This window comes from Methylobacterium sp. UNC300MFChir4.1, from assembly GCF_900110155.1.
Lineage (GTDB): Bacteria > Pseudomonadota > Alphaproteobacteria > Rhizobiales > Beijerinckiaceae > Methylobacterium.
In genome coordinates this window covers 220033-275917 of record NZ_FOCS01000006.1, presented here as the reverse complement: position 1 = coordinate 275917, position 55885 = coordinate 220033, and the positions used below count along the sequence as shown (strand labels likewise).

Here is a 55885-nt window from a genome sequence, read left to right as displayed (position 1 = left end):
TCTGCGCCTTGAGGGTCGGGCGTACTGGGCGCACGAGCTGGCCGACACGGCGGCGGTGGTTCGCTCGAGCGTGTTCGGGGCGGGGTTCGCGGGCCGGACGAGCGCGCTGGGCCGGGACGGCGCGGTTCTGGGGGTGAGCCTGACGGGGGCGGTCGCCGCGGGCGTGCGGCTGTCGGTGGGCTATACCGGCGACGTCCGCCCGGGCGCCACCGCCCAGGTGTTCACCGCAGGCCTCCAGGCCGCGTGGTGACGGCCTCTTGAGCCACGCTCCTCGTCGCGGCCGGGTCGCTCCCGGCACCCGTGCCGATCCCGCAGCATCGCGCCGCGCATCGCACGGCGCGGCGGCGAGGGCAGCGAGGATCTCGGACGCCACCGCTGGATCGTCGCGCACGCCGGCGTGGTCGGCGCGCTTCCGCCGCCTCGCCAACCGCTAAGGGGCGGCGCGACGATCTCCGCGCGCCTTCGCCCATCCCGTCTGCGCCCTCGTCCGCCGGACCCGGGCCAGAGGGTCGTGTGGCCGACTCCGCGTCAGAGGCGTCGGTGAGGAGCCAACTCGAGAGCGGACGCGCCGCGAACCGGCGTGGCAGTCTGATCCGTCGCGGCCGAGTAGGTTTCAGCCGTCCCCTTCTGCTTACGCTTCGCGGCGTAGAGGGCCGCGTCGGCGTGGCGCAGCAGCACGTCGCGGTCCTGTCCGGCCTCTCGTGACCGCGCGAGGCCGATCGTTCCCGTCACCCGCGCGATCTGACCCTGCCCTTTCACGACCATCTCGAGGTCGTGCAGGAGGCGCCGCACCATCGCCTGCACGCCCGCGCCATCGCAGCCGGCAGGCACCAGGATCGCGAACTCGTCGCCCCCCAACCGTGCCGGGAAGCAACCGGCGTAGCAGGGCGCGCGCAACCGCTCGGCTACGCAACGCAGAACCTCGTCGCCGGCCGCGTGCCCGAGGCGATCGTTCACGCCCTTGAAGCCGTCGAGGTCGATCAGGAGGACAGCCACATCGTCGTCGGAAGCGCGCGCCTCGCGCAGCCGCGCGTCGAGCGCGCGGTGGAATTCGGCTCGGTTGGCGAGTTGCGTCAGGTCATCGGTGCGCGCCTGATGGCGAAGACGCTGCTCCAGGCTGTGCCGTTCGGTGATGTCCTGGATCAGGCCGATGAGGGCGACGGGCTTACCCTTGACCAACTCGATCTCGCAGGAGCACCGCACGCGCCGGGCATTGCCCTTGGCGGTCACGAAATCGGCGTCCATCTCGAACGGCTCGCCCGTGTCCAGCACGCGCCTTACGGCCGCGCGGAAGAGGGCGCGATCGGGCTCGGGAAAGAAGTTCATGATCGCGCCAATCGGCACACCGCCGCTGACGGGCAGCTCGTGAATGACGAAGACGCCGTCCGACCAGGAAGTCGACCGCGTCTCGATATCGTAGCGGTACGAGCCCATCTCGGCCATGCGCTCCGCCTGCTTGAACTGGCGGCGCTCACGCTCCAGGCCCTCGACGGCCATCCGGCGCTCTTCGGCAGCCTCGGCTGCGCGCAGGGCCACGGCGCGCGCCTCGATCAGCGCCTCCGCGACGCAGGCCAACTCTTCGAGCACATCCAGGTCTGTCGTCGTCGGCTCGCGGGGCTGTTCGTCGAGGACGCAGAGCGTGCCGATCGTGATCTTGTCGCCGTCGGCTTGCCGGACGCGGACCGGCACGCCCGCGTAGTAGCGGATGTACGGGGCGTTCGTGACGAAGGGGCTGGCCACGAAGCGAGGGTCGAGGCTGGCATCCGCCACGATCAGCGGAGCCTCCGTCTCGAACACGACGGGGCAGAACGCCTGGGCACGCGGCGTCTCGGCCGCCAAGGGACCGCAACGCGCCTTGAACCACTGGCGCTCCGGGTCGATCAGGGTGATCGAGGACATGCCGGTGCCGAGCATGCGCTGCGCGAGCCTGGCGAGTGCGTCGAACTCGCGCTCCGGCGGCGTGTCGAGGAGGGCGATCTCGGCCAGCGCCTGCTGGCGGAGTGCCTCGCGCTGGGTATTCGATATGGTCCCCTGCAGCACTGTTCGACCTCGCCGGACCCAAGATGGTATCCGGGGGATACGACGAGAAGGTTTAATCGAGGGTGCGATGGCCTGACCTTTCGTCGAGGCCCGGCTTCGTCCTGGGGCTGGCGCTGTCCGGCACGCGCCTAGGGGCCGCTCTCACCGCTCTTCTCCCGCGAGCCGGCCGGCAGCTTCCGAGCGGGGGCGATCCGGCAGCGACCCGGGGTTGCCGTTCCGAAGAACATGGCCCCTCCCGGGGGAAACAGCCGAGTGTCCGGCGATGCGGGCTTCGGCCGGCGCTGGGACCTCCCGGGCCTGGATCGCTGACCCGTGCGGGAAGCCGCGCGGCGGCGCGCGCGCGTCAGGTGGCTGCCCGCAGGGTGATCCGCGTCAGCTCCGACGGACGCCCGAGCCGGAGGGCGAAGCCGGGCCAGAGCCCGGTGCCGTTGCTGACGTAGAGCCGCATGGCCCCGACCCGGTACGCCCCCGAGACGAACCCGGAATTGCCGCGCGCCACCAGCCGGTCCAGGCCGCGGATCATGCCGCCGTGGGTGTGGCCGGAGAGTTGGAGCGCGACGCCGCGCGCCGCGGCCCGCGCGGCGTTGGCCGGCTGGTGATCCAGCAGAACGATCGGCGCGCCCGGCGGTGCGCCCGCCAGGGCCGCGTCGAGGTCGGGCCCCGGATGCCCCGTGGCGGGCGCGGAGCGGTCGGTGACGCCGGCCAGCACCAGCGCGTCGCCCCCGCGCCTCAGGATCGTGTGGGTGTTGGCGAGGACGCGGATCCCCAGGCCCGCGAGATGGCCCATCCAGGAATCGTGGTCGAAGAAGTACTCGTGGTTGCCGGGCACGGCCCAGACACCGTCGCGCGCGCGCAGGGCCCGCAGCGGCGCGACGTCGTCTCGCCGAGCCTCCAGCGAACCGTCGATGAAGTCGCCGGTCACGACGATCAGGTCGGCCTGGAGGGCGTCGGCCCGCGCGACGACGGCCCGCGCCCAGGCGGCCGGGAACAGGCGGCTGATATGCAAGTCGGTCAGGTGCAGGATCGTGTAGCCGTCGAGGCCGGGGGGCAGGTCCGCGATCGCGACCGGGACGTCTTTCAGGGGCGGCACGCGCACGGCCTGCCACACAGCGACGGCCGAGAGGCCCGCGGCCGTCGAGGCCACCGCGATGCGCCAGGCGGTCGGGATCGCCCAGCCGCCTCCGGGCAGAGCCAGCGAGATCAGCGCGACGGCATCGAGGGCGAGCTGCATCACCGCCGCCAGCGCGATCGCACCGAACGCCCAGTTGAACAGGATCACGATCGGGCGCGGGAATTCGGGCGCGAAGACCGACCCGGAGGAGAGGCGGCTCCACAGGTGGTACTGGGAGGCGACCAGGAGGAGCCCGGCGAGGCCGAGCCTGAGCGCGAGCGGCACCGGCAGGGGCCACACCACCCGCGCGATGACGTAGGCCGCGGGCAGGCTGGGGATGAGGCGGATCATGGGCGGCTACATGGACCGGGCGACGGCCGAAAGGCAAAGCTCGCGCCGGGCCGCCCGGTGCGCGCCGGCACATGCGGTCGCCTCGCGCGGGTCGGGAGGTGCCCTCTGCCGGCCCGTCGCCCGCCCCGCCTTCCCCCCACCGCGCCCGGAGAAGGTCGGCGTCAGCGCGCGCCCGGATCGAACCAGGCGCGCAGCGGATCGAGGGTGGTCTCGTGCGCCAGCGGGGGCGACGCGCCGTCCGGGGCCGCCATGCCCACGCGGTCGTGCCAGTACGTCGCCAGCCCCACCTGCGCCGTGCCCACGAGGTCGAAGGCCGAGCCCGCGACGAACAGGCAGCGCGCCGGCTCGACCCCGAGGGCCTGCAGTCCCAGCCGGTAGGGACGCGGATCGGGCTTGTAGAACCCGGCGCGCTCCGCCGTGACGACCGCGTCGAGCTCGACCCCCAGGCAGCCGGCGGCGATGCGACCCAGACGTTCGGAGCAGTTGGTCACGACGCCGAGCCGCACGGAGCGCGCCGCGAGCGCCTGCAGGGTCTCCGTCACGCCGGGCCAGGGCCGGAGCTCGCCGTAGCGGTCCTCGAGGTCCGCCGCGAGGCGGCCCGGCAGGCCCACCGCCGTGGCGGCCTCGGCCACGAGATCCTCGTAGGGCCGGTACGCCCCCGTCCGGTAGGTGATCCGCAGGTACTCGGCCCGCCACCGGCGGCCAGCCTCCGTGCTGCCGGCGACCGAGTCCCACAGGGACCAGCTGTCGAGCAGGGCCGTCAGGAGGTCGAACAGGACGGCGTCGAACCGGTGGGCTGTCATGATGGGCTTCTCCTTCCGTATCGGGCGCCGCATCGGGCGGCGTCGGTGCCGGGGGCCTCGGGCCGCGCCGACGGGGCCAGGAGCGCGCGTCAGTGCGCGCGTCAGTGCGCGCGGGCGGCATGCGCCGCCCCGAGGAGGGCGGCGGTCACGCGCCTCGCGGTGTCCGGGCGGGCTCCCGCCGCGTCCGGCGCCGCCGGGCGCTCGCGAGGCGCCCGATCCGCGACGTCACGGTCGGCGCCGCCTACCAGCCATTGATGCGCGGCCAGACGGCGGCGACCCGCCCGTTGGCGTCGAGGACGTGGTAGCGGTCGTACTGGGCGCCCGTCGCGCAGGCGTGGTTCGGCAGGACGCGCACACGGTCGCCGATGGCCAGATCGGGGAGGGCGGCGCGGGAGCCCGGGCGCAGGGCGAGGATGCCGTGCTCCTGGTTGGCGTCGGCGACGATCAGGTCCGGGTAGGGGCGGCCGGCGCGGTCGCAGACCACGCCGTAGCCCTGATCGACCGCCTGCCGGGCCGTGCCCCGGTCGCGCGACAGCGCCATCCAGCCGGCATCGGTGATGATCCAGCCCTTGTCGCGGCGGTGCCCGATCACGGTGGCGAGCACGCTCACCGCGATGTCGTCGACCGCGACGGAGCCGACGCCGGCCTGGAACAGGTCGCCGAACATGAACACGCCGGCACGGACCTCGGTGATCCCGTCGAGGTTCCGGGCGTAGCGCGCGGTCGGCGTAGAGCCGACGCTCACCACCGGGCACGGCAGGCCCGCCGCGCGCAGGAGGGTGGCCGCCGTCACCGCCGCCGCGCGCTCGCCCTCCGCCGCCGCGGCGAGATCCTCGGGATCGCTGAGGCCGTAGCTGTCGCCGGCGTGGAGCAGCACGCCGCGCAGGTCCGCCCCCGCGCCGAGCGCGCGCCCGATCGCCACCAGCAGCGCCGCGTCGGCCGGCTTCACGCCGGAGCGATGCCCGTCGGCGTCGACCTCGATCAGGACCGGCAGACGGTCGCCGGTCCGCGCGGCCCAGGCGGCGACCGCGTCCGCCTGCTCGATCGAGTCGAGCACCACGGCGAGGTCCGCACCCCAGCGGCGCCGGACCGCGCCGACGCGGTCGAGCTTCTGCGGGGCGATGCCGACGCCGTAGATCATGTCCCGGACCCCGCCCTCGGCGAAGTACTCGGCCTCGCGCAGGGTCGAGACGATCGCCGGGCCGGCCGGACCGGTCATCGCCAGGCGGGCGACGTCGATCGACTTCGCCGTCTTCAGGTGCGGCCGGAAGGCGACGCCCAGCCGGTCCAGGTGCGCCCGCAGCCCCGCGAGGTTCGCGCGCAGCCGCGCCTCGTCCAGGAGAAGGCACGGTGTCTGAAGTGGACCCGACGCCCCGTCGGCCTCCGCTGACGGCACCTGCGTCCCGACTCCGGTGTCCGGCATGTCCACGCCTCCCTGTCTCGCTGCCGGGTGACAGATCATGCCGGACCGGCAGACGCCATTAATCTGTTCGGCATTCTGGATTAAGGTCGGCCTTAATGCTCGACGCCGACGATCTCCGCTTCTTCGTCGCGGTCGCGGCCAGCCCGTCCCTGGCCGCCGCGGCGCGCAGCCTGAACGTGTCGCCCCCCGCCGTGACGCAGCGGCTGCGCAGCCTGGAGAAGCGGCTGCGGGTCCATCTGGTGGACCGGTCCAGCCGCGGCCTCACGCTGACCGACGAGGGGGAGCTGCTGGCCGAGCGCGGTCGCGACCTCCTCGGCGCCTTCGACGATCTCGCCGACGCCCTGGCCGAGCGCGTCGGCGCGGTGACCGGACATCTGCGCGTCGTCGCCCCGCTCGGCTTCGGGCGCCGCTACGTGGCCCCGGTCGTGACGGCGTTCCGGCTGCGGCATCCGGGCGTGCGGATCGACCTGCTGCTCTCGGATCGCCTGGGCCGCATCCCGTCCGAGACCTGGGACCTCGCGATCCACGTCGGTGAGATCAGGGAGGCGACCCCGAGCCTGACCGTGCGCGCCCTCGCGCCGAACGACCGGATCCTCTGCGCGGCGCCCGCCTACCTGGCCCGGCATCCGGCCCCGCGCGTGCCGGCCGACCTGCGGGATCACACCTGCATCGCGCTGCGCGAGAACGACGAGGACGTGACGCTCTGGCGCTTCCGCGCGGCGGACGGCGCCGAGGTCCGCGTCAGGGTGGATGCGGGCTTGGTCAGCAACGACGGCGACGTGGTGCGGGGCTGGGCCCTCGCGGGCCTCGGCGTGATCGTGCGCTCGGAATGGGATGTCGCCGACGACCTGCGCGCGGGGCGGCTGGCGCGCCTGCTCGAAGGCTACGCCCTGCCGTCGGCGCCGGTCGTCGCCCTGCTCGGCTCGGAACGGCGGTCGCGCGCGGCCCGGACGGAGCGGTTCCTCGAGGCGCTCCGGCGCTCGTTCGATCCGCTCCCGTGGCGCCCGCCCGCGGGTCCTGGCGCGGCCGCCGGGGATGCGGGGCCTTGAGGCGCCCCGGCCGCGCGCCGTCCGGCCCCGAACGCTCCGCCCGACGACGCCCGATCCCGCTCAGCTCCGGATCTCGATCGGCGTGCCGACCTCGACCCGCGCGTAGATCGCGCGGGCCTCGGCGTTGGTCACGCCCACGCAGCCATCCGTCCAGTCGATCAGACGATGCAGGCGACCGACCCAGGAGAACCCGTTCCTCAGACCGTGGATCATGATGTCCCCACCGGGCGGCACGCCGGCCGCGGACGCCGCGGCGCGGTCGGCGGCGTCCGGATAGGAGATCCGCAGCGCGAGGTGGGCGATGCTGTCCGGGTTCTTGCCCGCGATGCGGTAGCGACCCTCGGGTGTTCGGCCGTCGCCTTCCCTCGCCTTCGGGCCGATCGGCGCGAAGCCCAGCGAGACGCGGTAGACCGCCAGGACGCGTCCGCCGCGCAGCAGCGTCAGGCGCCGTTGCGCCTTCTCCACGCGGACGAGATCAGCGCGCTCGGCCTGCGGCACCAGGCCGGGGGCCGTGGAGCCCGCGGGCCCGTCGGCCGTGCCGAAGAGGAGGGCGAGCGGCGCGACGCACAGCAGCGATCCGACGAGGTAGCGGCGTCTCATCGGCCGATCCTATGGGACAGGCGGTTCGCGGCCAAACGGCCGGGCTTGGATCGCCGCCGGTCCGGGCATGAGCCGCGCGGCCGCGAGGTCGCGGGCCGGCTGCCGCGGCTGCCGGCCGGCGGGAGCGCTCAGGGTCGATCTCGGAGTCAGGCGGCCCATCTCAGGGCGTCGCGGCCGGCGTGCTTCGCCTCGTACAGAGCGCTGTCGGCCCGCTGAGCCAGCGCTTCGTAGCCCTCGCCCACGCGCGCGACGGCCAAGCCCATGCTCAGGCTGACCGGCGCTTCGGTCCCGGCACTGGTCGAGAATGCCGCGGCGCGTGCGCTCGCGCGGATCCGCTCGCACACCGCCCGGGCGCGCGCGAGATCGCTCTCGCGGAGAAGGATCACGAACTCGTCGCCGCCGAGGCGCGCGACCAGATCCCCCGGGCGGATCTGCGATGCGAGCAGCGATCCGAGAGTCTCGAGCGCGCGATCGCCCGCCGGATGCCCCCAGCGGTCGTTGATCTGCTTGAAGTGATCGATGTCGATCGCGATCAGGCTGACGGGCGGCAGCGCCCTGACGGGCAGGATGGTCTCGATCTGATGCTCGAAACCTGCCCGGTTGAGCAGTCCTGTCAGGGAATCGGTGAAGGCGCTCCTCGTCATCTCCCGATCGTGCGCGGCCAGCTCGGCCGTGAGCCGCGCCCGCGCGGAGACCTCCGCCGCGACGGGCAGGCAGGTCAGCAGGATGAAGGCCAGGAACACCTGGAACGCCTGCGCCTGCGTGACGGCGTCGGCCGCGATCAGGACCATCGGTCCGCGACCGTACATCGTTGCGACGCCTCCGATGACGGCCACGACCATCACGGCCGCGGTGACACCCAGGCGGCCCAGCCGGAAAGCGATCAGGATGAGGGGCGGGAAGATCAGGAACAGCAAGGGGCGGCTGGTGCAGAAGAAGGTCGCGTACGCGACCGAGCCTGCGAGGACGAGCAAGGCGGCCGCTTCGAGCCGGTCCCGCCAGCTCCGCTCCGCGAGCGCACGCGCGTAATCGCCTCGGAACAGCGAGAGCAGGAAGGGCGTGAAGACGATGAGTCCCAGGCCGTCGCTCGCGACCCAGGTGCCGAACGAGCGCAACAGGGGCTGGCCGAAGACGAGATGCGCCGTCAAGCCTCCCAGGACGCCGCTCGCGGCCGGTGCCAGCAATCCCGCGATCGCGAGGAACCGCAGGGCGGATCTCGTGGATTGCAGCAGGGTGTCCTGCTCGTAGGTCCTTCGCAGGAGACGGACGGCCAACATCACCTCGGCGAGGTTCGCGAGACTGTACAGGAAGGGGCCGAGCACAGTGCCCCGCGTCAGGACATTGGCCGCGATGTTCGCGGCCAATCCGGCGCTCAGCACCGTGCCCGATCGGACCCTGTCATGGGAGAGCAGCAGGGCGACCAGAATGGCATTGGCCGGCCATAGGGCAGCGATGTCGTGTCCGCTACTGGCCAGGCTCAGTGTCGAAGCTGCGGTGCAGAAATAGAGAAACGCTGTCGTCAACCATAGAGACAGCGCCGGCCTCTCGTCGCCCTCGTCGTCGAATCGCTCTCGGATCATGGTCTCGATAGACATGAAAATTTATAACGAACAGATAAGATTGTGCAACTATTGGTATGTTACTCGTCTATAATACAACTGCGGGGGAGGGAGACAGCAATCGTCATGATCGGCGATCGGCGCAGCGAGCATTGCGTCGACTCGCATGATCGGACATCGGAGCCGTTACGGGGTGCCGCTGAGGCGTCCGTCGCGCGGTTGACCGCACGTCCCCGCGGCGGACCCGGTCTCGCGCGGGAGCGGCGGGCGTGCCGCTTCACGCCTGCCGTCCGCGATCCCGCAGGACCGATCCGGCGCCGTCGAGGCCGTGGAGGTCGAGGGGCAGGACAGCCGCCGGGGCGTCGGCGGGCCTCTCGTCCGGAGAGGCCCGCCTCGCAAGCAAAGGTGGCTAAAAGGCCGGCATTAACCAAAGCTTAATTATCTGAGGAGGGCCGCTCCGGCTGCCTAGCTCCGCAACGCCGGCTGAGATACGGTTAAGGATCACTTAACGGATCCGAATACGATGGCGTCTATTACAGGTCTCGCCAAAGACTTGGTGCCATACCCTGGTCCTGTGCCGCTGCGACGGCGTCCGACGGCCGCGCGGCGGCCGAGCGAGAAGCGGGTCGCGCCGACCGTCTCGTCTCCCGACCACGGCCTTTCCGAACTCGCTCAGATCGAAGTCAATCTCGAAACCGACACCAGCACCCTGTGGGCCTTCATGCGCCCGCAGGGCCGCCCGTGCCAGAATCCCGAGATGCTGGCCGACTTCAGCCGCCTGCAGGATGGCATCGAGCGCGGTTTCGGCAACGGCAGCCTCGACCTGAACTACTTTGTCTTCGGTTCACGATTTCCCGGCGTGTTCAGTCTCGGCGGTGATCTGAGCCTGTTCGCGAGCAAGATCCGCGCGGGCGACGAGGCCGCGCTGGTCGGTTACGGCAACGCGTGCGTCGATGTTCTTCATCGCAACATGAACGCGCTGAACCTGCCGATCATCACGATCGGCCTCGTTCAGGGCGACGCGCTGGGCGGGGGGTTCGAGGGCCTGCTCTCGTTCGACGTGATCATCGCCGAGAAGGGCACCAAGTTCGGCTTCCCGGAGATCCTCTTCGGGCTCTTCCCCGGTATGGGGGCCTACAGCTTCCTCGCCCGGCGTCTGGGGACCATCAGGGCTCAGGAGATGATCCTCGATGGGAGAACCTACACCGCGGAGGAGATGCACGAACTGGGAATCGTTCACGTCCTCGCCGAGCGCGGCCAGGGCGAGGCGGCCGTGCGCGCGTACATCGCCGGCAACCACCGGCGCCGCAACGGGCAGCAGGCGATCTATCGAGCCGCCCGGGAGGTCAATCGCATATCGTTGGAGGAACTGAGAAAGATCGTCTCGGTCTGGGCGGCCGCCGCGATGAATCTCACGGACAGGGATCTGAGCATCATGGAGCGGCTCGTCCTGGCTCAGGACAGGCTCAGGGGAAAAGCCCAGGCCGCTCAGGCCCGCACGGTGACCGCGCGGGGGCCGGCGGCGTCAGCTCGCTAGCTTCGTCACGGGCTCCGCGGCCGCGAGCATGGCCCGGATCTGGGGTGCGGCGACCGGACGACTGAACACGTAGCCCTGGATCAGATCGCAGCCCTCGGCCCGGAGGATGGAGAGCTGCGTCTCCGTCTCGACGCCCTCGACGACGATGGCCATCCCGATGCTCCTTCCCATCCCGACGATCGCCCGGATGATCGCCGTCGACTCGGCCTTCCTGTCCAGGTCCCACACGAACGACCGGTCGATCTTCAGCTTGTCGAAGGCGAAGTTTCTCAGGGAGCTCAGGGACGAGTAACCGGTTCCGAAATCGTCGATCGACAGGCGGATCCCGAGCTGGCGGAGCGTGTGGATGGTCTCGACGATCTTGTGCGTCGCGCCCAGCGTCACGCTCTCCGTGATCTCGAGCTCCAGGCGATGCGCCGGGAGGCCGGAGCGGTTCAGCGCGCCGATGACGTGGAAGGCCAGCTGCGGATCACCGAACTGACGCGGCGACATGTTGACCGCGACGCTCACGGTCGACGGCCAGTTCCGGGCCTCGCGGCACGCTTCGTTCAGAACCCAGTCGCCCAGCTGGACGATGAGCCCCGTTTCCTCGGCCACCGGGATGAAGTCCGACGGCGGGATGTAGCCGGAGACGGGGTGCTGCCACCGTAGCAGTGCCTCGCAGCTCACGATCGCCCCGGTGCTCGCGTCGACGATCGGCTGATAGTGCAGCTCCAGTTCGCCGTTGGTCAGGGCGGCTCGGAGATCGGACTCGAGGGCGTGCCGCGCGCGCGTGGCCGCTTCCATCTCGTGCTGGAAGATCTTGAACCCGCTCCTGCCGGCCCCCTTGATGGCGTAGAGGGCGATATCGGCGCATTTCAGCAGCCTGTCCTCGTCGTTGGCATGGAACGGAGCGATCGCGATGCCGATCGAGGCGCCGACCGTGACGTGGGTGCCGTCGATATCGAAAGGTCGCTCCAGCTCGTGCAGGACGCGCTGCGCGAGATCCTCCGCGACGGCCGGCGACGTGACGGATTGCTGGACGATGACGAACTCGTCGCCGCCGAGGCGGGCGACCGATCCGGACAGCGCCCCGATCCCGCGCAGCCGGTCCGCCACCATCTGCAACAATCTGTCTCCGGCCGGATGCCCCAGCGTGTCGTTGATGACCTTGAAGTGGTCGAGATCGAGCAGATGGACCGCGAAATCGCCCTTGCTGCTGGCGCTGGCTTTCAGCGCCTGGGAGACCTTGGCCTTGAAGCTGCTGCGATTGAGCAGGCCCGTCAGATCGTCGTAACGCGCCATCTGCTGGATGCGGGCTTCGCTCCGACGCCGCTCGGTGATGTCCTCGAAGATGATCACGTAGCCCTTCTCGGCGGTCCGCCGCTGCATCAGGGAGACCACGCGATCGTCGGGGAGGATCAGGACCAGGTTTCCCGACCTCAACGCGTTCGACGCCGCCGAGAATGTCGAGAGCGTCGCGCCGCGCCCCGCGGTCCGCTCATCGATGATGGCGCGGCTCAATGCGTACAGCGATTTGGCCGTCGAATTGGTGTGGATGCGGTTCGAGGGAATGCCCGATATCGAGAGGAACTGGTCGTTCCAGACTTGGAGCCGGCCGCGCGCGTCGAACATGCACAGTCCGTGCGACATGTTGCGCAACGCGATGTCGAAGAGATTGGCCTGGGCCTGGAATTTCTCGGCGAGCGCCTCCTTCTCGCGCGTCGTCACCAGGGCCGACACGATGATCTCGCGCGTGCTGAGCGTGATGTCGATCATGCCGTAGGCGAACAGGAGCGAGAGGATGCCGAGCGAGGCCCGCTCGCCGTCGCCGGACACGAGCAGACCCGCCGACAGCGGCATCGCCGACAGGAGCACCTGCGCGATGGCCAGCAGGGGGCGGCCCGCATTGCGGCCCGAGATGCCCGCGGCGTAACCGATCGTGAAGGTGGGGGTGATGACCTGGAGCGCGAGGTTGGACGACCGCGTCGTGATGAGGAACGACAGGATGCCGAGCGACGCGGCGTAGGCGAACGCGCCGAGGGAGAAGTAGGTCTCCCAGAGCTCGTAACGATCGTGCTTCTGCGGCCCCTTCGTCAGGTAGATCCGAGCGAGCACGATGCGGGTGAGGCCGATCAGGCCGACCGCGAACGCGGTCACCGTGATCGCGCGATCGTCGGACCAGAACGCCGCGGCCGTGGCGACGATCGTTCCGGACGCGGCGCCGACCGCGAGCGACGCGAACGGCTGATACAGCCCGTCGACGAGCGAGCGCTTCACGCCGCGCGCGAGGAGGGCATCTTCAGCGAGTGCGGCCCGCAGCTTGGAATACAGTCCCAACGCGGCGTCTCGCTACTTCGCTCTCGTCGACGGGGGCATCATTGTAGCAGTTCAATCCCAGGTTATATCCGCATATTAGCGGCCTGGAATTTCAGAAATATTGAAAACCGTGGTTAACGCCGCGCGCGGGGCAAATCTCTGCTTCGAATATTTGTCTCCTCTGCGCAAATATTCGGTGATCTCCATCGTTCACGAGGCCGAATATCGGTGCCGCGCCGGGCAGTCCGGCGCATGTATGGACGGGACGGGCGCGGAGGGTTCACTCATATCCCGTCGGGCGTTGCGCCGCGGACACCCCATATCCGGAGCTGTCGTCTTGCTCGGCCGCGTTCGGCGCGAAGACGTCTGCCTGTTCGTCAGACGTCGCGGCGATCGCGCGATCCTGCCCCGGCGGCATCGTGGTACCGCCGATCCCGTTGCGCGCTCAACGTCCGCATCGGCACCCGGATGATGTCGTCTCGTCGGGGACTTTCACGCTCCCGGGCGCGCGACATCGCTGTCCGCCGTACGCGACCGCCACCGTTGCGTGTGAGCCGCTTCCCCGGCGCGATCGCGCTCGCGGAGCCTGGGCCACCCGCGCGCCGCCGGCGACCGGCTCAGCCGATCCCGAGGCCGCGGATGAGCAGGACGGCGATGGCCAGCAGCACGCCGAGCGAGGCGGTGACCGCCATCGTGACCCGGCCGCCGACCTGGGCCAGCACGCGCACGTCCACCCCGAGGCCGAGGGCGGCCATCGACACGATGGTGAGGAAGCCGGCGAGGCGGGAGATCGGCGCGACCCAGGCGTCCGGGATCAGCCCGAGCGAGCGCAGGCTCGCCAGGGCCAGGAAGCCGAGGATGAACCACGGGACCAGCTTGAAGAAGCCGGGCCGGCGCCGGGCGCTCCCGGGGGCGCTAGCAGGCTTGGCGCTCGCTCCCGCCGCCGGCAGGCGCGGGGCGAGGAGCGAGAGGGCCAGCACCACCGGCCCGAGCATCAGCACCCGGACCAGCTTGACCAGCGTGCCCACCTGCGTGGCGAGCGGGCCCACCGGGACGGTCGCGGCCAGCACCTGCGGTACCGCGTAGACGGTCAGGCCCGCCAGCACGCCGTACTGGTGCTCGCTGAAGCCGACGAGCGGCACGAACAGCGGCAGGCCCAGCACCATCAGCACGCCCAGCACCGCCGTGAAGGCGATGGCCGCCGCCACGTCCCGGCTGTCCGCCCCGATCACCGGCGCCACCGCGGCGATCGCCGAGTTGCCGCAGATCGCGTTGCCGCAGGCGATCAGCAGCGCCATGCGCACCGGCAGGCCCAGGGCGCGGCAGAGCGCGCAGCTCGCCAGGATGGTCAGCGCCACCGCCCCGACGATGCCGGCCAGCAGCGCCGGGCCCGAGGCGACGATCGCCCCGAGGCTGACCGCGGCGCCGAGCAGCGTGACGGCCACTTCCAGCACCTGCTTGGCCGAGAAGGCGATCCCGGCCTTGAAGCGCGCGCCCGGCACCCAGGCGGTCCGCACGGCCGTCCCCAGCAGGATGGCCAGCACCAGGGCCTCGACGTAGGGATGGCCGGTCAGGTGCTCCTCGCCGGCCTGCAGAGCCTGCGCCACCGCGGTGATGCCCAGGCACAGGAGCAGGCCCGGGAGCAGGGTGCCGGCCGCCCCGGCCCAGGCGGAGGCCCCCCGCGACCCGGTCGGCGCGGCCCCGGACCGGTCCGGCACGGCGGTTCTGAGGGTCATCGCGCGACCTCCTGCCCGGTCTCGGCGCTCAGTAGGCCGCGCCGAGATAGCCGGCGATGGCCCGGGCCTGGTCCTCCGTGATCGGTGCCCGGTAGACCTTGATCATCTTGGCGACCTCGGCGTCCCAGAACGCCTGCCCCTTCCGGGGCGGCTGCATGGCGACGTAGTCGGCCGAGTGGCAGGTCAGGCAGTTCTCCTGCGCGGCCTGGAAGCCGGCCGCGTGCGCGGCATCCGGGGCCGGCCGGAACTGCGCCGTCGGCTCCGGCAGCGCGTAGGTCTCGGGCGCGGCCAGCGCGGGTGTCGCGGCCAGCGCGGCGGCGATCGCGACGACCGACGCGCGGAGCGGGCGGGTGCTGAACATGCCGATCCTCCCTCTAGGCCGCGCGCACGCGGGTCGTCTCGACGACGTTGCGCATGTAGCCGGCGGGGTTCCAGCGCGGCTCCATCGGCTGGGTCGCGCCGTCGTTGCCCGTGGCCCGCACGCGCAGGGCGTGGGCGCCCGGCGCGAGATCGACCTCCGCGGTCCAGGTGCGGAAGGCGTAGGGGCCGAGATCCTGGCCGAGCCGGGCCGCGCTCCAGGTCCGGCCGTCGTCGGCCGAGACCGCGACGTCCCGGATGCCCGAACCGCCGTCGAACGCGATGCCCCGCAGGGCGACCGGACCCGCCTTCACCGGCGCGCCGTCGGTCAGGTTCGTCAGGAAGGAGCGGACGTTGAGGCGGCCGATCGGGACGGTCCTGTCCGGCGCCTTGCCGGGCTCGGTGCAGGCGCAGGGATTGTCGGGGATGCGGTAGGCCGTCTTCATCCAGAAGCCCTCGAAGGGGTGATCGAGGACGGCGATGCTGTCGAGGTGCTTGACCCAGTAGGTGCCGTAGTAGCCCGGCACCACGAGGCGGAGCGGGAAGCCGTTGAGCCAGGGCAGGTCCTGCCCGTTCATGCCCCAGGCGAGCAGCACCGCGCCGTCCCGGGCGTGGTCGAGGGTCAGCGCCTTGGCGAAGTCCGGCGTCTCGGGCAGGACCGGCCCGTCGAGGCCGTTGAAGGCGACCTGCACGGCGCCGGCCTTCACGCCGGCCCGGTCGAGCACCGTCTTGAGCGGCACGCCGGTCCAGCGGGCGCAGCCCATGGCGCCGTTGGCGAGCTGGCCGCCGGCGATGCGCGGCTCGAAGAAGCCGCGGGAATTGCCCGAGCACTGGTTGACCGCGACGATCTCGGTCTGGGGCATCGCCTTGAGGTCGGCGAGCGACAGGGAGAGCGGCCGCTCGACCTGCCCGGTCACGGCGACGCGGAAGGCCTGCGGGTCGATCTCGGTCGGGATGTCGGCGAGGTGGTAGCGGACGAAGAACGCGTCGTTCGGCGTGATCGCGCCGCCGTCGAAGACGGCGAACGGCGTCTCCAGCTGCGGCGGGCGCGCGGTCATCTGCAGGAGCGGCCGCTTGCCCGGATAGGCCACGAGCGGCCGCTCGCCGTTGCCGAAGGGCAGCGTCACCCCGTCGGCCGCCCGTGCGCGCGGCACGCCCCCGAGCGCGGCGAGGGCGCCGAGGGCGCTCAGCCGCATGAAGTCCCGTCTTCCGCGATCGGTCATCGCGCGCTCCCCGTTCAGGCTGTGGCAGCGGAGGTCCGGTTCGGCGCGCCCCGCCTTCGACTGCGGGGCGGCGCGTCGGGGGGATCCCGGTCAGCGAAGGACCGAGAGGTAGTGGATGTCCTGCGTCAGGCAGGTCGAGAGGCGCCACTCGACCGGCCGCTCCTCGAGGTCGATGGCGACGCGGTCGATCTCGAGGGCGGGGGTTCCGGCGGCCACCTGGAGCAGCTCGGCCTCGCGGGGCCCGATCGCCACGGCCTTCAGGCGCTCGTTGGCGGTGGCGATCGTGATGCCGTAGCGGGTGGCGTAGAGGCTGTAGAGGGTGTTCGGCAGCTCGATCTGGGCGATGCCCGGGAACAGGCCGGCGGGCACGCTGATCGTCTCGACCACGCACAGCTTGGCGTCGACGGCGCGCACGCGCTCGATCCGGACCACGCGGGCGGACCGCACGAGGTCGAGCCGCCCGCGCTCGTCGGCGCTGGCGGCCGCCTCCGCGATCCCCGTGACCCGGCTCGTGGGCATGCCGGTGCCGTCGCCGTCCGGCCGCAGCTTCAGGAAGCGGAAGACGCTCTGCTTGTCGTCGTGGTCGGCCACGAACGTCCCGCGGCCCTGGCGGCGCACCAGCAGGCTGTCGGCGGTGAGCGCGTCGAGGGCCTTGCGCACCGTCCCCTGGCTGACGCCCAGCTCGGCGGCGAGCTGCCCCTCGCTCGGAAGGATCTGGCCGGGCTGCCAGACCGCGTCGGCCAGGCGCTTCAGCAGCGTGTCGTAGACCTGCCGGTAGAGCGGGCGGAAGCCGACCGCGCCGGCGCGTCCCGAGTCTGCGCGTCCCGAACCTGCCTGCCCTTCGCCTGACCGTTCCATCGCGTGACGACGCAGAGCCCCATCCGTGGGTAGAGCGTCGAAGGTTGTGTCCAGCACCTCTCCCTCCTCTGGCTTACGTGGCTCTGCCGACGGGAGCAATCACGGGTTCTCCCTCCGCACAGGCGTTACGCCTCACAGCGCCCGGATCTCGGCCACGAGGGCTTCGGCCACGTCGAGCCCCCCCTCGGCGGCCCGGCGGCGGAGCCCGAGCCGGCGGCTGCCCGGGAGCCGGGCGCCGTCCTGCGCCTCGATCGCGCCGGCCAGCGCCGCGAAGCGCTCCGGCGCGTCCGGGCTGAGCGCCGAAGCGTCGAGGGCGAGGATCAGCTGGCCGGTCCCCGGCGGGTCGCCCGCGGTGTCGAGGAACGAGGAGGCTTCGCCGGCGAAGCGCGCGCCGACGAGGCCGGCGGCGAGCAGCTCGACCATCAGGGCGAGCGCCGTCCCCTTGGCGTCGCCCAGCGGCACCATGGTGCCGTCGAGGGCGGCCGTGGCGTCGGTCGTCGGTCGTCCCTCCGCGTCGAGGGCCCAGCCCTCGGGGATCGGCTCGCCGCGCTTGGCCGCCCCGACGATGTTGGCGCGGGCCACCTTCGACAGGGCGAGGTCGACGACGATCGGCGCGCGGCCCGGCAGCGGGCAGGCGAAGGCCAGCGGGTTGGTGCCGAACACCGCCTGCCGGCCGCCCCAGGGGGCCATCGCGGCGGGCGTGTTGGCGAAGAGCAGGGCGACGCAGCTCTGCTCGGCCAGGGCCTCGACCGGGCGGCCGGCCGCGCCGCAATGGTGCGAGCGGCGGATGCCCGCCGCGGCCACGCCCTGCTGGCGCGCGACGCCCGGCAGCGCCTCCAGGGCGAGATCGATCGCCGGGTAGGCGAAGCCGTGGGCGGCGTCGATCGCGAGCAGGCCCGGCCGCGGGCGCGACGCAAGCGGGACCGCGTCGCCCGCGACCTTCCCGGCCCGGACCTGCGCGGCGTAGGGCGCGACCCGCGACAGGCCGTGGCCCTTGAGCCCGTCCGCCTCGGCGCCGACCAGGGCGCGGGCGACGCTCCGGGCCGCGGCCTCGGCCGTGCCGCAGCGGACGAGGGCGTCGGCGGCGAGGGCCTCGGCCTCCGACAGGGTCAGGTTCGGCATCGGCTCAGCGCTCCGTGAGATGGCGTCGCACGGCCGCGGCGGTGACGGCGGAGACGCGCACGTTCGACTCCTGCGTCACCCCGGCGATGTGCGGGGTCAGGATCAGGTTCGGCACGTCGGCGAAGACGGCCCCCGCCGCCGCGTCGAGGGGCTCCCGGTCGAACACGTCCAGCGCCGCGCCGCCGAGATGGCCGGAGCGCAGGGCTTGCGCCACGGCCGCCTCGTCCACCACCCCGCCCCTTGCCGCGTTGATCAGGATCGCGCCCTTCGGCATCCGCGCCAGCGCCGCCGCGTCGATCAGTCCGCGGGTCTGATCGGTGAGCGGCACGTGCAGCGAGAGCACGTCGCTCTGCGCGATCAGCGCGTCGAGCGCTTGGCTCTGCACGGGTCCGGTGGCCGGGTTCCAGGCCGGGTCGCCCGCGGCCACGAAGGGGTCGTGGGCGGCGACCGTCATGCCGAGGGCCGCCGCCCTCCGGGCAGTCTCGCGGGCGATCGACCCGAAGCCGACGAGGCCGAGGCGCTTGCCGGCGATCTCGCGGCCCATCAGGGCGTTGCGCGGCCACGTGCCGGCCGCCACGCGGGCCGTGGCCCCGTAGGCGCCGCGCAGGAGCAGCAGCGCGGTGGCGACCACGTACTCGGCGACCGCGCCGTCGTTGGCGCCGGTGGCCGGGTAGACCGCGATGCCCCGGTCCCGGCAGGCCGGGACGTCGATGTTGTCGAGGCCGACGCCGAGGCGGCCCACCACCTTGAGGTCGCGGGCGGCCTCGAGCAGCGCGCCGCGCACCTGCGTCCTGTTGCGCACGATCAGGGCGTCGGCCTGGGCCACGGCGGCGGCGAGGTCCCCGGGCCGGTCGACGAGGCCGGGATCGTACTGCACGTCGAGGCCGGCGAGCTCGGCCGCGATCGCGGCCTCGTCCATGAACTCGCTGATGATGACCTTGGGCATGGAGGATCCTTCTCAGGTCGCCGGCACGGCAGCGGGGAGGGGGCGGCGCGAGGCCGCCGCCGGCTCGCGGGCTGGGATCGCGTCCGCCGCCTCGTCCTCGTCGTCGAGGAGGTCGAGGTTCGGGGTGATGCGGCCGTCGAGCACCGCCCGGGCGTGGGCGAGGTCGATCTTGCCCTCCCAGCGGGCGATCACGAGGGTCGCCACCATGTTGCCGACCGCGTTGGTCACGCAGCGCAGCTCGTTCAGGATGCGGTCCACCCCGATGATCAGGGCGATGCCCGCCACCGGCAGGAGCTGCGAGGCCTGGAGCGTCGCGGCGAGCACGAACAGGATGGCGCCGGCCACGCCCGCCACGCCCTTCGAGGTCACCAGCGCGATGGCGAGGATGCCGAGCTCCTGCTCCCAGGTCAGCGGCACGTTGAGGGCCTGGGCGATGAAGCCGATCGCCATGGTCAGGTAGATGCACGAGCCGTCCATGTTGAAGGACAGGCCGGCGGGCATCACGAGGCCGGTGACGCTCTTGTCGACCCCGAGGCCGTTGAGCTTGGCCATGATCCGCGGCAGCACCGATTCCGAGCTCGTGGTGCCGAGCAGGATGAACAGCTCCTCCCGGCTGTAGCGGAACAGCTTCCACAGGCTCAGGCCGACGTAGAAGCGCATCACGCCGCCGAGGAAGACCGCGATGAACACGATGAAGGTCAGGTAGAGGGAGACGATCAGCATCCCGTACTGGGCGAGGATGCCGAGCCCGAACTTGCCGATGGTGAACGCCATCGCCCCGAAGGCGCCGATCGGCGCGAAGTGCATGATCAGGCCGACGACCTTCATCAGCACGTCGCCGAAGGCGTGGACCACCTTGAGCGGGAACTCGCCGCGCCGGCCCAGCATCGCGAGCCCCATGCCGACCAGCACCGAGAAGAACATCACCTGGATCAGGTCGCCCTTGGCGAAGGCGTCGACCGCGCTGTGCGGGATGATGTTGGCGACGATCTCCATCGGCGATTGCGCGTGGGCCTTGCCGGCGATGCCGGCCACGAGCTTGGCATCGAGGCTGTCGACCGTGGCGTTCACGCCGTCGCCCGGCCGCAGCAGGTTGACGAACAGGAGGCCCGCGGCGAGCGCCACCGTCGTGGCGACCTCGAAGTACAGGATGGTCTTCAGGCCCATCCGGCCGACGCTCTTCATGTCGCCGACATGCGCGATGCCGACCACGACCGTGCAGAAGATGACGGGGGCGACGATCATCTTGATCAGGTTGATGAACATGTCGCCGAGGATCTTGCAGCCCACGGCGAAATCGGGGGCCACCACCCCGACCGCGATGCCCAGGGCGATGCCGAGCAGAACCTGGCCGTAGATCGACCGAAGCAGCCTCATGCGTTCCTCCAGAATGACGGGACGGAGGCCGCCGCGGTTTCCCCCGCGGTCGTGCGCTCCGGCGTGGTCCTGACCCCGTGGCGTCGGGGCCGCGCCCGCGGACCGGATCGCGGTCCGCGGGCGCGGGACTTGTGCGTCAGGCGCTGCGGTAGAGCTTCGTCATCACGAATTCCCGGTGGCCGAGGGACTCGGCCGCCGTGAGCCGGCCGTTGGCGGTGCGCACCACCATGTCGATGAGCGCGTCGCCGGCCTGCGGGATCGTCATCTCACGGGTGAGCACACCCGAGACGTCGACGTCGATATGCTCGCCCATGGTCCGCACGGTCCGGGGATTGCCGGTGATCTTGATCACCGGGACGATCGGGTTGCCGATGACGTTGCCCTGGCCGGTCGGGAAGGTGTGCACCACGTAGCCGGCCGCCGCCATCAGGGTGACGCACTCGGCCGCCGCCGAGGACGTGTCCATGAAGTACAGGCCGGGCCCCTTGGCGGGCGCCTCCGCGGGCTGCAGCGCGTCGATGAAGCGGCACTCGTGGCCGATCTTCTCGAGGTTGCCGAGCGCCTTCTCCTCGATCGTGGTGAGGCCGCCCGCGATGTTGCCCTTGGTCGGCTGCGAGTCCGAGAGATCGTCGGTCTTGTGGGCCTCGATCACGTCGTCCTGGTAGGCCTTCCACATCGTGTACCACTTGTCGGAGACTTCCGGGCTGATCGCCCGCTCGCGACAGAGGTGCTCCGCGCCGGTGATCTCCGAGGTCTCGCCGAACACCCCGTAGATCCCGTGCGGGATCAGCTTGTCGTACATGTTGCCGACGGTGGGGCAGGAGGCGAGGCCGGTGGTGGTGTCGGACTCGCCGCACTTGGTCGAGACCCAGAGGTCGGCGATCGGGCATTCCTCGCGCTGGAGCTCGGTGGCCCACTGCACGAAGCGCTTGGCCTGGTAGCTCGCCTTGGCGACGATCGCGATGTCGCCGTGGCCCTCGATGCCGAAGCCGACGACCGGCTTGCCGGTCTTGGCGATGCCCTCGACCACGCGGTTGGTCCACTGGTCCTCGATGCCGATCACCACGACGGCGGCGACGTTCGGGTTCGAGCCGATGCCGATCAGGGTGCGGAAGTGGAGGTCCAGGTCCTCGCCGAACTGGAGCCGGCCGTAGGCGTGGGGCAGCGCCATCGTGCCCTTCACGTTGTTGGCGACCGCCTCGCAGGCGGCGTTGGACAGGTCGTCCAGCGGCAGGAGCACGACGTGGTTGCGCACGCCGACCCGGCCGTTCTCCCGGCGCCAGCCCATGAAGGTGGCGGAGGTGTAGTTCTCCGAGGCGCGCCCGGTCGCGAGCGCCTTGGTGGCGAACTGATCGGGCGCACCGCCGACGAAGGGGGTGGCGATCTCGTGTTCGAGCTGAGCGGCTTCCTTGAACATCGTCACCTCACCAGCGCTTCGTCTTGACGTTGTGGACGTGGACGTGCTCGCCCTTGGCGACGTCCTTGATGACCTTGCCGATGTCCTGGCCGTACTTGATGGCCGTGTCGCCGGCCTTCAGGTCGGTGAGCGCGACCTTGTGGCCGATCGGGATGTCGTGGCGGACATGGACCTCGAAGGTGCTGTCGTTCTCGGTGACCACCCCGAAGGCGTCGGTGCTCGCGCTCAGGCCCTCGATCACCGCGACGGCGACGTTGTCCTGGGGGGAATGGGCGAGAAGATGCGGCTTGCGGCGCCCCGCGCCGGACGCGGCGTGGCTGCTCATGCGGTCCTCCTGATCTGCGTCGTCGGCTTCTCGGCGGCGACTGGTCTTATATAAGACCAATGAGGTGTCCGGCGTCAACGGGTGATCGAGGGGTGCGGGTGATTTCACTGGCTCGGGGACGGCACCGAGCGCCCCATCCTCCTCTGTGGAGGAGGGAGGTCGCGGGCCGGATCCGGATGGGCAACCCTGTCGCGCCGCAGAGGCATGCGCCTTGCCCAGTCGGATCAGTCTTATATAAGATACATGGAAACAGAGCCCGCCCAGGCGGGACGCGGGCCGGGAGGACGAGAATGGCGGGTGTGCGCGCGGATGGCATCGGCCGGGCCGGGCGCCCCCGGTGAACGAGACGCTCCTCCTCGTCCTCTGCGTCGGCTGCGCCGGCGTGATCTCGGGCCTGACGGGCTTCGCCTTCGCGCTGATCGCCTCCGGCACGCTGCTGTCGATCCGCACGCCCGTTGAGGCGACCGCCCTGGTGCTCGTCTGCAGCATCCTCTCGCAGGTGATCTCGATCCTGCGCCTGCGGACCTGGCCGCCGCGGGGCACCGCCTTCGCGATGATCCTGCCGGGCCTCGTCGGCGCGCCGATCGGCATCCACCTGCTGCACGATCTCGATCCGCGCTTCATCAAGGTCGCGATCGGCGCCTTCCTGGTCCTCTACAGCGGCGGCGTCGCCCTGCTGCGCGCCGATTACCGGGTCGGCTTCGGCAATCGCTGGAGCGACGGCGCGATCGGCTTCCTGGGCGGCGTGCTGGGCGGGATCGCCGGCCTGTCCGGCGCCCTGCCGACGGCCTGGAGCCTCGTGCGCGGCTGGGATCCGCGCACCCAGCGGGCGGTCTACCAGTCCTTCACCCTGGTGATGCAGGTCTGGGCCCTGACGATCCTCCTCTATCTCGATCCGCTGCCGCCCGAACTCGTCGGCGACCTCGCCCTGGCGCTGCCGGTGGTGCTGGTGAGCGTGCTCGCCGGGCTCTCGCTGTTCGCCCGGATCGACCAGCGCCGCTTCCGCACGCTCGTCCTCGCGCTGCTCGCCGCGATCGGCCTGACCACGACGGCCCTGGCGCTGCCCGGCCTGCTGCAGAACTGAGCGCGGCCGGTGGGGCGTCAGCTGCCCGCCTTGTCGTGGACGCCCGCGAAGAACAGGTCCTTCCAGCTCTCCGGCCGGCGACGGATCGTGCCGGTGCGGGCCATGAAGTCGGCGACCTTTCCGACCGCCCGGGGCGTCGCCGTGAAGGAGACCTGCGGGTCCTTCAGGATCTCGGTGATCAGCCCGACATCGCTCCCGTCGCGGGCGAGCCGCACGTAGGCGCGCGCCGCCTCCGACGGATCGGCCGTGATCGCGGCGAGCGCGTCGTCCAGGGCGGCGTTGAAAGCCGCGACGACACGGGGATTGGCGCCCGCGAAGGCCGAGGACGCCCAGACGACGTTGAAGGTCGAGGGTTCGCCCAGCACGTCGAAGCTGTTCAGCACCGTGCGGATGCCGGGCCGGCGCAGCTCCAGCTCCTGGATCGGCGCGGCGGTGAAGTGGGCCGTCACCTCGCTGCCCCCGAGGAGCGCCGCCATGCCGTCGGGATGGGAGAGGGTGACGGTGAGCCGGTCGAGGTCGTTGCGGCGGCCTGCGCCGAGCTCCTTCTCGGCGGCCATCTGCAGGAACATCGCCTGGACCGAGACCTTCACGGCGGGGAGGGCGATCTTGTCCCGGTCGGTGAAGTCGGCGAGCCGGTGCACCTTCGGATTGCTGGTGTTCATCAGGAGCGGCATGCTGTTCATCGCCGCCACGCCCTTCACCGCCATGGCGGTGCCCTCGGTCTTCGACCAGAGCAGCACGAGGGGCGGCACGCCGCCGGCCGCGAACTGGATCGTCCCGGAGAGCAGGGCGTCGTTCATCGCCGCCCCGCCCGCGAGGGTGAGGTAGCGCGCCTGGAGCCCCGCCACGCCGCGGGCGGCCGCGGCCTTCTGGAGCAGGCCCTGCTCCTCCATCAGCATCAGCGGCAGGTGGCCGAGGCTCGGCTGGCGGGCGATCGCCACCGCGCCGACCTCGTCGGCCCGCCCCGGGACGGGACTCGCCAGGAACGCCGCGGCCCCGGCCAGAACGTCGCGCCTGCGCATGAGATCTTCTCCCTGAGCCCAAGGTCCGCGACCGTCGCGCCGACGCACGTCGCGGGCGCGACCTGCCCCCTCTCCCGAGCGGGAGAGGGGACCCGCGCCCCGTTCGGCAGAGACGGCACCACGGTCATGCCGTGTGCTGAGACCGCTCTCCTCAGCCGGGGCGGCGGATCACCGGCGCCGCCACGCTCGCGATCATCACGTTGATGCAGGCCGGCAGGCCGCTGGCCTGGGCCGCCTCCAGCGCCGCCGGAAGTTCGGCCGCCTCGGTCACCAGCGCCCCGAAGCCGCCGAGGGCCTGGACGACCGCGTCGTAGCGGGTCGGGAGCAGGTCGCAGTGGCGCGTCCGATCGGGGCCGTAGCTGCGCAGCTGGATCTGGTGCTCGGCGTTCCAGCGCGCGTCGTTGCCCACCACCGCGATGAACGGGATCCGATAGCGCACGGCGGTGTCGAACTCGGCCATGTGGAAGCCGAAGGTGCCGTCGCCCAGCACCGCGACCACCGGGGCGCCGGGCCGCTCCAGTGCGGCGGCGATCGCGAAGGGGATCGACGCGCCGATCGTGCCCGAGACGCCGTTGATCAGCCGGCGCCCGGCGCGGACCAGGGCCTGCGGCCATTGCCCGATCTCGCCGCCGTCGCAGATCAGCGTGCCGTCGGGGTGGCGTTCCAGGAAGGCGTCGACCGCCCGGCACAGCTCCACCGGGTGCAGGCGCTGACCCGTCCCGTGGAAATCCACCCAGGCGGGCGGCCGGTAGGCGAGGGCGGCCCGCGCCTCCCGGTGCCAGGCGTCCCGGCGGGAGAGGGCGCTGCCGCGGGCGGTCAGCGCCGCCAGCACCGGCCGCGGATCGGCGAGGCCCGAGACGGCGAGGCGGTCGGCCGGTGCGCGGGCCAGCAGCGCCGGATCGGGATCGACGAGGGCGAAGCGGCAGTCGGGCGCGAGGGCGGGCGCCGCGCCGAAGCGCAGGGTGAAGTCGATCGGCTTGCCGAGCAGCACGAGGAGGTCGGTCCGCGCCAGGATCTCCGCGAAGGCGCCGAGCGCCGGATCGTTGATCCCGCGCGGGCTCTCCATGCCGACGACCGGCAGGCCGAGAGTTTCTTCCAGCGTTGCCATGGCAGCCCGGCCGGAGGCGTCGCACAGGGCCGGGCCGCAGGCGATCAGCGGCCGTTCCGCCCCCGCGAGGGCAGCGAGGAGGTCGGCCACGAGATCCGGCGCCGGCTCGGCGGCCCGGATGGCGGCCGCTGCGCGGTCCGGGATCCGCACCGAGGCGGCGGGGACGGCCGCCTCCAGCAGGTCGACCGGCAGGCTGAGATGGACCGGGCCGGGCCGCCCCTCCCGGGCGATCCGGAAGGCCCGGGCGAGGTCCGGCCCGAGGGCGGCGACCGACCCGGCGGTCCAGGCGGCCTTGGTCATCGGCCGGGCGATGTCGGCCTGGGCCAGCTCCTGGAAGGCGCCGCGCCCGAGCTCCGACAGGCCCGCATGGCCGGAGAGCAGCAGCACGGGCGACTCGGCCGCGAGCGCCGTGGTGAGCGCCGCCGCGCCGTTGGTGTGGCCCTGCCCACCGGTCACCAGGGCGACGCCGACCTCGCCGGTCAGCCGGCCCCAGGCGTCGGCCATGTGGACGCAGGCCGCCTCCTGGCGGGTGTGGACGAGGCTGATCCCGGTCTCCAGCAGGGCGTCGAAGACCGGCATGATGTGGTTGCCCGACAGGGTGAAGATCCGGGTGACGCCGAGCGCCTCCAGGGTCCGGGCCACGATGTCGGCGCCGCGCAGGGTCTGCATGGACGGGCTCTCCTCAGGCGGCGGCGTCGAGGAGCGAGCCGCCGGGCCGCACATGCGTGAAGTGCACCGGCTCCATCGCGAGGTCGAGCGCCCCGCCGCGCTGGCGGACCACCGTGTAGTGCGAGGTCGCGAGGTCCGAGGCCTCCGGGAAATCCTCGCGGAAATGGGCGCCGCGGCTGTCGGTGCGGGCGAGCGCCGCCCGGGCGACCGCCTGCGAGACCAGCACGAGGTTCTCGAGGTTCAGCCGGTCCATCCAGGTGAGCGCGTAGCGGCGGTCGCCGTCCGGCGCGCCGGCCCGGGCGACCGCGTCGGAGAGCCCGTCGAGGGTCGCGAGCGCCCGGGTCAGCCCGGCCGCGTCCCGCAGGATGCCGACATCGGCCCACATCGTCTCGTAGAGCGCCTCGCGGATCTCCGGCAGCGACTCCGCCGGCCGGCCGAGCGGCCCGTAGGCGCGGGCGAGGCCCGCCTCGATGGCGGCGGGATCGGGCTCGGCGAGGCGGCCCTCGCGCGTCACGGCCCGCGCCATGGACTGGCCGGCCAGCCCCCCGAACACCGTGGAATTCGCGACGCCGTTGCCGCCCAGACGGTTCGCCCCGTGGACGCCGCCGGTATCCTCGCCGGCCGCGAAGAGGCGCGGCAGCGCGGTGGTGCAGTCGACCGCGAACTGGAGGCCGCCCATCATGTAGTGGGCGGTGGGGATGACCTCGACGAGCCCGCCCGCGAGGTCGAAGCCGCAATCGGCGCAGCGCTCGACCATGCCCTTGAACCGGCGGCGCACGTCCTCGGGGCCGAGATGGCTCATCTGGATGTGCACGCCCCCGCTCGGCGTGGCGAAGCCGTCGCGCAGCCGCCGCATGATCGAGCGGCTGACCACGTCCCGGGTCGCGCGCTCGGCCCGCGGATCGTAGGCCTCCATGAAGCGCTGGCCGGTGGAATCGAGGAGCCAGCCGCCGGCCCCGCGCAGGCCCTCCTCCAGCACCGTCCCGGTCATGCGGGTGCCGGCGCCGGCGAGCAGCCCGGTCGGGTGGAACTGCACCATCTCCATGTCGCGCAACGGCAGTCCGGCGCGCAGAGCCATGGCGAGACCGTCGCAGGACTTGTCGCCCGACGGCGTGTGGTACTTGTACATGGTCGGCCCGCCGCCGGTGGCGAGCAGCACGGCCTTCGCCCGCACCAGCTTCGGCTCGCCGGTGCGCATGTCGAGCATCAGCACGCCCGCCAGCCCCGATCCGTCCCGGGCCGGGATCAGCTCCAGGGCGCGGTGGTCCTCCAGGCGGCGCACGTCCCGGCGCCAGACCTGCTCGGACAGGCGGTTGATGATCTCGATGCCGGTGAGGTCGCCCTTGTGCACCGTCCGGTCGAAGGTCTGGCCGGCGAAGGCCTTCTGGTGGACGCTGCCGTCCGGGTTGCGGTCGAAGAAGCAGCCGAGCTCGGTCTCCAGCTCGCGGATCCGCACCTGCGCCTCGGTGACGAGCGTCCAGGCCAGCGCCTGGTCGTTCAGCCACTTGCCGCCCTCGATCGTGTCCATGAAGTGCCGCTCGACCGAGTCGCCCGGCGCCAGCGCGACGTTGTAGCCGCCCTGGACCATGCGGGTGCAGCCGCACTTCCCCAGCAGACCCTTCACCGCCACGGTGACGTCGAGGTCCGGCGCGACCTTCTTGGCGTGGAGCGCCGCGAACAGCCCGGCCCCGCCGGAGCCGAGGATCAGGATGTCGGTCTCGACCTGTTCGGGGCTCATCGGGCGTCCTCGAGGGAGGCGATGACGGCGTCGCGCCGGGCGGCCACGTCGCGCTGCACGTCGGCGAAGAGCGAGCCGCCGTGCGAATCCATGCCGACCAGCAGCGGACCGAAATCGCGGATCGCGAACTGCCACAGGCTCTCGGGATGGAGATCGTCGAGGTCGACGTCCACGATGGTCTCGATCCAGGTGGTCTCCAGCGCCGCCGCGCCGCCGACGATCGCCAGGTAGGCGCCGCCGCGCCGCGCGAAGGCGTCGAGGGTCGCCGGCCCCATGCCGCCCTTGCCGACGATGAGGCGCACGCCCTCGCGCTCCATCAGCGCGTCGGTGAAGCGCTCCATGCGCATCGACGTGGTGGTGCCGATGCAGAACGGCGCGAAGCCGACCGGCGCCTCGTTGGAGACCGGGACGCGGTGGACGTTCGGCGCGGTGTGGATCACCGCGTGGCCGTCGAGGTCGAGCCGGGTGCGGCGGTCCCGGTCGAACATGTGGATCAGGGTCGCGTCGCGGATGCCGAACAGCCAGCGCCGCAGGGTGACGGTGTCGCCGATCCGGAGCGCCCGGATCTCGGCCTCAGTGGCCGGCATGTCGAGGACGTGGTGGGCCACGGTCTGCTCCTCAATCGAACGCGATGCCGCCGGGCGTGAGCGTCGCGCGGGCGCGGCGGGCCGAGTGGCACTGGATGTTCACCGCGACCGGGTTCTGGGTGATGTGGGTCGCGGCGAGCTCGACATGGACGGCGAAGCTCGTGGACCGGCCCCCGAGCCCCTGCGGGCCGATGCCGAGTTCGTTCACGGCCCGCGACAGCTCGGCCTCGATCCGGGCGCCTTCGGGATCGGCGCAGACCGAGCGCAGCGGCCGGGTCGCCGCCACCTTGGCCAGATGCATGCACAGGTCGGAGGTGCCGCCGAGCCCGACGCCCACGATGGTCGGCGGGCAGACCCGGCCGCCGAGCTCGATCACCCGGTCGATGACGAAGCGCTTGGCCGCGCCGATCCCGTCCGAGGGCAGCAGCATCTGCAGGAACGAGCCGTTCTCGGAGCCCGAGCCCTTCGGGATCATCTCCACCGCCACGGTCTCGGGCCGATCGTCGAAGTCGACGTGGATGATCGGCACGCGGATGCCGCAGGAGGTCTGCTCGTTCCTGCGGGTGATCGGGTGGACCACCGAGGAGCGCAGGGAGAAGTCCTTGGTCGCCCGCTCGCAGCCGCGCCGGATCGCGGCCTTGAGCGCGGCGCCGTCGAAGCGCACGTCGGCGCCGATCACGACGTTGTAGATCGGGATGCCGGTATCCTGGCAGAGGATATTCTTCGTGCGCTCCGCGACCGCGACGTTCTCCACCATCGTGTCGAGGATGGCGCGGCCGGTGGCGCTGGTCTCGGCCCGCTGCAGGTCGGCGAAGCCCGCCTTGATGTCGGGCGGCAGGATCTTCAGGGCGCGGACGTAGAGGTCGCGGCAGACCTCCTCGAATTCGCGGATGTCGAGATCCATGGCGGGTCTCCGCTGGTGACGGTCGGGGGATCAGGCCCCGCTCAGGAGGAACAGCAGGCCGACCGCGAAGGCGGCCGCGAGACAGCCCGCCACGACGCGGGCATTGCGCTCGCGGAAGCGCAGCCACTCGATGGCGAGCACGCGCAACCCCAGCGCCATGTGGACGGCGAGCGCGCAGACGAGTCCCCATTCGGCCGTGCGGACGAGGCCGTTATGGGTGAGGCCGAGGAAGCTCTCCAGCCGGTCGGCACCCTGGAGCGCGGTGCCGAGCGCGATGAAGTGCATCGGCAGGAACAGCGCCAGGGCGATCCCCGAGAGCCGGTGGATCAGCGCGGCGGCGAAGCCGGGCCGGCGCAGGGACGCGCGGGTGATGCCGGCCCGCCCGGCCGTGCCCGGGGCGGTTCTCATGCCGCGTACACCGCGAGTGCCGCCCGCAGGCCCAGGCCGGCGAGCAGGGCCGAGAGGGCGATCATGGCGACGTCGAGGGAGCGGCCGCGCCAGCCGGTCCACTCGCGCAGGACGCTGCGCAGGCCGATCGGCGCGTGGATCGCGGCCGCCAGAACGAAGACCGCGTAGAACAGCAGGAAGGCGAGGTTGCCCTGCGTCCGGCCCAGGATCTCGCCGGCCGTGAGCCCGCCGCGCACCGCGTAGAGGATCGTGCCGAGATGGACCGCGACCGTGACCGCCAGGATCGCCGCGGTGCCGCGCTGGGCGAGGTACAGGAGCGGGCTCATCCGCGCCTCCAGAACCGGCGCAGCGCCGCCTTGCCGGTCTCGCGCTTGAGGCCCGCGATCGAGAAGGTCGGGCTCAGGCCTTTCGGGCAATGCTCGGTGCAGCTCATGTGGCTGTGGCAGGAGTGGCAGCCGGCATCGCCCGCCACCGCGGCGAGCCGATCCCGGTCGCGGTCGCGCACGTCGTTGACCAGCGTCCAGGCCCGGTTGAGGGCCGCCGGCCCGAGATAGTCGGGGTTCCACGTCACCAGATCGCAGGCGGCGTAGCAGACGCCGCAATTGATGCACTCGATGCCGGCATCGACCTCCCGGCGCGCGGCGGATTCCGGTTCCACGACCGCGAAATCCTCGGGCGGATTCGCGCCCGGCTCGAAGAAGCCGTGGGCCCGGCGCCACTTCTCGAAGAAGGGCTCCATGTCGACCGCGAGGTCCTTCACCACCGGCAGGTTGCGCAGGGGCTCCAGCAGAAGCTCTCCGTCGGGGGCCACGGCGGCGACCCGGGTGCGGCAGGTCCAGCGCGGGCGCCCGTTCACCGTCATGCCGCAGGAGCCGCACATGCCGACCCGGCAGGCGAACCGGTAGGCGAGGGTGGGGTCCTGGTCGCGCTGGATCTCGGTGACGACGTCGAGCACCGTCTGGTTGGCCCGGCGCGGCACCGCGTAGTCCGCGACGGTCTCTCCGCGCCGGACATGCACCCGCAGCGTCCCGCCTGCGCCCGGGTCGACGGCCGCGTGGCCGACGGGGGCCGTCACCGGTTGGCCTCCTTCGGGGCGCCGGCAGCGTTCGGATCGGGGAAGAACAGCTCGCTCTCGCTGTCGGCCTTGGCCGAGACCAGCCCGGCCCGGTTCATGTACGCGAGGTAGGCGAGCATCCGCTCGGGCTTGGTGGTCCAGGCGTTCTGCGGCGCGCGGATGATGGCCACGGCCTCCTCGGGCGAGATCTTCGCTCCCTCGGCCTTGATCCACAGGGCGGCGGCCCGGGCCGGGTCGTCGCGGATCAGCGCGAGGCTCTCCTCCAGCGCCGCCCGGAAGGCCGCCGTGACCTTGGGGTTCTCGGTGACGAAGCGGTTGGTCGCCCAGACGAGGTTGAAGGTGTGGGGGCCGCCCATCACGTCGTAGCTGTCGAGCACCTTGCGGGCGCGCGGGTCCTTCAGTTCCATCTCCTGGAAGGGCGGAGAGCCGAAATGGGCGGTGATCTCGGAGCGGCCGCCCATCATGGCGGTCTGCGCGTCCGGGTGCCCCATCGAGACGGTGAGCGGGTCGAGCTTGGCCTGCTGGCCCGGCCCGAAGGCCTTCTCGGCGGCCATCTGCAGGGTGATGGCCTGGATCGAGGTTTTCGCGGTCGGCAGGGCGATCTTGTCCTGGGGGCCGAAATCCGTGATCGCCTTCACCGCCGGGTTGATGGTGACCAGCCAGAGCGGCATCGCGTTCAGCGCCGCCACGCCCTTGACCTTGAGATTGCCCTGCGTCCGGCCCCAGATCGTCAGGAACGGGCCGACGCCGCCGGAGGCGAGATCGAGGTTGCCGGAGAGCAAGGCCTCGTTCATTCCCGAGCCGCCGGTGAAGCGCAGCCACTCGGCCTTGACGTCGAGCCCGCGCTGCTTGGCCTGCTTCTCGAGCAGGCCCTCCTCCTCCATCACGGTGAGCGGCAGGTAGGAGATCCCGAACTGCTTGGCGAGCCGCACGGTCGAGACCTCGGCCCGGGCGGCGCCGAGCGCCCCCCATAGGACCGCGACCGTCCCGACGAGCCGGATGATGCTCCGTGCCGTCATGGCGCTCCTCACCTGTCCGCTCGCCGATCTTGCGAAGTCCGCGACCTCGTCGGCGTCGGATCGAGGATACGCCCCCGGGAAGGTCTGTCAATATTCATGTGTCATATATATGACCTGAGTACCGAGCCCCCGGTGGCTGCACCGAGACGCCCCGTGCGCGAGGGGACCGGCGGCGGATGGGCGGAGTGCGATCGGCTCCCGCCGTCGCTCTCGTCGCGATGATCGTCGACATAGCACGCGTCAGAGTCGGCCCTTGTCTCGGGCTACCCGCCCCACTGCGGGCGTCGACACAGATTTAAGGTCATTTATAAGACTTGCGCGCAGGCGCGCCGCCGCCGGCCGCCGCGACGTTGCTCACGCGAGGGCCGGCCGGAATGCGGCCCGCGGCCGGCCCCGCGCAACCCGACCCGCGGCGGAAGCCGGATCCGCCCGCGTCAGTCTTCCAGTGGCCGAAACCCGCTCGATGCGGGCTCCGCCGCCACGGCGCAGGTGTGGTCCTGCACGACCTCGCCGTTGGAGGCCTTGCCGAAGCGGCTGGTCACCAGACCGTCCAGGAGCACGAAGCCCGGCTTCGCGCCCGGAAACTCGGCGCCCACGACAGCCAGGGCGTGCTCGCCCATGGCCGAGCGCGCCCCGTCGTCGCGCGCCAGCAGGTCGAACGGGTCCGCGGTGCCGAGATCCTCGCCGAGCACGCGCATCGCCCTGTACGGGCGACCGACCAGCGGTTCCGCGAGAGGCGCCCAGCGATCCCCGATCGTGGGTGCGAGGCGGCGGAGGGTGTCGCGGACATCCCGGCGGACGCAGTCGATGTGGATGTGCAGCTGCCCCTGAGTCCGCCGCAGCCGCGAATTCACCGCGAGACTGACGTCCCGCCGGTCGAGCGGATGGCCGAGACGCTCCTCCACGAAGGTTCGGGCGCGCCACGCCTTGGCGAAGTAGTTCGTCGTGCCGGGCTGGAGGAGTACGGGGCTCTCGATGCCGGTGATGCGCGCCGTCGGGATCAGGAGGAACTGCGCCCGCCCGCGAAGGTCTTTGAGGATGGCGTATCCCTTCCCGACCCCACCCTCCAGGTCGACCAGGCTGCACGGTGCGGGGCCCTGTCCGCGCAACGCGTGGGGGACGCACGCGCCGTGCACGATCGCCCACAGGGCTCCGCCCTTCCCGAGGAGGTTGGGCACGAGGGCGACGGCCAGCCAGACGGCCGTCGCCGCGAGGACGAGCAGGATGCCCAGCGATCGCCGCGACAGCCCGGTCCTCGCGCGCCCCGTCGAGCCGCGCGGTGACACGGTGCCCGGCCGGCCGCGGACGGCGTCACGCACCTGACGGGTGAGCCCGACCGCGGCTCTGCGCAAATCCATGACGTGACCCGGTAGCCCGTTGCCGCGAAGCGCCGGGGCCGCCGACGCCGGAACCGTCTTACAGATCGCCCGCCGCCTGAGCGATCTCTGTCCCGCTACGGATGCAATGCCGGACGGATCGTGCGGAACGCGGGCGCCGCCGTGGGGGCCGGCACCGGACGCGGTGACGCGGCCGCGCTTTTCGCGCTCCGGATCCCGCGCGGCCCCTTCTCGGACACCTATCCGATGGGCCATGCCTTGAGAGGCCTCGTCATCGGCGCCGGACTGGGACATGCCTGTCCGCACCCCGATGCCGTCGGCGGCCGCAACCGATCCGGCGGCGCTCCGCCGGGAACGCGGCGCCAACGACAGGGGTGGGACGACGCGCGCGAGGACCTGCTCGACGCGCGCTCCGGGAGCCGGGAGCCCGGCGACCGCTGAGACAGACCGGACGGCCGGGGCGACCCGGGCCGCCCACGCGAGGAGACGACCATGACCGACGAACCGCACGGCTTCGACCGCGGCCTGACCAATTACGGCGACCGCGACTTCGCCCGCTACCTGCGCCGCTCGTTCGCGCGCTCGATGGGCATCTCGGTCGGCCTGCTGAACAAGCCGGTGGTCGGCATCGCCATGACGCCGTCGGGCTTCAACAACTGCCACAGGGGCATGCCCGAGCTGGTGGAGGCGGTCTCCCGCGGCGTGCTGGCGGCCGGCGCCCTGCCGCGGCCGTTCCCGACCGTGTCGCTCGGCGAGGTTTTCCTCAACCCGACCAGCATGATGTACCGCAACCTCATGGCCATGGACACCGAGGAGATGATCGGCGCCCAGCCGATGGACGCGGTGGTGCTGATCGGCGGCTGCGACAAGACCGTGCCGGCCCAGCTCATGGGCGCGGCCTCCGCCGACCTGCCGGCGATCCAGCTCGTCACCGGCCCGATGTCGACCGGCCGCCACCGGGGCCAGCGGCTCGGCGCCTGCACGGATTGCCGGGGCTTCTGGGCCAAGTACCGGGCCGGCACCGTCGACGCCGAGGAGATCGCCGAGGTCGAGGGTCGGCTCTCCGTCACGACCGGCACCTGCGCGGTGATGGGCACGGCCTCGACCATGGCGTGCATCGCGGAGGCGCTCGGCATGTCGCTGCCGGGCACCGCCGCGATCCCGGCGGTGCATTCCGACCGGCTGGTGGCCGCCGAGGAGACCGGCCGCGCGGCGGTGCGGCTGATCGAGACGCGGATCCGGCCCTCCCAGGTGATCACGCAGAAGTCGGTCGAGAACGCGATCCGCGTGCTGATGGCGGTGTCGGGCTCGACCAACGCCATCGTGCACCTCACCGCCATCGCCGGGCGGCTCGGCATCCGGATCTCGCCCGAGCGCTTCAACCAGATCTCCGACGAGACGCCGGTGCTGGTCGACCTGAAGCCCGTGGGGCAGGGCTACATGGAGGATTTCCACGCCGCCGGCGGCATGGGCGCGCTCCTGCGCGAGCTGCGCCCGCTCCTCCATCTCGACACCGTGGACGTGGAGGGCCGGACGCTCGCCGAGCGCCTGGACGAGCCGGAGTCCTGGGTCGACCGCGCGGTCATCCGCACCGCGGCGGATCCCGTGTCGCCGGTCGGCGGCCTGGTGGCCCTGTCCGGCAGCCTCGCGCCCGACGGGGCGATCTTCAAGCGCGCGGCGGCGACGCCCGACCTGTTCGAGTCGGAGGGCCGGGCGGTGGTGTTCACCGGCCTGGAGGACCTGTCGGCGCGCATCGACGACCCCGCGCTCGACGTGGCGCCCGGTGACATCCTCGTCCTGCAGAATGCCGGCCCGCACGCGGCCGGCATGCCGGAGGCGGGCTACCTGCCGATCCCCAAGAAGCTGGCGCAGGCGGGCGTGAAGGACATGGTGCGCATCTCCGACGCGCGGATGTCGGGCACGGCCTTCGGGTCGATCGTCCTCCACGTGGCCCCGGAGGCCGCGGTGGGCGGACCGCTGGCCGCGGTGCGCGACGGCGACCGCATCCGCCTGTCGATCCGAGACAAGCGCGTCGATCTCCTGGTCGCGGATGACGAGATCGCCCGCCGGCTCGCCGGCCACCGGCCGCCGCCGGTCCCGGCCCGGGGCTACAAGGCGCTCTACCGGCGCAGCGTCACGCAGGCTCCGGAGGGTTGCGACTTCGACTTCCTCGCCAAGGCGGAGGGCTGACGGCCCGCGCCCTCCGTCCGGACGCGCCGGACGGCCGTGACGGACACCGTCGATCCGAAACCCGCGGCCCGCCCGACCGCGGGCCGCGCGCCGTCGCGGCATCTGAGGCCGTCGCATCGCCCGTGCCTGTCCCGGCGGTGAGGCGGCCCGAGCCGGGGTGCCGCCTCGGACCGGCTCAGCCCGGGATCGTGGAGCGCGCCGCCTCGAGCAGTTCCCCGGCCAGGGCCTCGTCGTCGACGCCCCGGGCCAGCACCACCGCCCCCACCATGGTCGACAGCGCGATCAGGGCGCGCTGCCGGCGGCGTTCCTTCGACGCTCTGGGCAGCCTGTCTGCGATGAGACCGGCGAGCCCCTTGACCCCCTGGGTGAACCGCGCCCGCAGGGCGCTTCCGGGCGGCTCACGCCCGACGTCGTTCACCAGCGCCGCGACGGGGCAGCCTCTCCCCGGCGTGCGGACATGCCCCAGGGAGAGGTAATTCTCGATGAAGGCGTCGAGGTTGGCCCGGTACTCGGCGCTGATCGCCGCGTCGAACGCCTCCGCAGCGAGGGCATCCTTGCTGGCGAACTGACCGTAGAAGCCGCCATGGGTCAGGCCCGCGGCCGCCATGATGTCGACGACGCCGATACCGTGCAGGCCGCGCTCCCGGAACAGGGCCGAGGCGACCTCGACCACGCGCTGGCGGTTCAGCTTGGCTTGCTCCTGCGAGACCCTCGGCATCGTACCGTCCTCCGCTCCGCCTCCTCACATAGATGCGAGATGTCATTTATTGAAGGGACGGCGAGCCGCGGATGCCCGAGGCCGGGCGGAGAGCGGCGTCGCGGTCGCGCCGCGGCGGCCGTTCAGGGCTGCCGACCGGCCCGCGCGAGGGGGCGAAGCGCGGGCCGGTCGACGCACCGCGCGCCCGGGACCCGAGCGCGCGATCGCGGGATGCCCCGAGCGGGGCATCGGTGGGGTGCGGCCGGGTCAGGGCTCGGCCGGCACGGGCACCGGTGCGGGGCCGGGTGCGGTCCGCGTCGCGCGCGCGTCCCGCGCCACCCGGAACCAGAGTGCGTAGAGCGCCGGCAGGAACAGCAGGGTCAGCAGGGTCCCGACGCCGACGCCGCCGATGAGCACGTAGGCCAGCGCCCCCCAGAACACCGAGTGGGTCAGCGGGACGAAGGCGAGCATCGCGGCGGCGGCCGTCAGGATCACCGGTCGGGCCCGCCGCACCGTCGACTCGACGATGGCCTCGTAGTCCGACAGGCCCGCCGCGCGGTCGTGGTGGATCTGGTCCACCAGGATCAGCGTGTTGCGCATCAGGATGCCGGACAGCGCGATCAGGCCGAGGATCGCGTTGAAGCCGAAGGGCTGGTGGAAGACGAGCAGCGTCGGGACCGCCCCGACGAGGCCGAGCGGCGCGGTCGCGAACACCATGACCATCGTGGTGAACGAGCGGACCTGCAGCATGATGACCGTCAGGGTCACGATCAGCATCAGCGGGAAGACCGTGACGAGCGCCGTCATCGCCTTCTCGCTCTCCTCCACCGAGCCGGCCGTGTCGATGCGGTAGCCGGGCGGCAGCCTCGCCTTGATGGCCGCGAGTTCGGGGACGATCTGCGCGTGGATGTCCGGCGGCTGCTTGCCGTCGATCACGTCGCCCTGCACGCGGATGTAGGTCTCGCGGTTGTAGCGCTTGAGCACCGCGTCCTCGTTGCGGCTCTCCAGGTGCGCGACCTGGGAGAGCGGCACCTGCCGCCCGTCCCGCGTGGCCAGCGTCAGGTCGCCGATGTCGCCGAGCGAGCGGCGCTCGGGGCCGGGGCTGCGCAGGAGCACGTCCACGGAGCGGAGGTTCTCGCGGACCTGGGTCGCCGGCGTCCCGTTGAGGTAGCTCTGCAGCTGCTGGCCGGCCTCCTTCGGCGTCAGGCCGATCAGGCGCAGGCGCTCCTGGTCGAGGGCGAGGTGCAGGGTCGGCGTCCTGTCGCCCCAGTCGAGGTGGACGAGGCGCATGTTGGGGTTGGCCATCATGACGTCGCGCACCTCCGCGGCGATGCCCCGGATGACGGTGAGGTCGGGCCCGACCACCCGGAAGGCGACCGGGAAGCGCACCGGCGGCCCGAACACGATCTGCAGCACCCGCACCCGCGCCTCGGGGAAGCGGCCGTCGTCCACGAGACGGCGCACCTTGCCGCGCAGCACGTCGCGGGCGTGGGAATCGGCGGTCTGGACGACGATCTGCGCGAAGGCGGGGTCCGGCAGCTCCGGGTCGAACGAGAGCACGAAGCGCGGCATGCCCTGGCCGATATAGCTCGTGATCTCGCCCGCCTCGGGCAGCGCGCGCACGGCCGCCTCGACCTTCCGGACGCTGGCCTCGGTGGTCGCGAAGGCGGACCCGGTCGGCAGCGTCACCTCGACGATGAGCTCGGAGCGCTCCGAGTTCGGGAAGAACTGCTTCTCGACCTTGCCCATGCCGACCGCGGCCGCCGCGAACAGCGCCACGGTGATGCCGGCGGCCATCCACTTGTGGTCGACCGAGAGCCGCACGACCCGACGCAGGCGCTGGTAGTTCCGCGTGGCGTAGATCGCGGCGTGCCCGCCCTCGACCTTCTTGATGTCGGGCAGGAGCTTGACGCCGAGGTAGGGCGTGAAGGTCACGGCCACGATCCACGACACGATCAGCGAGAAGGCCACCACCCAGAAGATGTTGCCGGCATACTCGCCCGCCGTGGAGGCGGCGAAGCCCACCGGCAGGAAGCCCGCGATGGTGACGAGCGTGCCGGTCAGCATCGGCGCGGCGGTGGCGCTCCAGGCATGGGTCGCCGCCGAGACCCGGTCGGCGCCCTCCTCCATGCGCACCACCATCATCTCGATGGCGATGATGGCGTCGTCGACGAGGAGGCCCAGTGAGATGATGAGCGCGCCGAGCGTGATGCGGTCGAAGTCGCGGCCGGTGATCATCATCACCACGAACACGGCCGAGAGGGTGAGCGGCACCGCCAGCGCCACCACGATGCCGACCCGGAAGCCGAGCGCCACGAGGCTGACGAAGATCACCACCGAGAGCGCTGTGAAGAACTTCACCATGAACTCGTGGATGGCGTCGTCGATCACCCTCGCCTGGTCGGTGATCTTCGTGAAGGTGATGCCGGTCGGGAGATCGCGATGGATCGCGACCTCCTCGGCGTTCAGCGCCTCGCCCAGGCTGAGTCCGTTGAAGCCCGGCTTCATCACGAGTCCGAGCACCAGGGCCGGCGCGCCGTCGTTGCGGATCGCGAAGGTCTTCGGGTCCTCGTAGCCGCGTTTCACCTCGGCGATGTCGCCGAGCTTTAGGCTGCGGTCGCCGGCCGCCACCGGCAGGTCGCGGATCGCGTCGAGGCCGTCGATGGCGCCGTCGAGGCGCAGGTAGACCCGCGGGCCGTCGGCCTCGACGAAGCCAGCCGGCGTCACGTCGTTCTGGTTGGCGAGCGCCGCCAGGAGCTGTTGGCCGGTGATGCCCAGGGTCGCGAGGCGCTGGTAGGAGACCTCGACGAAGATCTTCTGCGCCTGCTCGCCGAGGATGTTGATCTTCTCGACGCCGGGCACGCGCAGCAGGCGTTGGCGCAGGTCCTCCGCGCGGAGCACGAGATGCCGGTGCGGCAGCCCCTGCGCCTGGAGCGCGTAGAGGGCGAAGTAGACGTCCGAGAACTCGTCGTTGAACAGCGGCCCGAGCACGCCGCGCGGCAGGCCGGAGGCCTGGTCGGAGAGCTTCTTACGCGCTTGGTAGAATTCCGACTGGAGCCGGGCCGGCGGCATGCTGTCCTTGAAGAAGACCTTCATCAGCATCAGGCCGGGGCGGACGGTCGTCTCGACGCGGTCGTAGTAGACGAGCTCCTGCAGCCGCTTCTCCAGCGGGTCGGCGACCTGCCGCTGCATCTCGTCGGTGGTCGCGCCGGGCCAGGCGGCCGAGACCGCCATGGTCTTGACCGTGAAGGTCGGGTCCTCGGCGCGCCCGAGCTTCTCGAAGGCGAAGATCCCGGCCGCGGTGACGGCGAGCAGGAGGAACAGCGTGACGGCGCGCTCGCGCACCGCCAGGGCCGAGAGATTGAAGCCGGAGGCGTTCATCGGCCGGCCTCCACGACGCTGGCGTCGGCCTGACGGACCTTCTCGCCCGCTCTCAGCAGATGGGCGCCGAGCGCGACGATCCGGTCACCGGGCGTCAGGCCCGAGGCGACTTCCGCGGTCTCCTCCGACAGGCGCGCGACGGTGACGGGCTGCGCCGCGACGGTCTGGGTCTCGGCGTCGTAGCGCCAGACGGCCGAGCCGCCGCCCTGGTCGAACAGGGCCCCCAGCGGCACGGACACCGAAGCCCGCGCCTGCCCCTGGGCAGGGATCAGCTGGAGCGTCACGGTCGCCCCGAGGGGCGCGGTCTCGCCCCCGCCCGACAGGATGTAGCGGGCGCGGTAGGTGCGGGTCGCCGGATCGGCCGTGGCCGACAATTCCCGGAGCCTGGCCGGGTAGGTCGTCTCGCCCTCGGCGTAGAGGGTGGCCGACGCCGTGCCCTTCGCGCGTTGCCGGCTCCCCTCCGGCAGGAACACCTCCGCCTCGCGCGCGCCGTCGCGGGCGAGCTTCACCACCGTCTGCCCGGCGGCGACGACTTGGCCCGGCTCGGTCGGCACCTCCATCACGACCCCGTCGGCATCGGCCTGGAGCTCGGAATAGCCGGCCTGGTTGGCGATCTGGCTCGCCTGCGCCTCGGCGTTGGCGAACTGGGCGATGGCCGCGTCGGCGGCCGCCTTGTTCTGGTCGTAGGTCTGCTTGGAGGTCCACCCGTCGCCGACGAGCTTGCGGCTGCGCTCCTCGTCGGCCCTGGCCTTGATCATCTGCGCGCGGGCCGCCTCGACCGAGGCGCGGGCCGCGTTGAGCGCCAGGGTGAAGTCGGTCCGGTCGAGCCGCATCAGGGGCTGGCCGAGGCGCACGTGGTCGCCCGGGTCGACGAGGCGCTCGAAGATCTTGCCGCCGACCCGGAAGCCGAGGTTGCTCTCGGTGCGCGCCCGGATCACGCCGGTGTAGCGCGCCACCGCCGCCGAGGCGGGCGCGACCGCAACGGTCTGCACCAGCGGCGGCTCCGGCGTGACGGCGGTCTCGGCCGGCGAGCATGCCGCGAGTGCCAAACCGGCGAACCCGATCACCCATCGCGCGTCCATCACCGAGCCCCGTCGCAGCCGATCGCTCAAAAGAATTATGACCATCATTTATTCTGGCGCGATACCGCCGTCAATGGCGGCCGCGCCCGGCGTCGGCCGAGGCCTGACGCGCGCCGTCCCCTCCGGCTCCGATCCGGCGGCCGTCCGATCCCCCTTGAAGAGAGCGGGGTCTGCCGGCATCTCACGATCATGCCCGATGTCGCGCTCGACGAAGCCAGCCTCGCCCGCTTTCTCGATGCCTTCTACGGGCGCGTGCGCGGCGATGCGCTGATCGGACCCGTCTTCGCGGCCGCGATCCCCGACCCGGACTGGCCGCGGCACATGGAGACCGTCCGGGCGTTCTGGTCCTCGGTCTTCTTCAAGTCAGGCCGCTACAAGGGCAACCCGTTCGGCAAGCATCTCGCGCTGGGCCGCCTCGAGCCCGAGCACTTCGCGCGGTGGCTCGACCTGTTCGGGGAGACGGCCTCCGCCCATTTCCCGCCCGAACCTGCCGCCCTCCTGATCGAGCGCGCGCACCGCATCGGCGACAGCCTGAAGGCGGGCCTGTTCTTCCGGCCAGACGTGCTGCCCGTGCCCGCGGCGGGATCGGCCGCGCCGTGACCCGCGGGGAAGGCGCACGCGTGAGACGCGCGCGGAGCCGCGACCGGCGGGACGGCCCGAGATCCCGGGGGCGGGTCCGGAGCCCTCAGAGCGCGGCCGGACTCGTGCGCGCCCGACGGCAGTGGATCAGCCACAGCACGATCGCCACGTTGACGGCGTTCCAGGCCAGCCCGTTGACGAACGCCGCACGGTAGGAGCCGGTGGCGTCGAAGATCGCCCCCGTGAGCCAGCCGCCGAGCGCCATGCCGGCCAGCGTCGCCATTAGCACCGCACCGATCCGCGCCCCGGCCTCCTCGGCCGGGAGGTACTCGCGCACGATGATCGCGTAGGCCGGCACGATGCCGCCCTGGAACAGGCCGAACAGGGCCGAGATCACGTAGAGCGAGGTCAGGTCGTCGAACGCGAGGTAGAGCGCGAGCGCCGCCGCCTGCAGCAGCGCACCGGCCAGCAGCGTCGCGAGACCGCCGATCCGGTCGGCGACGAAGCCCGACGCGACCCGGCTGACGATGCCGAAGCCGAGCATCAGCGACAGCATCTGCGCGCCGCGGGCGACGCCGTACCCGAGATCGCTGCAGTACGCCACGATGTGGACCTGCGGCATCGCCATCGCCACGCAGCACGCGGTGCCGGCCACGACGAGGAGGCCCTGCAGCGCCGCGGGCGACAGCGTCGTCACGGCCTGCGGACCGGCCGCGCGCGTCGCCGAAGCCCGTGGCGGCCGGCCCCGCATCGCCAGCGCGAGGGGCAGCATGGCGACGAGGCAGAACAGGCCGATGCCGGCCTGCGTCGCGCGCCAGCCGTACGCGTGGACCGCGCGCTCCACCACCGGCGGCCAGAGCGTGCCCGCGAGGTAATTGCCGGACGCGCACAGCGCGACGGCGAGCCCTCGTCGGCGCGAGAACCAGCGCGACACGTCGGCCATCAGCGGTCCGAAGGCGACCGAGCTGCCGAGCGCCCCGACGAGCACGCCGTGCACGAGGGCGAACTGCCAGAGGTTCGTCGCGAGGGCGCTGAGCCCGTAGCCGAGGGCCAGGCAGACGGTGCCGAGGAGCAGCGGGGGCACGATGCCGATGCGGTCCGCGAGCCGGCCCATCAGGAGGCCGCCGACCGCGAAGCCGACCATCGTGAGGGTATAGGGCAGGGCGGCCGCCGCCCGATCGACCCCGAACTCGGCCTGAACGGCGGGCAGCACGACGACGACCGACCACATGCCGACGCCTCCGACCGTGCCGAGCGCCGTCGCCGCGGCGAGCCGACGCCAGGCGCGGCCCGAATCGGCAATCCCATCCTCAGCCATTCCGGCGCACATCGATCTCCGTCCGTGCGGCGCGTTTCACACGAATGCGCCTTCGTCGCCAGCACCGGGCCCGCCCGTCGGCGCGGGCCTTCGGGACACCGCTCGCTCGCCGACGCGCGCCTCACCCGGCCCTGCCGCGGCGCGCGATCGGTGCTAGAGGTGCCGCCGCGCTCGACGGCGATGCCGGCTCGGGCCGGGGCGACCATCGGTCGGCCGATGTCGGGCCTCGATGGCGCCCGTCCACCGACCACCCGTACGAGAGGGCTGACGCCACGATGCGAACGATCGTTTATGCCGATGGCGGTTGCGACCCGAACCCCGGGCCGGGGGGGTGGGGCGTCGTCATCGCGGCCCCGGACGGCACGATCGAGCTGTGCGGCGGGGAGCCCGGCACCACGACCAACAACCGGATGGAACTGACGGCCGCGATCAAGGGCCTCGAGCATTTCCCCGCCGGGGCCGCGATCGAGATGCGGTGCGACAGCCAGTACGTCGTCAAGTCGGTGACCGAGTGGATGCGCGGCTGGAAGGCGCGGGGTTGGCGCTCGACGACGGGTGACGTGAAGAACGTCGATCTCATGAAGCGCCTCGACGAACTGAACGCGGCCCGCGACGTGAAGTGGACCTGGGTCCGGGGGCATGCCGGCGACCGCCTCAACGAGCGCGCCGACGCGCTCGTTCACAGGGGGCGTCGCGAAGCGAAGCTCGGCAAGCTCGAGTCGCGGAGCAGCGCCGCGCCCGTACCGGCCCCGACCGCCGCACCGGCGCCGTCGAGCCGGGGCGCCGACCTGAGGATCGACCTCGCGCTCGGCCTCCAGGTCGCTCGGGCCGCGAAGGCGGCGGGTGTCACGCCCGACGCACTCGTCGACGATGCGATCCGCTTTTACCTGGAGATCGGGCCGAGCGAGGTCGCACGCCTGCGATCAGGCCGGGCCTAGCGGGCGAGGCCGCGCGCGGCGACGCCGGGTCGCCGTTCCGCGATCTCCGGGACGGGGCTCGGCCTACTCGCAGACCTCGATCCGCCGAACGTGCTCGTACCCGTACGGGTCGATGTACGCGCGGCGCTCGAAGTGGCAGGCGCCGTACGGGTCGGGCGCGGCGTAGACGGGGCGACCCGGGTAGTACCCGCTGTTGGCGGACGCGATGGCGCTCCCGGCCACGACGCCGCCGAGGATGCCCAGCGCCACGGCGCCGCCGACGCCGATGCCGCGCGCCTGAGCGGCCGGCGGGGTGGCGCAGAGTGCCAGAGCGACCAGCGCGGCCGCACCGCCGGTCCGCAGAAACGTTTGACGCATGGTGTCCTCCCATTCCTCGATGCGGACACCATGAGCCCGCGACCGCCGGATCTCGGTGCTGATCGGCACCCCGAGTTCAGGGCCCGCCGCGCGCGACGCGGTGCCGGGCGATCCGGCGCTGTCATCGATCCTGTTCGGAGCTGTGGTAGCTACCCGGACCGGCCGCGCGGCCTTGTGGACCGCGCGGCGCTCGTGAACGGGACCGCCATGCGCTTCTCTGCCCTCGTCGTCGGTTTGTGCCTGACCTCCTTCCCGATCGGTGCGGCACTGGCACAACCGGCCCCGAAGCCCGCGCCCACGACCGCGCCGGATCCGGCCCTGCTGAAGGTTGCCCGGGAGACCGTCGCGCAGATGCAGGGTGATCGCGCCGCGACGCTCGGCTCGATGGCGGCCCCCATGATCGGCATGATGCAGCAGATCGGGATCAAGGAGCCCGACAAGGCGCAGGTGCTGGTGCAGGAGGTCGTCATGCCGACGCTCACGGCGCACTACGACGAGCTGCTCGACATCCAGGCGCGCGGTTTCGCCACCGTGCTGAACAAGGACGAGTTGCAGGCCATCGCCGCCTTCTACGCGACCCCCGCCGGGAAGCGCCTCGCAGCGGCCCAGCCGCAGCTCGCTCAGATCCAGCTCGCGGGCATGCAGCAATGGATCCAGTCGGTGATGCCCGAGATGCAGGGCAAGCTGACGACGGCCATCCAGGCCCACGGCTGGGCGCCGGGCGGACCGGCGAAGCCGCGTTGAGCCTCCCCGGGCCGCGACGCCTTCCGAGCGGAGCGGCGCCCTGCTTCGAAGGCGTCGATAGGCCGGACACGATGCGGGGCGCCGGGACAGCGTACCCGGACGCTCGGTCAGCGCGGCGGGCCTGAACGGTCAGCCGATGGCCCAGAACAGCGGCAGCGCGCCCGCGAGGAACAGGGCCGAGGAGACGAGCACGGCGAGGCGCTCGCGATGGTGCAGGACGAAGGCGTGCGGGCTGGCGAACATGGCTGGGTCGGATCGGTGGTGAGGGCATCACGCTCGCTCCTGAACCTTGACGGATCGAGGGCGCTTCGTGCTGTCCACAGGTGATGGCCGATCTCTGTCGCTGCCGCGCCACATCCTTTTGGATGTGCTCGGGCGCACCTCCCGGACGGCTCTTCTGGCATATTGAATTCAGCAGGCCGTCTTTCCCCCCTCGGCGGCCCGATCCAGCGGCGCAGCGACCCCACGGGTCGCTGCGCCGTTGTCGTTGTGGCTCGGGCGCGGCGCGAGGCCCCCGGCCCGGTGCCGCGCTGGAACGCCTCGGCCGCGGCGACGCGCGATCCGCGAGGGATTCGGATCGGGAACCGCGACACCGTGAAGGTCCGGATCGGACCGGTGGTCGCCCGCCGTCAGGGCCCGATGCGCCGCACGGGCGGCGCATCCTCCCGGGTCTCCCGCCCTGAGGGCGTCCAGAGGATGGACCGGTCGACGGCGCGGATGTCGCGATGGCCGCACAGGGCCATCGTCATGTCGAGTTCCGTGCGGATGATCTCTAGGGAGCGGGCGACGCCGGCCTGGCCGTAGGCGCCGAGCCCGTAGAGGAAGGCGCGGCCGATGAACACGCCCTTCGCGCCCAGGGCGACGGCCTTCAGCACGTCCTGGCCCGAGCGGATCCCGCCGTCCATCAGCACCTCGACGCGCCGGCCGACCGCGTCCGCGATCCCGGGAAGCGCGGCGATGGACGAGGGGGCGCCGTCGAGCTGCCGCCCGCCATGGTTCGAGACGATGAGCGCGTCGGCCCCGGTCGCGGTCGCCCTCTCGGCATCCTCGACGTCCAGGATGCCCTTCAGGATCAGAGGGCCCTGCCACCGGTCGCGGATCCGCCGCACGTCGTCCCAGTCCAGGCGCGGGTCGAACTGGTCCGCCGTCCAGGCCGAGATGGAGCGGGTATCCCGGACGCCGTCCACGTGCCCCACGATGTTGCGGAAGGTCCGGCGCTGCGTGCGCAGCATGGACCAGCACCAGCGGGGCTTGGTCAGGAGATCGAGGACCGTGCCCGGCGTCAGCCGCGGCGGGGCCGACAGGCCGTTGCGGATGTCCTTGTGGCGCTGCCCGAGGATCTGGAGGTCCAGCGTCAGGACCAGAGCCGAGCAGCCTGCCGCCTTCGCGCGGTCGATGAGGCGATCGTTGAAGCTGCGGTCGCGCATGAAGTAGAGCTGAAACCAGAACGGCTTGCTGACGTTCTCCGCGACGTCCTCGATGCTGCAGATGCTCATCGTCGACAGCGTGAACGGCACCCCCGCCGCCTCCGCCGCCCGTGCCGCCAGGATCTCGCCGTCGGCGTGCTGCATGCCCGTGAGCCCCGTCGGCGCCAGGGCGACGGGCATCGCGACGGCCTGACCGGCCATCGTCGTGGCGAGGGTACGGTCGGTCATGTCGACCGCGACGCGCTGGCGGAGCTTGATGCCGGCGAACTCGGCCTCGTTCGCGCGGTAGGTCGACTCCGTCCACGAACCGGAATCGCAGTAATCGTAGAACATCCGCGGCACCCGCCGCTTCGCGACCCGCCGCAGATCCTCGACCGTCGTGATGATGGGCGCCATGGGAGGTTCGGCCTCGCGACTGGATGACGGGGCCGGTCGCGGTTGAGGCGGGCTCGCGCCCGCTCGTACGCCGCGCGCTTCAGGCCGCGATGCCCCGTGCTGGAAGCTCGACGGTGCAACGGTTCGCTGGAAAACGGAAGCGCCTCCTCGCCGAATGCGCCGGTCGCACCAGGCCTCTCCCGCGCGTACACCGATCCTATAGCGCCTGTTGCGCTCGCCGGCGCCGCAGAGGAACGCCGGATCTCTGCCTGATAGTACACATTCCGGATCGCGCCTGTTCGGATCTTCGCGTTCCGAGCGCGCGTCAGGACAGAATGAATGCGGGCGGAGCCTCGTCGTCATCGTCTTCGCCTTCGCCGCACCGCAGCGAAAGCGGTCGAGTGACGATCCGAGAGCTTCTTCTCATCGAAGCTTAGCGTCGAAGGTTTGCAGGATAGACATCGGCGCGCGGAATAGGGACCATCGTCGCCAACGCCGGGCCTGAGCATCGGCGGTGGGACGGATACGCCAATGAGGACGACGCGCCGCGTTTTCTTGACGGGGGCCGCATCCGCAGTCGCGGGCGGCCTGGCGCCGGGGGTGATCCGCTCGGCCTGCGCTCAGGGCGCCGGGTCGACCGTCCGGATCGGCATGGTGCTCCCGGTGACGGGGCCCGGCGCGGATGCCGGCCGCTACGCGCTCGCCGGGGCCAAGATCGCCCTGGAGACGGTCAACAAGGCCGGCGGCGTGCTCGGCAAGCCCCTGGAGATCGTCACGGAGGACGATCAGACCACCAATCCCGGCGCGGTCTTCGCCTTCTCGAAACTGGCGTCGCAGGGCGACCTCGTCGGCTTCCTCGGCTCGATCCGCTCGACCCAGAACCACGCGATGGCGCCCGACATCCTGAAGACGGGGAAACCCGTCTGTTTCGGCGGCACCGACCCGGTCCTGACGCAGCTCGGCAATCCCTGGCTGTTCCGCTTCCGCCCCAACGACACCTTCTCGGCCCGGGTGATCGCCGAGCACGGCGTCAACGGGCTGGGCAAGAAGAAGTGGGCGATCATCCACTCCACCGACGCCTTCGGCACCAGCGGCGCCAAGGCGCTGACCGAGAGCCTCGCCAAGGGCGGTGCCACGGTCGCCCTCGACCAGGGCTACACCAACCAGAGCCAGGACTTCACGCCGGTCGTGCTGGCGATCCGTCAGTCGGGCGCCGACGTGATCGGCTCGTACTTCACCTTCGAGAACGACATCGGCATCTTCGCCCGGCAGCTGCGCCAGCTCGGCGTCACCGCGCCCTGGGTCGGCTCGCCCTCGATCACCAACGTCACCGCCCTGAAGCTCGCCGGGCCGTCCCTCTACGGCACCTACGGCGTGGCCGACTACGCCGAGGAGTCGGGCGACGTTGCGCGCGCCTACGGCAAGGCCTACCGGGCCGCGATGAAGATCGCGCCCGACAACCAGTCCTCCTGGACCTTCGACGCGGTCACGGTGCTGGCCAAGGCGATCAACGCGGCGGGCAAGACCGGCCCGCAGGCGGTCCGCGAGGCGATCCTGGCGGTGCGCGGCCACGAGGGCGCCGAGGGAACCTACAACTTCGACAAGAACGGCGACGGCCTGCACGGCTACAACGTCGTGCGCAACGACAAGGGCAACATCGTCTTCGACCGGCGGATCGACTTCTACCAAGGGTGAGCCGGCCGACGTGTTCGGGGTGCGTGAACGACATCCGGAGGAGGAGGCGAGAGTGCGGACCGCATGGACCTGATCCTGCAGCTCCTCTTCACCGGGATCGGCATCGGCTCCGTCTACGCCCTGGTGGCGCTCGGCTTCGTGCTCATCTTCCGCGCCACCAACGTGGTGAACTTCGCGCAGGGCGAGTTCTCGATGGTGGCGGCCTTCCTGATGGTGGTCTTCGCCGTCGACCTCCAGTGGCCCTACTGGCTCTCCCTTCTCCTGACCCTCGGCGGGATGGCGCTGCTCGGCGCCCTGTTCAATCTCGGCGTCTACTACCCGCTGCGGCACCGCAGCTACCTGCCGGTGATCATCTCGACCATCGGCGCCTCGATCTTCCTGGCGAACACGACGCTCGCCCTCTACGGGCCGCAGCCGCAGGTGCTCCCGCCCGTCTTCGAGACGCAAGGGTTCCTGCTCGGGCCGGTCTTCCTCGACAGCCAGTACCTGCTGATCATCGCGGTGACGGCGGCCCTGGTGGCGTTCCAGTACTGGTTCTTCGAGCACACTCTGGTCGGCAAGAAGCTTCAGGCGACGTCCCAGGACAAAGAGATGGCCGCCCTCCTGGGCATCCCGGTGGCCGGCATGATCATGCTGACCTTCGTGTACAGCGCGGTGCTCGGCGGCATCGCCGGCATCCTGGTGGCGCCGGTGCTGTTCGTGTCGATCCAGATGGGGGCCACGATCGCCCTCAAGGCCTTCGCGGCGACGATCATCGGCGGCTTCGGCGACGTCACCGGGGCGATCATCGGCGGCCTCGCGCTCGGCATCATCGAGACCTTCGGGGCGGCCTACATCTCGGTCCCCTACAAGGACGCCTTCGCGTTCCTGGTGCTGGTGGTGTTCCTGGTCGTGCGCCCGCAGGGCCTGTTCGGCGAGCGCGTGGCGGAGAAGGCATGAGCGGTCGCCCCTCCACCGTCGCCGGCCCGGCCGCAGCGGCTCCCGCGCCCCCGCCCCGCCGCCTGCCCCTCGGGAGCCTCGCCTACGCGGTCCTGGCCGCCGCCCTGGTGACGCTGGCCGCCACGACGCCGCTCAGCGGCTACGCCCTTAACATCCTGATGCAGGCGGCGACCTACGCCATCGCGGTGATCGGCCTCACCGTGGTGCTCGGCCTGTGCGGGCAGATCAACCTCGCCCAGGCCGCCTTCTTCGGGATCGGTGCCTACGCGGTCGGGCTCGGAACGGTCGACGGGGGCCTGAACTTCTGGATCTGCCTGGTCACCGGCCTCGGTCTCGCGGTCGTGCTGGGCGCCGCGCTCGGCGCCTCCACGCTGCGGCTCGGCGGCCACTACCTCGCCATGGTGACGATCTCGTTCCAGCAGATCCTCACCCTGGTCCTCACCAACTGGATCCCGGTCACGCACGGGCCCGACGGCGTGCCGAACATCCGCCGCCCGGCCCTGTTCGCGGACGGGCAGAGCTACCTCGCCCTGTGCGTGCTCGTGCTGGCCGTCGTCGGCTGGCTCGTCTGGCACATGCCGCGGACGCGGCTCGGGCGCGCCATGCGGGCGGTGCGCGACAACGAGCTCGCGGCGGGGGTCTCGGGCATCGACATCTACCGCACCAAGGTCGCGGCCTTCGCGCTCGGGGCGCTGCTGGCGGGGCTCGGCGGCGGGCTGTTCGCCGGCAGCTTCACCTATATCAGCCCGGACCAATTCGCCTTCGCCGAGTCGATCGTCTTCCTGACGATGGCGCTGCTCGGCGGCGTCGGCTCGCCGGTGGGCGCCGTGATCGGCACGGCCCTGCTGATCCTGATCCCGGAATGGCTCCGCTTCCTCAAGGAGATCCCCGGGCTCTACCTCGCGATCTACGGGCTCGCGGTGATCCTGATCGTGGTGTTCATGCCCGACGGGATCTGGGGCTTCCTCGGCGACCAGGTCCGGCGCCTGCGCCGGGCCCGCCCGGTCCCGCCGGCCGCCGTCGAGCTGACCCTGAGCCAGGGCGAGGCCTCCGCGGCGCCGATGCTGGAGGTGTCGGACCTGTCCAAGCACTTCGGCGGCCTCAAGGCCGTGGACGCGGTGAGCTTCACGGTGGCGCGGGGCGGCATCCACGCGCTGATCGGCCCGAACGGTTCCGGCAAGACCACGACGCTGAACGTCCTGTCGGGCCTCTACAGCCCCACGGGCGGCACCGTGCGGCTGGCCGGGCAGGACGTCACGCGCCTGTCCCCGCACCGGCGGGCGGCGGCCGGGATCGGGCGCACCTTCCAGAACATCCGCCTGTTCCGCTCCATGAGCGCCCTCGAGAACGTGGTCATCGGCGCCGAGCGCCCCAACAACCCCTCGGGCGCCCGCGACCGGGCGAGCCTGGAGGCCCGCGCCCGGGCGGCGCTGGCCTTCGTGGGGCTGGAGGAGCGGGCGCTGGAGCCGATCTCTGGCTTCTCGTACGGCCACCAGCGCCTGATCGAGATCGCGCGGGCGCTGGCCGGCAACCCCGCGCTGCTGCTCCTCGACGAGCCCGCTGCGGGGCTCAATTCGAGCGAGAAGAACGCCCTGACGGTGCTCCTGCGCCGGATGGCCGCCAAAGGCCTGACCATCCTGATCATCGACCACGACATGACGCTGGTGAGCGACGTGGCGAGCCACATCACCGTGCTGAACTTCGGCCGCCGCATCGCCGACGGCGTCACGGCGACCGTGCTGCGCGAACCGGCGGTGATCCAGGCCTATCTCGGCGAGGACGCCGCCGCCGGTCCGGCGGCGAGCCTCAAGACCGACCTCGCCCCGGCGTGACCCCAGCGATGACGACGCCCGCCACGCCACTCCTCGAGATCCGCGACCTCGTCGTCCGCTACGGCGAGATCGAGGCCGTGCGCGGCCTGTCCTTCTCGGTCGGAGCCGGGGAGGTGGTGACGCTGCTGGGGTCCAACGGCGCCGGCAAGTCGACGACGCTCAAGGCGATCTCCGGGCTGGTGCGGCCCGCCGCCGGCACGATCCTGCTGGAGGGGCGGCCGCTGGAGGGCCTGAAGCCCGAGGCGATCGTGCGGCTCGGCGTCGCCCACGTCCCGGAGGGGCGCCGGGTCTTCCCGGGGCTCACGGTGCGCGAGAACATCATGCTGGGCGCGTCCAACCGCGCCGGCCTCGGCAAGCGGGCGCTGCGCGACGAGGTCGAGGCGATGTTCGACCTCTTCCCGGACATCCGCCGGTTCGGCGACGCCCTGGGCTGGACGCTGTCGGGCGGCCAGCTCCAGATGGTGGCCCTCGCGCGCGGCCTGATGGCCAAGCCCCGCATCCTGCTCCTCGACGAGCCCTCGCTCGGCCTGGCCCCCGTGATCGTCCAGGCGGTGTTCGCGATCATCGCCGAGGTGCGCCGCCGCGGGACCACCGTGCTGCTGGTGGAACAGAACGCCCGGATGGGGCTCTCGGTCGCCGATCGGGGCTACGTGCTGGAGACGGGCCGGCTCGTCCTGCAGGGCGCCCCCGACGCCCTCTGGGCCAACGACGAGATCCGGTCGGCCTATCTCGGCGGACGGACGAGGCCCGAACTCGCGGGCTGACCGCATCGGGCCTCGTCGGCGACTTCGTCGCTCGCGCGGTGCAGCGCGCGCAACCACCGCCGGACGGAATGGCGTCCGCGACGCGGCGGTCCGGCAGCGGTCGGACGCGCCTCGGCCCGCGAGCCCGCCAGCGTCACGACCGGCGCGTCTCCGCGGCCCCCGGCGGTACCGTCGCGACCGTGAGGCCCGAGACCGCCGACCGTCCGGCGGCCTCGGGCCGATAAGCCTACGCGCTCTGGGTGGCGGGCGCGCGCGCGGGCAGCACCCAGTTGGGCCTGATGAAGTGGCAGGTATATCCGTCGGGACGCCGTTCCAGGTAGTCCTGATGCTCCGGCTCGGCCTCCCAGAACGGGCCGGCCGGCGCCACTTCGGTCACGACCTTGCCCGGCCACAGGCCGGAAGCGTCGACGTCGGCGATGGTCTCCTCGGCGACGCGGCGCTGGCCCTCGTCGGTGTAGAAGATGGCCGAACGATAGCTCGGGCCCCTGTCGTTGCCCTGGCGGTTCGGCGTCGTCGGGTCGTGGATCTGAAAGAAGAATTCCAGCATGCGCCGGAAACTCGTCCGCGCCGGGTCGTAGATGATCTCGATGGCCTCGGCATGGGTGCCGTGGTTGCGGTAGGTCGCGTTCGGCACGTCGCCGCCCGTGTAGCCGACGCGGGTCGACACGACGCCCTCCTGGCGCCGGATGAGGTCCTGCATGCCCCAGAAGCAACCACCGGCCAGCACCGCCCTCTCGGTTTCCATCGTCGCTCCTCCTGAGCCGTTCCACTGATCGCGCAGATATAGGGATCCCGAGGCGCTTCGCTCTGCGGCCTCGTAGCTTGCCATGCCTGCGATGCCTGCACGAGCACGCGCGGGGTTCCGAGAAGACGTTCGCTGCCGGGCGAACGTCTCCGAAGCGGCCTGTCAGCTCCGCACGAGCGGCTTGTTGACCTTGAAATTCTTCCGTGCCGGTTCGGCCTTGCGGGGATCCGGCTTGTCGGCGAGGAGCCGCTTCACGCGCTCGTTGAAGTCCTCGGGCGTGACGCCCTGCGCTTTGCCGGTCTTGAGTTCGCGTGCCATGTCGGCCTCCGCTTCGTGGCCCAGAGCACGGGATTGCGCGGAGGGATCGCACGCATATGGGCACGCGGCGGCCGCGGCGCCACCGATGTCCGGCCAGGATCGCTGCGTGCACGCGATGGACCGGCGGGCCGGGATGGGTTACGGTGGCTGCGAGGTTGATGACCGGTTCGTAATAACGCTTCAGGACCCGGGGGCGGTACCCGGCGCCTCCACCAGAAGCATCTTGCCCCGGATACCGCGCGGGGACGAGGGCGAGCGTCCGGCGTTGCGGATCGCGCGCTGCCAGGGTGCTTCTGCTGGGGGTGAAACAGGTTCGACTGGGCGGTAAAGGGATCGCGAGTTCTGCCCTGCCTCGGCAGGGTAAGATGCGGCTTTCGGTAAGGACTCGACCGGCTCGGCGCGGGCAACCCTCGTTCCGGGCACCTGACCAAAACTCTAAATGCCAACGACAACGTCGGCATGGAGATGCGCCTCGCGGCGTAATCTTCCGGGGCGTGGGTACGCCTAGCAACAGAACCCGAGGCTTCGGCCTCGGGACCCGCCTTTATCGTCTGCCCGTTGTTCAGTTCGGGGTCGCGTCCGGGCAGATCGGAGACTTGCTTGAACGAGCCCGAACAGGGCAGCGCGGAGGCCGTCTACATCTCGGCCATGGTCGGCGAGATGATGCGGCGCGTCCTGGAGGACGCTCTCGCCGAACTCGCGAGAACCCGCGGTGCGGCCTTCCTGGAGATCTTCGTGGCGCGCGAGCTGGCTCGCTGCGCCGACCTGTTCCGCGAGCGGCCCGGCGACACGCCGGAGACGACGGACATGTTGCGGGCCTGGTTCGCCATGGAGGGCGGTGAGGCGCTGCGCGCCGTGGTCGATCGCGCCAGCGTCGAGGCGGCGCGCGACTGAGGCACTCCGCGGATGTGCCTGCCGCCGGGCGCGGGCCCGTCCAGGCGGTCCGCGCACGGCGACAGTCCCCGGCGAACTGCTCGCCATCTTCCTGGGCTAAGCTCCGTCTCAGGAAAGTTGAGACCGCGATCCCGGCCGAGGACAAGGGAATCGGGGTGACCGCCGGTGAAACCAGCCGAGCGCGGCAGGCCTTCCGTCATCCCTGATCTTGTACCCGCCACACCGTCGATCAGCGAGAACCCGATCTGCCTCCGCGGCCACGGAGCGCCCGCGCGCCTCGGCGACGGACAGGCTGCAACCTACACATCTGTCGCCGAGAAGCTGGCGCTCGCGCTCATCACGAGCTTGCCCGCTTCGTCGTAGGCTTGAGCGGTGAACGCGTTCACCTCGGTGCGATAGCCCTCATCGCGCAGGATGTCGGTCAGCAGCCGGCGAAGGGTGTCGCGCAGCGCGTCCCGACCGGAAAGTTGCACGCCTTCGTCGTCCTTGACCGTGATGTGATCGGATGTGACGATGAAATATCGCGGCATCGGGCTCTCCGCCGACTGGACATAGCAGCGCGCATCACGCGGTCACCGGCCGCCGAGCCCACAATCGTCTACGCTCGCACAAAGGCGGCGCGCGGGCACTCACCTGGATCAATCGCCGCGGCGCGGAACGACCGGCTCTCTCGGTGAAGAGATCGTTCGCTCCGGAGCGCCCTGTCCGCCGTGCCGGATTGACGGGAACCGTCATCCGAGGCGGCAGTTCTGTGCCGGTACCGACCTGTACAGCCCGCACCGGTCGCGGCGCGCGTGAGTTCCGTCAGGCTGTAGCCAAAATCATCCGTCCGCGATCGGAATTATAGTTCGTTAATCGAGTTGCCTAGTGCCGATACAAAACATATAGTGCCGCGTCGGCGGGGGAGCCAATGCCTGAAATGGCCGGTATCGGTGTCGCGCGCGCCCGCGTCGACCGACGGACTTGGTCCGTTCACGGAGCGGCCAAACGCAACTCGGCCATCATCCAGGCCGGTCTCGCCCGGATCGTCGAGGACGAGATCCTGCCGCGTCTGGCGCTCGCGCATCGGGCGGATCCGCCGTCGCCCGCGTCGACGACGCGATCACCGACGCCTGAGCGCGTCGCCTCTCTCGCTCAAGCGCTGATGGAGGGCGAACCGCACGCCGAGTGGGTGCGCGCGCTCCTGGAAGAGGGCTTGTCGCTGGATGCCCTGCTGCTCGACCTGTTCGCACCCGCGGCGCGGTATCTGGGCGAGCTCTGGGAAGACGATGCCGCCGACTTCCTCGACGTGGCGCTCGCGCTCGGTCGCCTCCAGAACCTGACCCGCGCCCTGTGTGCGGATCTGGAGGGCGTGGACGTGACGGCGAACGGTCGCCGCGTCCTGCTGATGCCCTGTCCCGGCGAGACCCATCTCTTCAGCCTCGCGCTCGTGGCGAGCTTCTTCCGCGAGGCGGGGTGGGACGTGGTCCTGACCAACGGAGCGGACGAGGACCCCGCCAGCTTGGTCCGCGCCGAGCAGTTCGATCTGGTCGGCATCTCGCTGTCCTGCGACATCCTCCTGCCTGTGATGGCGGTGTCCGTGGCGAAGCTGCGCGCCGCGTCGTGCAACCCGGACCTGCGCGTCATCGTCGGCGGGCCGCTCTTCGTGCGGGAGCCTGCCAGCGCCCGTGTCGTCGGCGCGGACGCCGTCGCCGCGGACGCGCAATCGGCCGTCCGGATCGCGGAGGCCACTCTCGCGCGATGACGCCGCGCGGCCGGGGGCCGGATCCGGCGACTCGCTGCTGCGCGGATCCCTTCTCATCCGGACGGTGTTAGACGTGTCGCGGTAGAGAGGCAGAGATCCAGAATTTGCACGAGTTCGACGAGCAATTGGCGCGTGAATTCGTCCGCGGCCTCGTACAGTCGGCCGTCGCGCGCGGTCTCGATCCGGCCATCCGGCTCGATCAATTCCGGGCGTTGCAGCAAGCGGTCGTCGCTCTATCGCGAGACGCTGCCGTGGTTGGAACCAGCGAGCAGATCATCCGGGCGATCGACTGCGCTCTCCAGGAACTGACCGCGGTGAGATCGTAGTCTGATCGGACGGTTTCCGCGGCGACGCGCGGGACAGGGCCGGTCGCGAGCGACCAGCGATGCCGCGTCCGACGGTCCGTTCAGCGCCCGTCCCTCGGGCCCGCGGTGACGGTTCGTTGCGGACACCCGGCAAGTGCCCTATCGGCCGCGGTGATGCCCGACCGATCCCTCCGTGCCGTCTGGTCCGACAGCCTCATGGCCGAGGTCGGCGCCCGCCTTCCCCTCTTCGACGACCTGTCCCCGGACACGATCCGGCGTCTGTCGGCCGAGGGCTTCGGGCGCGGCCTGCTGACGGCGTCCCTGCGCGCCCGCCTGCGGAAGGCCGGATTCCCGGATCTCGGTCATCTGGCCCAGTCTTCACCGGTCGCGATCGCCACGATCAGGAAGTTCGGTCCCGTCCGCGTCGAGCGCGTCCGGCACTTCATCCTCGACGTGCTGGCGCGCTGGCTCCCGGGCG

The 55885-nt window shown here is 71.6% G+C and carries 51 protein-coding genes, 1 other RNA gene and 1 pseudogene (2 of these 53 running past the window's edge); 18 read left to right on the top strand and 35 right to left on the bottom strand.

Going from position 1 to position 55885, the window contains the following annotated elements; translation table 11 throughout:
- The coding region annotated (locus BMY19_RS11695; protein ID WP_139215630.1) for an autotransporter outer membrane beta-barrel domain-containing protein crosses the window boundary (this coding region is incomplete at its 5' end): on the top strand, positions 1-250 show 250 of its 1470 nt. 1220 nt of the annotated region lie to the left of the window's left edge.
- A gap of 51 nt (positions 251-301) precedes the next feature.
- Positions 302-431: pseudogene (locus BMY19_RS11690) on the top strand (IS5/IS1182 family transposase); the annotation flags it as partial.
- A 97-nt stretch (positions 432-528) separates the two neighbouring features.
- Here BMY19_RS11690 and BMY19_RS11685 read toward each other — a convergent pair.
- The 4 genes from BMY19_RS11685 to BMY19_RS11670 form a co-directional block, all read right to left on the bottom strand.
- A complete protein-coding gene (locus tag BMY19_RS11685; RefSeq protein WP_244534897.1) occupies positions 529-2025 on the bottom strand; it encodes a diguanylate cyclase domain-containing protein in 1497 nt (498 codons plus the stop codon).
- 358 nt (positions 2026-2383) lie between these two features.
- The gene (locus BMY19_RS11680; RefSeq protein ID WP_100251807.1) at positions 2384-3502 is read right to left on the bottom strand and encodes a metallophosphoesterase; all 1119 of its coding nucleotides are present in this window, start codon (positions 3500-3502) and stop codon (positions 2384-2386) included.
- 161 nt (positions 3503-3663) lie between these two features.
- Entirely contained in the window at positions 3664-4305 is a 642-nt protein-coding gene (locus BMY19_RS11675; RefSeq protein WP_100251806.1) for an HAD-IA family hydrolase, read from the bottom strand.
- A 241-nt stretch (positions 4306-4546) separates the two neighbouring features.
- Complete coding sequence (locus BMY19_RS11670; protein ID WP_100251805.1) at positions 4547-5728, bottom strand: alanine racemase; 1182 nt, start codon at positions 5726-5728, stop codon at positions 4547-4549.
- A gap of 95 nt (positions 5729-5823) precedes the next feature.
- Between BMY19_RS11670 and BMY19_RS11665 the strand changes: the two genes are divergently transcribed.
- Complete coding sequence (locus BMY19_RS11665) at positions 5824-6777, top strand: LysR substrate-binding domain-containing protein (protein ID WP_100251804.1); 954 nt, start codon at positions 5824-5826, stop codon at positions 6775-6777.
- A gap of 60 nt (positions 6778-6837) precedes the next feature.
- Here the strand turns inward: BMY19_RS11665 and BMY19_RS11660 are convergent, their stop codons facing one another.
- Both BMY19_RS11660 and BMY19_RS11655 read right to left on the bottom strand, forming a co-directional pair.
- On the bottom strand, positions 6838-7377 hold the full coding sequence (locus BMY19_RS11660; protein ID WP_100251803.1) for a L,D-transpeptidase family protein: 540 nt from the start codon (positions 7375-7377) through the stop codon (positions 6838-6840).
- A gap of 146 nt (positions 7378-7523) precedes the next feature.
- The gene (locus tag BMY19_RS11655) at positions 7524-8972 is read right to left on the bottom strand and encodes a GGDEF domain-containing protein (protein ID WP_100251802.1); all 1449 of its coding nucleotides are present in this window, start codon (positions 8970-8972) and stop codon (positions 7524-7526) included.
- Between the two features lie 487 nt (positions 8973-9459).
- Here BMY19_RS11655 and BMY19_RS11650 point away from each other — a divergent pair, with 487 nt between their 5' ends.
- Positions 9460-10473, top strand: coding sequence for a crotonase/enoyl-CoA hydratase family protein (locus BMY19_RS11650; protein ID WP_100251801.1), 1014 nt, complete (start codon positions 9460-9462; stop codon positions 10471-10473).
- On the opposite strand, the gene BMY19_RS11645 is transcribed toward BMY19_RS11650, so the two are convergent.
- The 10 genes from BMY19_RS11645 to BMY19_RS11600 all read right to left on the bottom strand — a co-directional run bounded on the left by BMY19_RS11645 (position 10462) and on the right by BMY19_RS11600 (position 22132).
- Entirely contained in the window at positions 10462-12792 is a 2331-nt protein-coding gene (locus BMY19_RS11645; protein ID WP_100251800.1) for a putative bifunctional diguanylate cyclase/phosphodiesterase, read from the bottom strand. The two genes, BMY19_RS11650 and BMY19_RS11645, sit on opposite strands and share 12 nt — an antisense overlap.
- Positions 12793-13388: 596 nt before the next feature.
- Complete coding sequence (locus BMY19_RS11640) at positions 13389-14507, bottom strand: YeiH family protein (RefSeq protein ID WP_082557994.1); 1119 nt, start codon at positions 14505-14507, stop codon at positions 13389-13391.
- A gap of 28 nt (positions 14508-14535) precedes the next feature.
- Complete coding sequence (locus BMY19_RS11635; RefSeq protein ID WP_091928611.1) at positions 14536-14868, bottom strand: SorB family sulfite dehydrogenase c-type cytochrome subunit; 333 nt, start codon at positions 14866-14868, stop codon at positions 14536-14538.
- Positions 14869-14881: 13 nt separating this feature from the next.
- Positions 14882-16087, bottom strand: a complete 1206-nt coding sequence (locus BMY19_RS11630) for a SorA family sulfite dehydrogenase catalytic subunit (RefSeq protein WP_091681707.1) — start codon at positions 16085-16087, stop codon at positions 14882-14884.
- A gap of 90 nt (positions 16088-16177) precedes the next feature.
- On the bottom strand, positions 16178-17002 hold the full coding sequence (locus BMY19_RS11625; protein WP_100251799.1) for a GntR family transcriptional regulator: 825 nt from the start codon (positions 17000-17002) through the stop codon (positions 16178-16180).
- 75 nt (positions 17003-17077) lie between these two features.
- Positions 17078-18067, bottom strand: coding sequence for an Ldh family oxidoreductase (locus tag BMY19_RS11620; RefSeq protein ID WP_100251798.1), 990 nt, complete (start codon positions 18065-18067; stop codon positions 17078-17080).
- A 4-nt stretch (positions 18068-18071) separates the two neighbouring features.
- Complete coding sequence (locus BMY19_RS11615) at positions 18072-19013, bottom strand: hydroxyacid dehydrogenase (RefSeq protein ID WP_100251797.1); 942 nt, start codon at positions 19011-19013, stop codon at positions 18072-18074.
- Between the two features lie 12 nt (positions 19014-19025).
- Positions 19026-20390, bottom strand: a complete 1365-nt coding sequence (locus BMY19_RS11610; protein WP_100251796.1) for a cation:dicarboxylate symporter family transporter — start codon at positions 20388-20390, stop codon at positions 19026-19028.
- Between the two features lie 136 nt (positions 20391-20526).
- Positions 20527-21807: a UxaA family hydrolase gene (locus tag BMY19_RS11605; RefSeq protein ID WP_056530944.1), complete on the bottom strand. Its 1281-nt coding sequence runs from the start codon at positions 21805-21807 to the stop codon at positions 20527-20529.
- Positions 21808-21814: 7 nt separating this feature from the next.
- The gene (locus BMY19_RS11600; RefSeq protein ID WP_020094921.1) at positions 21815-22132 is read right to left on the bottom strand and encodes a UxaA family hydrolase; all 318 of its coding nucleotides are present in this window, start codon (positions 22130-22132) and stop codon (positions 21815-21817) included.
- A 337-nt stretch (positions 22133-22469) separates the two neighbouring features.
- Here BMY19_RS11600 and BMY19_RS11595 point away from each other — a divergent pair, with 337 nt between their 5' ends.
- Entirely contained in the window at positions 22470-23216 is a 747-nt protein-coding gene (locus BMY19_RS11595; RefSeq protein ID WP_056530594.1) for a sulfite exporter TauE/SafE family protein, read from the top strand.
- A 17-nt stretch (positions 23217-23233) separates the two neighbouring features.
- On the opposite strand, the gene BMY19_RS11590 is transcribed toward BMY19_RS11595, so the two are convergent.
- From BMY19_RS11590 to BMY19_RS11545, 10 genes are all read right to left on the bottom strand, one after another.
- On the bottom strand, positions 23234-24238 hold the full coding sequence (locus tag BMY19_RS11590) for an ABC transporter substrate-binding protein (protein ID WP_100251795.1): 1005 nt from the start codon (positions 24236-24238) through the stop codon (positions 23234-23236).
- A gap of 151 nt (positions 24239-24389) precedes the next feature.
- Positions 24390-26015: a thiamine pyrophosphate-binding protein gene (locus BMY19_RS11585; protein ID WP_100251794.1), complete on the bottom strand. Its 1626-nt coding sequence runs from the start codon at positions 26013-26015 to the stop codon at positions 24390-24392.
- Positions 26016-26028: 13 nt separating this feature from the next.
- Complete coding sequence (locus BMY19_RS11580) at positions 26029-27753, bottom strand: L-aspartate oxidase (RefSeq protein ID WP_100251793.1); 1725 nt, start codon at positions 27751-27753, stop codon at positions 26029-26031.
- Positions 27750-28361, bottom strand: a complete 612-nt coding sequence (locus tag BMY19_RS11575) for a fumarate hydratase C-terminal domain-containing protein (RefSeq protein ID WP_056530583.1) — start codon at positions 28359-28361, stop codon at positions 27750-27752. Before BMY19_RS11575 ends, BMY19_RS11580 begins: the two co-directional genes overlap by 4 nt.
- A gap of 10 nt (positions 28362-28371) precedes the next feature.
- Positions 28372-29244: a fumarate hydratase gene (locus tag BMY19_RS11570; protein ID WP_056530581.1), complete on the bottom strand. Its 873-nt coding sequence runs from the start codon at positions 29242-29244 to the stop codon at positions 28372-28374.
- A gap of 30 nt (positions 29245-29274) precedes the next feature.
- Positions 29275-29652: a succinate dehydrogenase, cytochrome b556 subunit gene (locus BMY19_RS11565; RefSeq protein WP_091978503.1), complete on the bottom strand. Its 378-nt coding sequence runs from the start codon at positions 29650-29652 to the stop codon at positions 29275-29277.
- Positions 29649-29978, bottom strand: coding sequence for a succinate dehydrogenase/fumarate reductase transmembrane subunit (locus BMY19_RS11560; RefSeq protein WP_020094913.1), 330 nt, complete (start codon positions 29976-29978; stop codon positions 29649-29651). Before BMY19_RS11560 ends, BMY19_RS11565 begins: the two co-directional genes overlap by 4 nt.
- The gene (locus BMY19_RS11555) at positions 29975-30727 is read right to left on the bottom strand and encodes a succinate dehydrogenase/fumarate reductase iron-sulfur subunit (RefSeq protein WP_100251792.1); all 753 of its coding nucleotides are present in this window, start codon (positions 30725-30727) and stop codon (positions 29975-29977) included. Before BMY19_RS11555 ends, BMY19_RS11560 begins: the two co-directional genes overlap by 4 nt.
- The gene (locus BMY19_RS11550) at positions 30724-31746 is read right to left on the bottom strand and encodes an ABC transporter substrate-binding protein (RefSeq protein ID WP_020094911.1); all 1023 of its coding nucleotides are present in this window, start codon (positions 31744-31746) and stop codon (positions 30724-30726) included. The genes BMY19_RS11555 and BMY19_RS11550 overlap by 4 nt, the downstream gene beginning before the upstream one ends.
- A gap of 434 nt (positions 31747-32180) precedes the next feature.
- Positions 32181-33104, bottom strand: coding sequence for a CDP-diacylglycerol diphosphatase (locus BMY19_RS11545; RefSeq protein ID WP_100251791.1), 924 nt, complete (start codon positions 33102-33104; stop codon positions 32181-32183).
- Positions 33105-33575: 471 nt separating this feature from the next.
- Here BMY19_RS11545 and BMY19_RS11535 point away from each other — a divergent pair, with 471 nt between their 5' ends.
- Positions 33576-35273, top strand: a complete 1698-nt coding sequence (locus tag BMY19_RS11535; protein WP_100251789.1) for an IlvD/Edd family dehydratase — start codon at positions 33576-33578, stop codon at positions 35271-35273.
- Positions 35274-35448: 175 nt separating this feature from the next.
- On the opposite strand, the gene BMY19_RS11530 is transcribed toward BMY19_RS11535, so the two are convergent.
- The 3 genes from BMY19_RS11530 to BMY19_RS11520 all read right to left on the bottom strand — a co-directional run bounded on the left by BMY19_RS11530 (position 35449) and on the right by BMY19_RS11520 (position 40433).
- A complete protein-coding gene (locus tag BMY19_RS11530) occupies positions 35449-35991 on the bottom strand; it encodes a TetR/AcrR family transcriptional regulator (protein ID WP_020094907.1) in 543 nt (180 codons plus the stop codon).
- Between the two features lie 246 nt (positions 35992-36237).
- Positions 36238-39351 (bottom strand): efflux RND transporter permease subunit, encoded by a 3114-nt coding sequence (locus BMY19_RS11525; RefSeq protein ID WP_100251788.1) that lies wholly within the window; start codon positions 39349-39351, stop codon positions 36238-36240.
- The gene (locus BMY19_RS11520) at positions 39348-40433 is read right to left on the bottom strand and encodes an efflux RND transporter periplasmic adaptor subunit (RefSeq protein WP_100251787.1); all 1086 of its coding nucleotides are present in this window, start codon (positions 40431-40433) and stop codon (positions 39348-39350) included. The genes BMY19_RS11525 and BMY19_RS11520 overlap by 4 nt, the downstream gene beginning before the upstream one ends.
- A gap of 189 nt (positions 40434-40622) precedes the next feature.
- On the opposite strand from BMY19_RS11520, the gene BMY19_RS11515 reads away from it, so the two are divergent.
- The gene (locus BMY19_RS11515; protein WP_100251786.1) at positions 40623-41033 is read left to right on the top strand and encodes a group III truncated hemoglobin; all 411 of its coding nucleotides are present in this window, start codon (positions 40623-40625) and stop codon (positions 41031-41033) included.
- Positions 41034-41118: 85 nt separating this feature from the next.
- On the opposite strand, the gene BMY19_RS11510 is transcribed toward BMY19_RS11515, so the two are convergent.
- Entirely contained in the window at positions 41119-42330 is a 1212-nt protein-coding gene (locus BMY19_RS11510; RefSeq protein ID WP_132368230.1) for an MFS transporter, read from the bottom strand.
- A 275-nt stretch (positions 42331-42605) separates the two neighbouring features.
- Here BMY19_RS11510 and BMY19_RS11505 point away from each other — a divergent pair, with 275 nt between their 5' ends.
- Entirely contained in the window at positions 42606-43268 is a 663-nt protein-coding gene (locus BMY19_RS11505) for a ribonuclease H family protein (RefSeq protein ID WP_020094902.1), read from the top strand.
- A 63-nt stretch (positions 43269-43331) separates the two neighbouring features.
- On the opposite strand, the gene BMY19_RS11500 is transcribed toward BMY19_RS11505, so the two are convergent.
- Positions 43332-43625 carry a hypothetical protein gene (locus BMY19_RS11500; protein WP_056530937.1) on the bottom strand — a complete coding sequence of 98 codons (294 nt, stop codon included), beginning with the start codon at positions 43623-43625 and terminating at the stop codon, positions 43332-43334.
- A gap of 207 nt (positions 43626-43832) precedes the next feature.
- On the opposite strand from BMY19_RS11500, the gene BMY19_RS11495 reads away from it, so the two are divergent.
- A complete protein-coding gene (locus BMY19_RS11495) occupies positions 43833-44369 on the top strand; it encodes a DUF2059 domain-containing protein (protein WP_100251818.1) in 537 nt (178 codons plus the stop codon).
- A 629-nt stretch (positions 44370-44998) separates the two neighbouring features.
- Here the strand turns inward: BMY19_RS11495 and BMY19_RS11490 are convergent.
- Complete coding sequence (locus BMY19_RS11490; RefSeq protein ID WP_091978511.1) at positions 44999-46192, bottom strand: alpha-hydroxy acid oxidase; 1194 nt, start codon at positions 46190-46192, stop codon at positions 44999-45001.
- A 510-nt stretch (positions 46193-46702) separates the two neighbouring features.
- Here BMY19_RS11490 and BMY19_RS11485 point away from each other — a divergent pair.
- From BMY19_RS11485 to BMY19_RS11470, 4 genes are all read left to right on the top strand, one after another.
- Positions 46703-47866: an ABC transporter substrate-binding protein gene (locus tag BMY19_RS11485; protein WP_100251785.1), complete on the top strand. Its 1164-nt coding sequence runs from the start codon at positions 46703-46705 to the stop codon at positions 47864-47866.
- A gap of 63 nt (positions 47867-47929) precedes the next feature.
- Entirely contained in the window at positions 47930-48805 is an 876-nt protein-coding gene (locus BMY19_RS11480; RefSeq protein ID WP_012329745.1) for a branched-chain amino acid ABC transporter permease, read from the top strand.
- Positions 48802-50637 carry a branched-chain amino acid ABC transporter ATP-binding protein/permease gene (locus BMY19_RS11475; RefSeq protein WP_100251784.1) on the top strand — a complete coding sequence of 612 codons (1836 nt, stop codon included), beginning with the start codon at positions 48802-48804 and terminating at the stop codon, positions 50635-50637. Before BMY19_RS11480 ends, BMY19_RS11475 begins: the two co-directional genes overlap by 4 nt.
- A gap of 8 nt (positions 50638-50645) precedes the next feature.
- Entirely contained in the window at positions 50646-51401 is a 756-nt protein-coding gene (locus BMY19_RS11470) for an ABC transporter ATP-binding protein (RefSeq protein ID WP_020094895.1), read from the top strand.
- A gap of 226 nt (positions 51402-51627) precedes the next feature.
- On the opposite strand, the gene msrA is transcribed toward BMY19_RS11470, so the two are convergent.
- Positions 51628-52146 carry a peptide-methionine (S)-S-oxide reductase MsrA gene (gene msrA / locus BMY19_RS11465; protein WP_026605211.1) on the bottom strand — a complete coding sequence of 173 codons (519 nt, stop codon included), beginning with the start codon at positions 52144-52146 and terminating at the stop codon, positions 51628-51630.
- Between the two features lie 162 nt (positions 52147-52308).
- Positions 52309-52464, bottom strand: a complete 156-nt coding sequence (locus BMY19_RS30865) for a hypothetical protein (RefSeq protein WP_020094893.1) — start codon at positions 52462-52464, stop codon at positions 52309-52311.
- Between the two features lie 137 nt (positions 52465-52601).
- Here BMY19_RS30865 and ssrA point away from each other — a divergent pair.
- Positions 52602-52980: a transfer-messenger RNA gene (ssrA, locus tag BMY19_RS11460) on the top strand.
- 84 nt (positions 52981-53064) lie between these two features.
- Complete coding sequence (locus BMY19_RS11455; RefSeq protein ID WP_056530538.1) at positions 53065-53358, top strand: hypothetical protein; 294 nt, start codon at positions 53065-53067, stop codon at positions 53356-53358.
- 299 nt (positions 53359-53657) lie between these two features.
- Here BMY19_RS11455 and BMY19_RS11450 read toward each other — a convergent pair whose 3' ends face one another.
- Entirely contained in the window at positions 53658-53888 is a 231-nt protein-coding gene (locus tag BMY19_RS11450) for a DUF6894 family protein (RefSeq protein ID WP_020094891.1), read from the bottom strand.
- Between the two features lie 380 nt (positions 53889-54268).
- Here BMY19_RS11450 and BMY19_RS11445 point away from each other — a divergent pair, with 380 nt between their 5' ends.
- The 3 genes from BMY19_RS11445 to BMY19_RS11435 all read left to right on the top strand — a co-directional run.
- On the top strand, positions 54269-55102 hold the full coding sequence (locus tag BMY19_RS11445; RefSeq protein WP_026605210.1) for a cobalamin B12-binding domain-containing protein: 834 nt from the start codon (positions 54269-54271) through the stop codon (positions 55100-55102).
- Positions 55103-55206: 104 nt separating this feature from the next.
- Entirely contained in the window at positions 55207-55428 is a 222-nt protein-coding gene (locus BMY19_RS11440; protein ID WP_100251783.1) for a hypothetical protein, read from the top strand.
- 153 nt (positions 55429-55581) lie between these two features.
- Positions 55582-55885, top strand: partial view of a hypothetical protein gene (locus BMY19_RS11435; protein WP_100251782.1) — the 5' end (the start) only. It continues 386 nt past the right edge of the window; the window shows 304 of its 690 coding nt (coding positions 1-304); its start codon is at positions 55582-55584; its stop codon lies off the right edge, out of view.

Excerpts from the sequence above, each read along its gene's own strand:
- BMY19_RS11680 (WP_100251807.1), bottom strand. The coding sequence starts at position 3,502 with ATGATCCGCCTCATCCCCAGCCTGCCCGCGGCCTACGTCATCGCGCGG.
- BMY19_RS11615 (WP_100251797.1), bottom strand. The coding sequence starts at position 19,013 with ATGCCCAAGGTCATCATCAGCGAGTTCATGGACGAGGCCGCGATCGCG.
- BMY19_RS11600 (WP_020094921.1), bottom strand. The coding sequence starts at position 22,132 with ATGAGCAGCCACGCCGCGTCCGGCGCGGGGCGCCGCAAGCCGCATCTT.
- BMY19_RS11565 (WP_091978503.1), bottom strand. The coding sequence starts at position 29,652 with ATGAGAACCGCCCCGGGCACGGCCGGGCGGGCCGGCATCACCCGCGCG.
- BMY19_RS11525 (WP_100251788.1), bottom strand. The coding sequence starts at position 39,351 with ATGAACGCCTCCGGCTTCAATCTCTCGGCCCTGGCGGTGCGCGAGCGC.
- BMY19_RS11500 (WP_056530937.1), bottom strand. The coding sequence starts at position 43,625 with ATGCGTCAAACGTTTCTGCGGACCGGCGGTGCGGCCGCGCTGGTCGCT.
- BMY19_RS11545 (WP_100251791.1), bottom strand. The coding sequence starts at position 33,104 with ATGGATTTGCGCAGAGCCGCGGTCGGGCTCACCCGTCAGGTGCGTGAC.
- BMY19_RS11495 (WP_100251818.1), top strand. The coding sequence starts at position 43,833 with ATGCGCTTCTCTGCCCTCGTCGTCGGTTTGTGCCTGACCTCCTTCCCG.
- BMY19_RS11505 (WP_020094902.1), top strand. The coding sequence starts at position 42,606 with ATGCGAACGATCGTTTATGCCGATGGCGGTTGCGACCCGAACCCCGGG.
- BMY19_RS11605 (WP_056530944.1), bottom strand. The coding sequence starts at position 21,807 with ATGTTCAAGGAAGCCGCTCAGCTCGAACACGAGATCGCCACCCCCTTC.
- BMY19_RS11635 (WP_091928611.1), bottom strand. The coding sequence starts at position 14,868 with ATGTTCAGCACCCGCCCGCTCCGCGCGTCGGTCGTCGCGATCGCCGCC.
- BMY19_RS11470 (WP_020094895.1), top strand. The coding sequence starts at position 50,646 with ATGACGACGCCCGCCACGCCACTCCTCGAGATCCGCGACCTCGTCGTC.
- BMY19_RS11450 (WP_020094891.1), bottom strand. The coding sequence starts at position 53,888 with ATGCCGCGATATTTCATCGTCACATCCGATCACATCACGGTCAAGGAC.
- BMY19_RS11620 (WP_100251798.1), bottom strand. The coding sequence starts at position 18,067 with ATGCCGAACCTGACCCTGTCGGAGGCCGAGGCCCTCGCCGCCGACGCC.
- BMY19_RS11560 (WP_020094913.1), bottom strand. The coding sequence starts at position 29,978 with ATGAGCCCGCTCCTGTACCTCGCCCAGCGCGGCACCGCGGCGATCCTG.
- BMY19_RS11675 (WP_100251806.1), bottom strand. The coding sequence starts at position 4,305 with ATGACAGCCCACCGGTTCGACGCCGTCCTGTTCGACCTCCTGACGGCC.
- BMY19_RS11480 (WP_012329745.1), top strand. The coding sequence starts at position 47,930 with ATGGACCTGATCCTGCAGCTCCTCTTCACCGGGATCGGCATCGGCTCC.
- BMY19_RS11515 (WP_100251786.1), top strand. The coding sequence starts at position 40,623 with ATGCCCGATGTCGCGCTCGACGAAGCCAGCCTCGCCCGCTTTCTCGAT.
- msrA (WP_026605211.1), bottom strand. The coding sequence starts at position 52,146 with ATGGAAACCGAGAGGGCGGTGCTGGCCGGTGGTTGCTTCTGGGGCATG.
- BMY19_RS11580 (WP_100251793.1), bottom strand. The coding sequence starts at position 27,753 with ATGAGCCCCGAACAGGTCGAGACCGACATCCTGATCCTCGGCTCCGGC.
- BMY19_RS11445 (WP_026605210.1), top strand. The coding sequence starts at position 54,269 with ATGCCTGAAATGGCCGGTATCGGTGTCGCGCGCGCCCGCGTCGACCGA.
- BMY19_RS11585 (WP_100251794.1), bottom strand. The coding sequence starts at position 26,015 with ATGCAGACCCTGCGCGGCGCCGACATCGTGGCCCGGACCCTGGAGGCG.
- BMY19_RS11630 (WP_091681707.1), bottom strand. The coding sequence starts at position 16,087 with ATGACCGATCGCGGAAGACGGGACTTCATGCGGCTGAGCGCCCTCGGC.
- BMY19_RS11535 (WP_100251789.1), top strand. The coding sequence starts at position 33,576 with ATGACCGACGAACCGCACGGCTTCGACCGCGGCCTGACCAATTACGGC.
- BMY19_RS11510 (WP_132368230.1), bottom strand. The coding sequence starts at position 42,330 with ATGGCTGAGGATGGGATTGCCGATTCGGGCCGCGCCTGGCGTCGGCTC.
- BMY19_RS11475 (WP_100251784.1), top strand. The coding sequence starts at position 48,802 with ATGAGCGGTCGCCCCTCCACCGTCGCCGGCCCGGCCGCAGCGGCTCCC.
- BMY19_RS11640 (WP_082557994.1), bottom strand. The coding sequence starts at position 14,507 with ATGACCCTCAGAACCGCCGTGCCGGACCGGTCCGGGGCCGCGCCGACC.
- BMY19_RS11550 (WP_020094911.1), bottom strand. The coding sequence starts at position 31,746 with ATGACGGCACGGAGCATCATCCGGCTCGTCGGGACGGTCGCGGTCCTA.
- BMY19_RS11660 (WP_100251803.1), bottom strand. The coding sequence starts at position 7,377 with ATGAGACGCCGCTACCTCGTCGGATCGCTGCTGTGCGTCGCGCCGCTC.
- BMY19_RS11670 (WP_100251805.1), bottom strand. The coding sequence starts at position 5,728 with ATGCCGGACACCGGAGTCGGGACGCAGGTGCCGTCAGCGGAGGCCGAC.
- BMY19_RS11530 (WP_020094907.1), bottom strand. The coding sequence starts at position 35,991 with ATGCCGAGGGTCTCGCAGGAGCAAGCCAAGCTGAACCGCCAGCGCGTG.
- BMY19_RS11655 (WP_100251802.1), bottom strand. The coding sequence starts at position 8,972 with ATGTCTATCGAGACCATGATCCGAGAGCGATTCGACGACGAGGGCGAC.
- BMY19_RS11610 (WP_100251796.1), bottom strand. The coding sequence starts at position 20,390 with ATGAGGCTGCTTCGGTCGATCTACGGCCAGGTTCTGCTCGGCATCGCC.
- BMY19_RS11590 (WP_100251795.1), bottom strand. The coding sequence starts at position 24,238 with ATGCGCAGGCGCGACGTTCTGGCCGGGGCCGCGGCGTTCCTGGCGAGT.
- BMY19_RS11650 (WP_100251801.1), top strand. The coding sequence starts at position 9,460 with ATGGCGTCTATTACAGGTCTCGCCAAAGACTTGGTGCCATACCCTGGT.
- BMY19_RS11485 (WP_100251785.1), top strand. The coding sequence starts at position 46,703 with ATGAGGACGACGCGCCGCGTTTTCTTGACGGGGGCCGCATCCGCAGTC.
- BMY19_RS11665 (WP_100251804.1), top strand. The coding sequence starts at position 5,824 with ATGCTCGACGCCGACGATCTCCGCTTCTTCGTCGCGGTCGCGGCCAGC.
- BMY19_RS11570 (WP_056530581.1), bottom strand. The coding sequence starts at position 29,244 with ATGGATCTCGACATCCGCGAATTCGAGGAGGTCTGCCGCGACCTCTAC.
- BMY19_RS11490 (WP_091978511.1), bottom strand. The coding sequence starts at position 46,192 with ATGGCGCCCATCATCACGACGGTCGAGGATCTGCGGCGGGTCGCGAAG.
- BMY19_RS11520 (WP_100251787.1), bottom strand. The coding sequence starts at position 40,433 with ATGGACGCGCGATGGGTGATCGGGTTCGCCGGTTTGGCACTCGCGGCA.
- BMY19_RS30865 (WP_020094893.1), bottom strand. The coding sequence starts at position 52,464 with ATGGCACGCGAACTCAAGACCGGCAAAGCGCAGGGCGTCACGCCCGAG.